This window comes from Inquilinus sp. YAF38, assembly GCF_052113205.1.
Lineage (GTDB): Bacteria > Pseudomonadota > Alphaproteobacteria > DSM-16000 > Inquilinaceae > Inquilinus.
Genome location: NZ_JBFRCU010000015.1, coordinates 57,672 through 106,158, shown reverse-complemented (window position 1 = coordinate 106,158; position 48,487 = coordinate 57,672). Strand labels below are relative to the sequence as shown.

Below are 48,487 nucleotides of genomic sequence, written 5' to 3'. Positions count from 1 at the left end.
CTGATCGACTTGGCCCGGCGCGCCGCGGAGGGCCATGGCGGCACGGTCGTGCTCGGCGGTGAAGCCGGGATCGGCAAGACCGCGCTGCTGCAGGAATTCACCCGGCGCCTGGGCCCCGGCTTTCGCGTGCTGTGGGGCGGGTCCGAGGCGCTGTTCACGCCGCGCGCGCTGGGCTCGCTGCAGGACATGGCGCATGCCCTGGGGCCCCGGATGGCGGCGCTGCTGGACCAGACCGCGGCGCCGGAGCGGCTGTTCCCGGCCCTGCTGAACACGCTGCAGGAGCTGCCGGAGACCGCCGTCCTGGTGTTCGAGGACGTGCATTGGGCCGACAACGCGACGCTCGACCTGGTGAAGTATCTCGGCCGCCGCATGCCGGTGCTGCGGGCGCTGCTGGTGCTGAGCTACCGCAGCGACGAGGTCGGCCCCGACCATCCGCTGCGGCAGGTGCTGGGCGACCTGCCGGCCACGGCCGTCCGCCTGGCCATGCAGCCGCTGTCGCCCGAGGCGGTCGCGGCGCTGGCCCGGGCTGCCGGCCGCTCCGCCGCCGAGCTGCACCGGATCACCGCCGGCAACCCGTTCTTCATCACCGAGCTGCTGGCCAGCCAGGACACAACACCGGCCGGAATCCCGGCCTCGATTCGCGACGCGGTGTGGTCGCGGCTGTCGCGGCTGGCGCCGGAGGAGCGCGAAGCGCTGGAGACGATCAGCATCGTGCCCGGCAGCGTCGAGCCCTGGCTGGCGCGGGCGCTGCTGGGCGCCAGGGCCGACGCCGCGGTCGACCGCTGCATCGGCCGCGGCATGCTGCTGCGCGACGGCCAGGGCGCGGTCGGGTTCCGCCACGAGCTGGCGCGGCTGGCCACGCTCGACCAGCTGTCGCCGGCGGCGCAGCAGGCCCTGCACGCCCGGGTCGAGGCGGCGATGGCCTATGCTCCCCACGCGCTGGCCGGCGCGCTGCTGCCGCGCCAGGTGCACCACGCCGCCGCGGCGGATGACGGCGCCCGGGTGCTGGACCTGGCGCCGCAGGCGGCGGCCCAGGCCTCGCGTCTCGGCGCCCATCACCAGGCCGCCGCGCATCTGGCGACCGCCCTGCGCTATGTCGAGGAGGCGCCGAAGTCGGTGGCGGCGCAGCTGCATGAGGACTGGGCCAACGAGGCCGGGCTGGCGCTGCGCATCGACGACACCGTGATCGAGGCGCGGCAGCACGCCATCGCGCTGTGGCGCGAGCTGGGCCGCATGGACAAGGTCGGCCTGAACCTGCGGGCGCTGGCGCGGCTGCTGTGGTCGCGCGGCGAGGTGCGGCAGGCCGGCGACTGCGTCGACGAGGCGCTGCGCGAGCTGGAGCGGCTGCCGCCGGGGCCGGAGCTGGCGATGGCCTGCAGCGTGCGCTCGCAGCTGCACATGCAGCAGAGCCATGTCGACGAGGCGGTCGAATGGGGCCAGCGGGCGATCGCGCTGGCCGACCGGCTGGGCGATGTCGAGACTCGGGTCCACGCGCTCAACAACGTCGCCACCGCGCTGCTGTTCGTCGACCGCCCGGGCGGGCTGGAGATGATGGAGGAGAGCCTGGCCCTGGCCCTGGAGCACGGCTTCCACGAGCACGCGGCCCGGGCCTATATGAACCTCGCCGAGTATGCGGTGGTGTTCAAGGATTTCGCCCTGGCCGAGCGGGTGCTGGCCGAGGGCATCGCCTTCGAGACCCGGCACGACCTCGATTCCTGGACCCATTACCAGGTCGGCTGGCAGGCCCGGCTGCGCCTCGAGCAGGGCCGGTTCCGCGAGGCCGAATCGATCGCCGGCGGCGTCGTCGGCCTGGACCTGCTGGCGCCGACCATCCGCCTGCCTGCCCTGATCGTGCTGGGCCGGGTGCGGATGCGTCTCGGCGAGGCCGACGCCCCCGACCTGCTGCAGCAGGCGCTGCGGCATGCGCTGGAGACCGGCGACCTGCATTTGATCGCGCCGGTGCGCTTCGCTTTGGCCGAGGCGGCGTGGCTGGCGGGCGACCTCGAAGCCGCCCACGAGCCGCTGGCGGCCCTGGCGGCGATGGATCTCGACAGCTTCGACCCCTGGGCGCTGGGCGAGCTGGCGGTGTGGTGGCGGCGCTGCGAGATGGCGGCGCCCCTGCCCCAGGCAACGGCACGGGCCCCGGCGCCGCGGGCGGCCGAGCTGGCCGGCGATCCGGCCGCCGCCGCGGCGGAATGGACGCGGCTCGGCCTGCCCTATGAGGCGGCGCTGGCCCTGATCCAGGTTCGCGGCGCCGAAGCCGGTCCGGCCCTGGCCCGGGCCGTGGCGATGCTGGAGGAGATCGAGGCGCGCCCCGCCGCCCAGCTGGCCCGCCGGACGGGGCAGCGCCTGGGCGTGGCCGAGCAGCTGCCGCGGGCGCGCCGCGGCCCCTATGCCGCCGCCCGCCGCCATCCGCTCGGCCTGACCCGGCGCGAGCTGCAGGTGCTGCGCCTGCTGGCCCAGGGCATGGGCAACCAGGACATCGCCCGCCGGCTGGTGCGGTCGCCGCGCACGGTCGAGCACCATGTCTCGGCGGTGCTGGGCAAGCTGAACGCCAGCAGCCGGATGGATGTCGTCCTGCGCCTGCACAGCGAGCCCTGGCTGCTGTCCGCCGGCGAAAACTAGGTAGCCGCCGCCGCGAAAATTGGGCAGCCGCACCGAAGCGCGGCCGCTGCCCGGCGCCTACGGTGACTCTCACGGCGCCGCCCCCGAACCATGCCGGACCTCGACGCAGGGCGGACAACGCGTCGAGCACAAAGAGGCACAGGTCATGGCGGGCATCGATAGCGCTGCGGATCTCGACTACTCCCTGAYGATGAATGCCGGCCTGGCCGCCGTCCTCTCGACCCGGGCGATCGGCGGCGACGATGACGATGAAGAGGCGGCCCCTACCTCTCGCCGCCGCGAGGACGGGGACAGCGGCATCGAGAACCTGCTGGACTGGCTCGACCTCGGCGTGATCATCGCGGATGCCACGGCCCGGCCGATCCGGCTGAACCGCCGCGCCGGATCGATCGTGGCCCGGGGGGACGGGCTGTACGCCACGCCGTTCGGCATCACCACCGCCATTCCGGAGGAGACCGGCCGGCTGCGGCAGGCCATCGCCAAGGCCGCGAAAGGGGGAACCCGGCTGCGGCTGTCGCGGCCATCGGGAGCCCCGCCGCTGCTGGTGACGGTGATCCCGGTCGGCGGCGGTCCGCTGGTGGCCCTGTTCGTGATGGACCCCGACACCGGCACGCCGTCGCCGGCCCTGTTGCAGGAGTTGTTCGGCCTGACCGCGGCCGAGGCCGTGTTCGCCGCCGAGATCAGCCGCGGCGACGGGATGCAGGYGGTGGCCGAGCGGCTGTCGATCGCCCCGACCACGGCACGGACCCATCTGACCCGGATCTTCGAGAAGACCGGCACCCGCCGCCAGGCCGAGCTGGTGCGGCTGCTGATGCAGTGCGACCGGCTGGCGCCGGCGGCCCCGGAGCCGAGGCTTCGGGCGCCGGCCCGGGCTGCGCGGGTCAGGGCCTGAGCGGCATCCAGATCTCGACCAGGCCGGTGCCGGTCCAGGGATCGAAATCGGCGCTGTAGCGCTCGAAGCTCGGCGCATCGGCGAAGCCGTGGCCGGATTGCGGCAGCCAGCGGGTCCAGATCGTGTAATGCGTCGCCCGGATCCGCGAGATGTGGCCGCGGTGGCTGAACACCGCGTAGCGCTGCGCCGGGATGCGCACTCGGGTGAGCTCCGCCGGCAGGTCGTCGAAGCTGGCGACCTCGACCCCGGCGATATAGTCGAAATTACCGGCGTCGTCGGCGTTGCAGCAGACGCCGTAGGCGGCGCCGCCGATCTCGTTCGGCACATGGCCGATCTGCGGCCCGAAGCGCTGCCACAGCGCCGGGATGCCTTCATTGGTCTCGAAGGTGTAGCGGCCGCCCAGCCCGGCCACGAGCAGGGTCTTGCCGGCCTCGAAGCGCGGGGCTTCGAGGTCGATGATCAGGGATTCGTCCATCCGGATCGGCTCCACCAGCGCGAGGTTGTCGACATGGCCCTGGCCGCGCACCAGCTCCGGCGTCAGGCCGAACTGGTCGCGGAAGGCCCGGGTGAACGCCTCGTGCGAGCCATAGCCGGCATCGAGCGCCACCGCCAGGATGTCGGAGGCGCCGGCCGCCAGCACCCGCGCCGCCTCGGTCAGGCGGCGGCCGCGGACATAGCGCATCACCGAGCGGCCGGTGGCCACGCCGAACAGCCGGCACAGATGGAACCGGGACACGCCGGAAGCCTCGGCGATCGCGTCGAGCGTGACCTCCGATCCGAAGCGGTGCTCGATGAACCAGACCGCCCGCTCGACCGCGCCCATGCCCCTCTCCCGCTGCGTTCGCCGGCACTGTGCCGATGGCGGACAGCGCCTGTTTGATCGCGATTGCTCAGGCGCTGCTTCAAAGAAGGACCGCCATCACGCACAAGAGATCGACCGTCGACTGTATCTGTCGAGAGGCGGCAGCCTGCCTGAGACCACGATCAGTTCGACGTCCAGGCCGAGCCGGTCGAGCGTCTGCCGGATCTCCGCTTCATATTCGGAGTTCATCACCAAGAGCTTGTCGGGCGGGTGCTCCTGCAGCGCAGCCGGTGGTACGATCCGGTGTCCGGTGCCGGCGGTGAACGCGCCTGCCTTCAGCGGATTGATGTCGACCACCTGCTTGATGGCATTCGCAGATCGGTCGAGGAGGTTGAGGAAGGTGACACCTTTGGCGCCGGCTCCCCAGAGCGCCACGCGCCAGCCTTCCCACCGGGCATGATCCAGCCAGTCCTGCCAATCCAGGAGCGTCGTCCTGAATCGGTCGGCGAAGTCGCCGAAAGCTCGTGCGGCTGGCGGCTCCGCGACCATTCCCGGCGCGCCTTGCTGGGGGAATGTCGCCTCCGCCGCCAGGAACTGGCGCCCGAACCTGACGCCGATCGGACCGGGAACAAATCCTGCCAGACGCAGCGCGTGGGCCAGCGACGATGAGGTGAAATAGGATGGATGCTCGAACAGAGGATCCCAGATTCCGAGCTCGTCGAGCATGAAAGCGCCATCCGGCACCTCGGTATACACCACCCGGGCGGGATGTGAGCGGTAGGCTTTGCGGACCGACCGAAGCAGATCCACCGGGTGCGGCACATGCTCCAGCACATAACGGGAGCAGACAATATCCGCATATGGTGCGAGGGAGGGCGTGAACACATCCCCGATGATCGTGATTCCCGCTTCGTGGTCGGTGTCACCTTCGCTGGGGCGGCCTGGATCGAACCCGATGCCCGAGCGGAGCCCCTGGTGGAGCAGCATCCGGAGAAATTCGCCTCGACCACACCCAATCTCGACGGCAGTACCGCCGGCCAACCCATAGGTCGAGACAAGATGCTGGACGATGTTCTCCGAGTACCGACGGTAATGCGGGGAGCCCATCAGCGAGTTTTCATACCGATCATCATAGGCGACCAGCGTGGCGTCGAAAGCCGCGTTGAACACATGGCCGCAGTGGCGGCAGCCGATGAGCGAGATGTCGCCCCGATCGATCTGCCTGGCCTCCTCGCTGCTTCGGAGAAGCTGGTTACAAACCGCAGGGACATTGGCGAGCTCGGCCAAAAACGTCAGATCCTGTGATCCGCATACGGTGCATCGAAAGTCAGCAATATCCGTCATCACCCCTCCGCAGATTTGAAGAAGCTGGAAAAATCGACCGACATCCGGGCAGCACGGCAGACCGTGCGTGATCAGCACGGCCAAGCGACTGGAATGTCTGAAGTGAGTTCAGCCACAATATCTCAAGCGGATAATGCGGTTTATCAGCGTTTCTGTCGCATTTGCCGTTCCTATGGTTCTGTCGAGAACAGCCACAACGCACTCAGATCAGCGAAGACGCCAATCCAAAGCAGGATAAGGATCCATGCGAACGCGTGGCCTCGATGCACTCTAAAGAAGAGGGATCGATCTGACCGTCGCCAGTGTTTCGATATCGCTTGCGTTATCCGGCGGATCGGCGGCCGGAAGAGCCACCCGGATTTTCACCGGGTCCATGCGAGTGTGTTTTAGACTAGGGATCCTTGACAGTCGCGCAACCGCCCCGCGCCCTGGCCACCCTTATCAATTTGGACGTCAATTCGTCTGGAAGGATTGCCTGGATTGACCAAGAGATCCTGTCACTGCACCATTTCGAGCAGATCGGCCGGCTTTCCCATTCTGCAAAGCAGGCCTCGCACAGGCCGATGGTGAGCAGCATCGCAATCGCGGTTATCAGGCAGCGCTTCCTGCCTGGACGGGCGGCCCATCCTGTTCGAGGATGCCGGCGACCCTGATCTGTCGCCTGCCAGGAGGCCCGCCATGGCCCATGAGCTGCAAGCCGCCGACCCGTCCCGGCTCTCGAATATCGGCGAGATCGACTGGGCGGCGCTGCGCCAGGCCCGGATCGACCTGGCCGCCTGCTTCCGCATGGCTGCGCGGCTGGGGCTGGAGGAAGGCATCTGCAACCATTTCTCGGCCATGGTGCCCGGCCGGGACGACCTGTTCCTGGTCAACCCCTACGGCCTGGCCTTCGCCGAGGTCACGGCGTCGAGCCTGCTGGTCTGCGACTTCCACGGCAATGTGATCGACGGCGACGGCAAGCCGGAGGCGACCGCCTTCTACATCCATGCCCGGCTGCACAAGCAGTTGCCGCGGGTGCGGGCCGCCTTCCACACCCATATGCCGAACGCCACGGCGCTGAGCATGGTCGAGGGCGAGCCGCTGGTCTGGGCCGGGCAGACGGCGCTGAAATTCTACGGCCGCACCGCGGTCGACGACGCCTATAACGGCCTGGCGCTGGACGAAGCCGAGGGCGACCGTATCGCCGCGACTTTGGGCGACGCCGACATCGTGTTCCTGCGCAACCACGGCGTGATGGTGTGCGGCCCGACCATCGCCGAGGCGTGGGACGACCTGTACTACCTCGAGCGCGCCGCCGAGGTGCAGGTCAAGGCGCTGAGCACCGGCCGGACGCTGCGCCCGGTGCCGGCCGAGATCGCCCGGCGGACCTATCGGCAGATGCGCGAGGGCGACGCCGAGAGCGCCCGGCTGCATCTGGAGAGCATCAAGCGCCAGGTGATGCGCCAGGAACCGGATTTCGCAGCCTGACGTTGCCCATGGGCAGGGGGTGTCGATGACCGAAGACCGTCCGCCGCTGGGCTGGAGGAGCCGGCTGATCCATTCCGAGGCAAAGGCGCCCGGCGGCTTTCGGTCGCTGGCGGCGCCGGTGTGGCGCGGCTCGACCGTGGTGTTCGACCGGCTGGCCGACGCCCGCGACGACTGGGACGGCGGCTACACCTACGGCCTGTACGGCACGCCGACGACGATCGAGCTGGCCCGGCGGATCGCCGAGCTGGAGGGGGCGCGGCACAGCTTCATGGTGCCAGGCGGCCAGGCCGCCATCGCGCTGGTGTTCCTGGCGATGTGCCGCGCCGGCTCGCATGTGCTGGTGCCGGACAGTGCCTATGGCCCGACCCGGGAGTTCGCGCTGGGCCTGCTGGCGAAGCTGGGGGTCGAAGTCGAGACCTACCCGGCCATGGCCGGGGCGGAGGTCGAGGCGCTGATCCGGCCCGAGACCGCGCTGCTGTGGTGCGAGAGCCCGGGGTCGATCACCATGGAAGTGCAGGACGTGCCGGCCCTGGCCGCGGCGGCGCACCGGCACGGCGTCAGCGTCGCCATCGACAACACCTATGCCGCCGGCATCCTGTTCGACGCCTTCGCCCATGGTGCCGATATCAGCGTGCAGGCGCTGACCAAATATGTCGGCGGCCACAGCGACCTGCTGCTCGGCACCGTCTCGGTGGACGACGACAAGCATCGGCAGGCGATCGGCGACTCCCACCGCCTGCTCGGCATGGCGGTGTCGCCGGACGATTGCAGCCTGGCGCTGCGCGGACTGCAGACGTTGGGCGTCCGCCTCGACCGGCTGGAGCGCACGACCCTGGCGGTTGCGGCTTGGCTTTCAGGCCGGCCCGAGATCGAGGCCGTGCTGCACCCGGCCCTGCCCTCCTGCCCCGGCCACGAGACCTGGCGCCGCGACTTCCAGGGCTCGTCCAGCGTGTTCTCGATCGTGTTCGGGCCGGAGCGCGACGAGGCTTTCGTCACCCGCTTCGTCGAGGGCTTGAGCCTGTTCAAGCTCGGCTACAGCTGGGGCGGCGCCACCAGCCTGGCGATGGCCTATCGCAGCATCCCGCGCATGGGCTTCGACTACGGCGGGCGGCTGGTCCGGCTGAATGTCGGGCTGGAGGACGAGGCCGACCTGATCGCCGATCTCGACGCCGCCCTGCGCCAGGCGGCGGAATAAAGCAGATGGCTCGATCGTCCCTGGTCTGAGGGGCGTCCGTCCGGGCGCCCGGAAAGGGGATTGATCGAGATGAGCATCCGACGACGCATCCTCGTGCCCGCACTGACCGCCCTGGCGGTGCTGGCCACCGGCGGGCCGGCCCTGGCCCATCACAAGCCATGGCATGGCGGCGGGCCGCCCTGGGCCCGGCCCCATCACGGCCATGGCTACTATTATGCGCGGCCGCGGCCGCCGGTTGTGGTCTATGAGCGGCCGTATGACGGCTATTATTACGAGCGGCCCCGCTACTACCGCCGGCCGGCGCCGGTCTATGTCGAGCCGCCGCCCTACTATGCCCCGGCCCCGGGCGTCACCATCAACATCCCGCTGCGGTTCGACTGAGTGGGCCCGACGCCAAACAGAACCGCCGGCAGGGCAAGACCCTGMCGGCGGCGCTTCGGATCATCAGTCGAACGGGCGGAAGCCTTCGCGGGCGAGGGCCAGGTCGTGGTCGTCGACCACGCCGTTGCCGTCGACGTCCAGATTGGTTGTCTCCCAGTCGCCGGTAGGGCCGGCGCCCGGCTTGACCTCCTGGACCTTGTCGGCGAGCTCGGCCTCGAGCGCGGCGATCCGGTCCGGGTCCGCGAACGGATCGGCCTTGAGATCGGCGATCCGCTCCTGCAGGGCGCGGATGCCCGTCTCCTGCGGCGTGCCGAAATTGGCCTGCATGGCGCCGACATCGGCGCTGTAGCCGAGCTCCTTGGCCAAGCCGACCAGGGTGGAGACACGCGCGCCGTGGTTGCGGAACGGCCCGTTGCCAACGGTCGGCGACCAGCCGGAGCCGATCAGTGCGGCGGTGGTGTCGTCGTCGAGCGAGATGGTGTCGACCTTGCCGGGCCGCTTGTCCCTGGCCTTGCCGCTGTTGCTAGGGGTGTCGTCGCCGTCCGCGGAGCTGGCGGAAGCACTGCCGCTGCTGTTCCCGTTGCCCTTGGACTTGCCGCCATCGCCCGGCCCGTCGCCGCTATCCCCGGAATTCCCGTTCCCGTTGCTGCTGCTCTTCCCGCCGCCGTTGCCGTTGTTGCCGCCTTTGCCGTTCCCGTTCCCGTTGCCCCCGCCGTTTCCATTGCCGCCGCCGTTGCCGCCGTCGCCCCCTTTACCGCTCCCTCCACCGTTGCCATTACCTCCGCCGTTGCTACCCCCATTCCCGTTGCCCCCGCCGTTTCCATTGCCGCCGCCATTCCCGTTTCCGCCGTCGCCCCCTTTACCGTTGCCTCCGCCGTTGCCGCCCCCATTCCCGCCGCCGTTGCCACCGCCATTTCCGCCTCCGTTACCGCCGCCATGGTCCTTGACGGTGAGGAACTGTGGCTTGGAGACGTCCTTGAGATCCCCCCAGGCGGCGGCACTCGCCGCGGTGGCATAAAGCAGTCCGAAAGCGGCCACGATGGGCAGCGTCGCTGCAGAACGGATACGCATGGAGATCTCCATAACCGTGATGCCGAGGCGGATCGCGACGGCCGGTCTCACACTTCTGACGCCCAGGACGCTGCAATCATTCCACGGAATCGCGCAAAAATATTCGTATCCGGGCGAGGACGACAGGCCTTGTCGCACGTTAATACACCGGTGCGGACGGATGAGCCGCAACAGTGGGGTGGTGGAATGTCCGATCCGGCGGAGCATGTGAGGGGGGCGCTGCTGGCCTCGCTGCCCCGGCTGCGCGCCTTCACCCGCGGGCTCACCGGCTCCGCCCCGGAGGGCGACGACCTGCTGCAGGCCACCTGCGAGCGGGCGCTGGAGCGGGCCCATCAGGCCGCCGCGGCCGTCACCCTGCAGGGCTGGATCTTCCGCATCGCCTACAATTTGCATCTCGACCGCCTGCGGGCCGGCCGCCGCCGCGGCGACATGGCCGAGCCGGTCGACCCGGACACGCTGCCGGGCGGCGACGCTGAGGCCGAGGTCGAGGCGTCGCTGATGCTGGCCGCGGTGCAGCGGGCGATCGACCGGCTGCCGGAGGACCAGCGCAGCGTGCTGCTGCTGGTCTCGGCCGGCGGCCTCAGCTATGCCGCCGCGGCCGATGCGCTGGACGTGCCGGTGGGCACGGTGATGAGCCGGCTGCATCGCGGCCGCCAGGCGCTGCAGCACCTGCTGTCGCGGCGCCCGGCCGCCGCGATGGCCCTGGCGGCCCGGCGATGAGGGAGGCGACCATGACGATCGACACCGACTGGATCGCCGGCTATGCGGACGGTACGCTGGACCCGGAGCGTCGCCGGCTGGTCGATGCGGCGCTGTCGCGCGACCCGGCCCTGGCTGAGACGCTGCGGCACGAACGCGAGATGGCCGCGCTGCTGACCTCCGCCTTTCCGCCCGTCGAGGAACCGCTGCCGCCGGCCCTGGCCGGGCTGCTGGCGCCGCGGCCGGCAGCGATGTCTCAGGCGCGGCGACGCCGCCCGGCTGTCCGCTGGCTTGGAGCGATCGCGGCCGCCGCGGCACTGCTCGCGGTCATCGGCGGCGGCTGGACCGCGCTGCGCGTGATCGACCGGCTGGAAAACCGGGTCGCCCGGATCGAGACGGCGGAGCAGATCCGCCTGGCCGCCCAGCAGGCGATCGACACCCGGCGGGCCGAGGTGCTGGAGCAGGCGCCGAACGGGGTCGAGACGCCGTGGCGCGACGGGCCTTCGACCGGCCGGGTCCGCCCGGTCTCGACCTTCATCGACGCTTCCGGCCGCTTCTGCCGCGAGTTCGTCGAGGCGGTCGAGGGGCCGGACGGCCCGCGCAACGGCGGCGGCATCGCCTGCCGCGTCGGCCAGCGCGACTGGCGCATCTGGTGGCCCGACGGCAAGGACAGCGGCCAGGCGCTGTAGCCCAGCCAGAAACAATCGGAGAACGGCACTCCAGCGAGGCCATCTCCCCATTTATATCATTGCCGGGCTTGACCCACGGCTGTCCGGTTGAGAAACAATCGCAACTAAAGCGTGTTTATCTCAGGCCAGCATTCTATTTAATTGTCATCCTCGGGCTTGACCCGAGGATCCAGGGGCTTTCAGAGCGGCTCTCCGTGGCCCCTGGATTGCCGGGTCAAGCCCGGCAATGACAATAAAGTTTAGTTCAGCGCTTAGATTTGCAACCCGAAAAGCTTAACCGGACAGCCATGCGACAAGCACGGGCATGACAGTTCGGGTATGCCGCTGCCAAGTTCCGCGACCCGTCTGTTCCTCGATGAATTCTAGTTCCCGACCGGCCGGGCGTCCGAGATGAAGGGGCGGTACTGGAACAGCCAAGTCTCGGATGCCACCTGGTCGCCGGCCTTGAGGAACAGCCGCATCTCGACCGGGTCGTCGCCATCGACCGCCAGGTCGAACTGGACCCGCCAATGGCCCGGCACGTCGTCCGGCACCGCCTCCATCAGGGTGTAGGCGGAGAAGGTGCCGCGCGAGGCCCAGAACACCGGCTCCGGCTTCACCCCGAAGGGCAGGTCTTTCAGCGGGCCGCCGAGGAACTCGACCATGAACTTGCGCACGCCTTCCGGGCGCGGCTGACCGGGCTGGCCGCCGCGGCCCAGACGGGTCGCCACCACCCGCGCCAGCGGCGTCGGGTATGGCTCGTCCGCCAGCCAGTGCAGGCGGTAGGCGAAGGGCAGCTCGTCGCCGGCCTTGGTCGGCGCCTCCGGGTGCCAGTAGGCGACGATGTTGTCGTGGATCTCGTCGTCGGTCGGTAGCTCGACCAGCTGCACCTGGCCGCGGCCCCAGTCGCCCAGCGGCTCGACCCAGGCCGAAGGACGCAGATGGTAGCGTACGCCGTCCTCGTAATGATCGAAGTTGCGGTCGCGCTGCTGCAGGCCGAAGCCGCGCGGCGACTGGTCGGAGAAGCTGGAGACGACGATCCGCGCCGGGTTGTTCAGCGGCCGCCAGATGTGCTCGCCGCCGCCGGTCCACATCGCCAACCCGTCGCTGTCATGCACCTCCGGCCGCCAGTCGATCGCGGTCTTCTTCACCGTCTCGGAGTACCAGAACATCGAGGTCAGCGGCGCCACGCCCAGCCGCTCGACCGGCTGGCGCAGGAACAAGGTGGTCTCGATATCCATCACCACGCCGGCGGTGCGGCGCATCAGGAAGCGGTAGGCGCCGGTCAGGCTGGGCCCGTCGAGCAGGGCGTAGACCGTCACCGCGTCGGCGTCGGAATTCGCCGGCTCGAACCAGTAGCCGATGAAGTCCGGGAACTCCTCCGGCCCGCCCGAGCCCGGGGTGACGGTGATGCCGCGAGCCGACAGGCCGACCTGGCCGAGCTCGCCCTTGGCGCGGAAATAGGAGGCGCCGAGGAAGGCCACCCAGGGCTCCTCGGCCTTCCAGTCGCCCTTGTCCTTGGCCTCCTGGATCCAGAAGCCGGCGAAGGCCGAGGGCTCCGGCGCCAGCTTGGCGGCCGGGCTGTCCGGGCCGACGGTGAAGTATTGCGGGTCGTAGGTGATCTCGCGCGCCGTGCCGGCGGCGGGGTCGACCGCATGCATCTTCACGGTCTTCGGGAAGAACCGGCCGACATGCTGGAAGGTGACCGGATAGGCGCCCGGCTGGCCGTCGCCGTACAGGGCGTAGTCCGGCTTGTACTTCAGCTTGCCATGGGCGTCGTAGTCGATCGACTCCACGGTCGCCGGGTCCGGCCGCGGCGGCGAGGCGTAGGGCGCGGYAGCGAGCGCCCGGGCCCGGCTCTTCAGCCAATCGTAGGAGAACGGCGCGGCCTCACCATAGCGCAGCCCGGCCGGCGGCGCCGCCAGGGCGGAAGCCCCTCCGAACATCCCGAACAACTGGGTGGCAGCGGCCAGCTTCAGCAAGCTACGGCGGTCGAGCATCCGTCTCTTTCCCTCGATGAGACATCGCGACCGCACCGCACCGCGCCGCGGCCGGTCGCCGCGAGGGTGCCGTCCGGCCGCTTCGCAAGGGCGCGACCATAGCAATCATGCCGCTTCGATGCCACTGGTGACCGTCTGGCCTTGCCCAGCCGGCCGGCATACTCTGCCCGCCCCCCGTCACACCGTCCGGATCCGACCGATGGACAGCCGCCTCGACCGCATGATCGCCCGCCTCACCACCCAGCGCCGAGCGCTGGAGCAGGCAGCGGAGGAGATCGGCGGCCTGCCCGGCCCGGTGCTGGAGATCGGCCTGGGCAAGGGTCGCACCTATAGCCATCTGCGCAAGCTGTTCCCGGAGCGCCGGATCATCGCCTTCGACCGCGACCTGCACGCACCGGCCGATGCGGCGCCGGCCGGCGCCGACCTGGTGCTGGGCGATTTCCGCGACACGCTGTCCGCCCTGCCCGGCCGGACGCCGTGGGTCCCCGCGGCGCTGGCCCATGCCGATTTCGGCAGCGAGGACCGCGCCCGCGACGCCGCCCAGGCCGGCTGGCTGGCCGGGCTGATCAACCCGCTGATGGCGCCCGGCGGCCTGGTGGTCAGCGACCGGCCGCTGCAGGCGCCACGCTGGACCGCCGTGGCTTTCGACGCGCCGGAGTGGCCGTATTTCCTCTGGCAGGTCGGCTGACGAGCGGCTGAGCCGCCTTCGCTTCTGCGGCATTATCCCGCACTGCAACACACCCATGCCGGATCGGGGCTGGTCCGAGCCGGCTTCGTCCTATCTTGTATACGGAATGCACGGGTTACCCGGGCAAGTTGCGAGAGTGTGATGAGCAAGACACGCCGGGCTAAGCCCGACTGGTTCATGATCGCCCTTCCCCTCGTCGCCCTCGCGGCGTGTCTCTGGCCCACACCGGGCGTCACCGGCGGCCCCCTGCACTGGGACTGGATCTCGACCTACGGCGTCTCGGTCGTCTTCTTCCTTTATGGCCTGACCCTGGCGCCGGAGAAGATGCGGGCCGGTGCGTCGCATTGGCGGCTGCACCTCCTGGCCACCGCCGGCACCTTCATCCTGTTCCCGGCCCTGGTGCTGGGCGCCGGCGCGCTCGGCAAGGGCTGGATCCAGCCGGAGCTGCTGCTGGGCTTCTTCTTCCTGGCAGTCCTGCCCTCGACCATCTCCTCCTCGGTGGCGATGACCTCGCTGGCCCGTGGCAACCTGCCGGCCTCGATCTTCAACGCCACCCTGTCGAGCCTGCTCGGCGTCGCGATCACGCCGCTGCTGATGGCCTGGTACACCCACAACCAGGGCGCGCCGATGCCGCTCGGCCCGGTGCTGCTGAAGGTGGCGCTGCTGGTGCTGCTGCCGATCGTGGTCGGCCAGCTGGTGCGGCCGCTGCTCAGCGCCTGGGCCCATCGCCACTACGCCCGGATCAAGATGGCCGACCGGGTGATCATCCTGGCGATCGTCTACGGCTCCTTCGCCGATTCGATGGCGTCCGGCATCTGGTCGCAGCAGGACCCGATCGTGCTGGTCGAGATCGTCATCGGCGTGGTGCTGCTGTTCGGCATCGCCTTCGCCGTGATGTGGGGCGTCTGCCGCCTGGTCGGCTTCGACCTGCCCGACACCATTGCCGCGACCTTCTGCGGCTCGAAGAAGTCGCTTGCCACCGGCGTGCCGCTGGCCCGGCTGATGTTCGGCACCTCGCCGCAGCTCGGCCTGGTGCTGGCGCCGGTCATGGTGTTCCACTTCTTCCAGCTGATGGCGGTCAGCGTCATCGCCGGCCGCCTCGCCGCCCGCCCGATGACCGATGCGGAGGTGCGCGACGCCACGAAGAAGGACAAGGCGGAGAAGTCGGCGCGCGGCCGGACGGCGCGGGCCGCCTGACGCCTTGGCTTTAGGACTTGTGACCTTTCCTCCGCCATGCGAGCCTCTCGGCATAGCATGATGAAGGAGGGGAAATTATGGCCCAGATCAGCCGCCGCACATTTCTGGCCGCTGCCGGCGCGGTCGCCGCAAGCGCCGCTTGGCTGCGGTCCGGCATCGCCGCCGCCACGATCACGCCGGGCGACGCCGACGTGCTGCTGGTCATCGACGTCCAGAACTGCTTCCTTCCCGGCGGCAGCCTGGCGGTCACCGACGGCGACAAGATCGTGCCGGTGATCAACGCCCTGGGCGCGCGTTTCCACAACATTGTCGTGACCCAGGACTGGCACACGCCGGGCCACATCTCCTTCGCCTCGGCGCATCCCGGCGCCAAGCCGTTCTCGACCACCAAGCTGCCCTATGGCGACCAGGTGCTGTGGCCCGACCACTGCGTCCAGGGCACGGCGGGCGCCGACCTGTCGGCCGCGCTGAAGCTGCCGACCGCGGAGCTGGTGATCCGCAAAGGCTATCATCCGACGGTCGACAGCTATTCCGCCTTCAACGAGGCCGACGGCACCGCCACCGGCCTGGCCGGATACCTGAAGGAGCGCGGCATCCGCCGCGTCTTCGCCGTCGGCGTCGCCACCGATTTCTGCGTCTGCTACAGCGCCATCGACGCCCGCAAGGCAGGGTTCGAGGCCTTCGTCGTCGACGATGCCTGCCGCGGCATCGACGCCGAAGGATCGCTGGCCAAGGCCTGGACCGCGATGACCGCGGTCGGGGTGCAGAAGATCGTCTCGGCCGACATCGCCTGACCCGGCCTCTCCCGCGGGACGATGTGCCCGCGGGAGGGCTCGACATCGTGAACCGGCGCGACTTGCCGCGCCCCGCGCTTTCCGACATGAAGGACGGATGCGAATCCTTCTGGTCGAAGACAATCCCGATCTCGGGGAGGCGGTGGAGAACCGGCTGCGCAAATCCGGCCATTCGGTGGAATGGGTGCGCGACGGGCTGGCCGCGGTCGAGGCCGCCGTACACGACGCCTTCGACGCCGTGCTGCTGGACATCATGCTGCCGGGCCAGGACGGTTTCGCGGTGCTGCGCGACCTGCGGCGGCGCGGCGTCGACGCCCCCGTGCTGGTCGTCACAGCCCGGTCCGAGATCGACGACAAGGTCGGCATCCTCGACCTCGGCGCCGACGACTACCTGGTCAAACCCTTCGACCTGCGCGAGCTGGAGGCCCGGCTGCGGGCCCTGCTGCGGCGGCCGGCGGGCCAGACCAGCAGCACGGTCTCGCACGGCAATGTCACGCTGGACCTGGCCGGCCAGGCGGTGACCGTCGCCGGCCAGCATGTCGAGTTCGGCCGGCGCGAGTTCCGCCTGCTGGAGATCCTGCTGGCCCGCGCCGGCCAGGTCGCGGCCAAGGACCGGCTGATGACCCAGCTGTTCGGCGACGAGGCCGAGGTGTCGGTCAATGCGCTGGAGCTGCTGGTCTCGCGCGTCCGCCGCAAGCTGGAGGGCGCCGATATCGACATCGTCACCCTGCGCGGCACCGGCTACCGGGTGCAGCCGCGCGGGGCGCGGGAGTGAGCCGATGACGGTTGCCAGGCTCTCCAGTACGAAGCGTTTGCCTCTCCCGCTTGCGGGACTTTTCAGAACAGCAATCCATCCCTTTATCGTCATTCCCGCGAAAGCGGGAATCTCTTTCCGATCCAAGCTTTACGAGATCCCCGCTTTCGCGGGGATGACGGTTTGGGAAATTCAGAAAAGGTCTCGCCTGCGGGAGAGACAATCTGTTCCTCCGCCCGCAGTCGTTGTCGCCGATCCCGCAGGCCGAACGTGACGAAACCCGGCCGCGCCTCGATCCGCCGGCGCATGCTGGCGCTGACCGTGCTGGCGCTGCTGCTGTCCGGCATCGGGCTGGTGGCCCTGATCCGCGACTATGCCCGCGGCGCCTCGGACAGCGCCTTCGACCGGCTGCTCGCCGCCTCCGCCTTCACCATCGCCGGCGCGGTGCAGATCGAGGACGGGGCAGTGACGGTCGAGCTGCCCACCGCGTCGCTGGCGATGCTCGATTTCTCCGACGACGACCGGGTGTTCTACGAGGTGGCGGCGCCGGACGGTGCCTTCGTCACCGGCTATCGCGACCTCGGCGCCGGGCTGCCGCAGGCGGCTTCGGCCACGCCTGATTTCACCGACGGCACCTACCACGGCGAGGCAGTGCGGATCGCCACGGTCGGCCGGCTGGTCTTCGTCGAGGGCAAGGCCGGCTGGGCCACCATCCGCGTCGCCGAGACCCGCGGCGCCCGCGCGGCGCTGGCATCGGAGATTCTGGGCCAGGCCGCCCTGCCCCTCGCCGCCCTCGGCCTGGTCGCGCTCGCCCTGGTCTGGTTCGGCATCCGCTACGCCTTCGCGCCCCTGGTGGTGATGGAGCGCGAGCTGCGTCGCCGCGCGCCGGAGGATCTGTCGCCGGTGCAGGTACCGGTGCCGGTCGAGGTGCAGCAACTGGCCGGGGCGCTGAACGACTTCATCGCCCGGCTGCGCAGCGTGATGGAGCGGGTCAGCGGCCTGGTCGCCGACGCCGCCCACCAGGTGCGCACGCCGCTGGCCTCGCTGCGGGCCCAGGCCGAGGTCGCTGTCGACGAGGAGGACCCCGCCAAGCTGCGCGACCGCGTCGTCCGCATCCATCAGAACGCGGTGCAGGCCAGCCATTTGGTCAACCAATTGCTGATGGACGCCACCGTGCGCCACCGGCTGGAGGCGCGCGAGGCGACGGTCGTGGCGCTCGACGCCATCGTCGAGGATGTCCGGCAGCGCCTGGATTTCGAGGAGGCCGGAAGGCTGGCCGTGGCGCTGGCGCCTGAGGCGGCGCGGGCCGAGATCAGCGGCGACCGCGTGGCCCTGCGCGAGATGCTGTGGAACTTGGTGCACAACGCCCTGACCCACGCGCCGGGCGGCGCGGTCGAAATCGAGGCGGCGGTCGAGCGCGGCCGCGCCGTACTCCGCGTCTCCGACCGGGGGCCGGGCATCCCGGCGGCGGAGAAGGACTTCGTGCTGGAGCGCTTCGCCCGCGGCGAGGGCAGCCGGGACCGCCCGGGATCGGGGCTGGGCCTGTCGATCGTCCGCACCGTGGCCGAGGCCCATGGCGGCACGCTGGCGCTCTTGGACCGGCCAGGCGGCGGGCTGCGGGTCGAGGTTACGCTGCCTGTCGTGGAGACCGCGCGGCGGCGGCTGCACGGACCGGCCGCCGCGCTGCTGCTGGCCGCGGCGCTGCTGGCGGGATCAGTCGAACCAGGCCGCGCCGCGCCCGGCACCACCGTCTACCCCGCCCCGGCCGGCGGCGAGCGGACGCTGACCATCCTGGGCGCCACCGACACTCCGCTCTTCGCCCGCTTCATCGCCGATTTCCAGGCGCTGCGGCCGGAGATCCGGGTGGTGTACCAGGAGACCGACACGCTGCCGATGTACCAGGCGGCGTCGAGCGGGCAGCTGTCGCCCGTGCCCGACCTGATGATCAGCTCCGCCCCCGACCTGCAGGTCAAGCTGGCCAATGACGGCTTCGCCCAGGCCTATGCCTCGCCCTGGCTCGACCGGCTGCCGCATTGGGCGCAGTGGCGGGCCGAGGCGATCGGCTTCACCTTCGAGCCGGCGGTGATCGCCTACAACCCCGACCTGCTGGCCGAAGCCGAAGTGCCGCGGTCGCATGCCGAGCTGATCGCACTGCTGGAGGCGCAGCCGGACCGGTTCCGCGGCCGGGTCGGGACCTACGATATTGCCGTCAGCGGGGTCGGCCACCTGCTGGCCAGCCAGGACGCGCTGATCTCCTCCAACTTCTGGCGGCTGGCCGCGGCCTTCGGCCGGATCGGCGCCAGGCTGAGCGGCAGCAGCGGGGAGATTCTGGACGGCATCGAAAGCGGCGAGCTGGTCCTCGGCTACAACATGCTCGGCTCCTACGCCTTCGCGCGGCAGGCGGCCGGCCGGCGCCTGGGCGTGGTGGTGCCGGAGGACTACGCGCTCGTCATGACCCGTGTGGCGCTGATCCCACGCGGCGCGCCGGATGCCGAGCTGGCCCGCGCCTTCGTCGACTACCTGCTGTCGCCGCGCGGCCAGGCCTTGGCGGCAGGCGTCACCGGCCTGGGCGCGATCATGCCCGACATCTCCGGCCCCTGGTCCGCCGGCAGCATCGCCGGCAAGACCGAGGGCGCGCTGCAGCCGATCCCGCTGGGGCCATCGCTGCTGGTCGCGCTGGACGAGCGCCGCCGTGAGCGGTTCCTGCAGACCTGGCGGCGCCTGGTCTCCGACGGCGCCGAGCCGATGACAGGACGCTGACAGGTTCGGCGGCTAGACTGGTCCCTGGAACCGGGCCGATCGCGATGCCCGGGCGCAAGCAACAGGCCAGGGGAGGTCCCGATGTCACCCGAGATGCCACAGCCCCGCGACCGGCGGCGGCCGATTCCGTCCATGACCAGCGGCCGATAAGCGACATCCTGTGCGGTGAGCGCACGGGGCGCTATGCTCTCGGCCAAAATCAAACCGACAAGGGGGAGACACTCATGAAGACATTCGCGATCGCCGCGCTGGCGGCCGTCCTGGCGCTACCGCTGGCGGCCCGGGCCAACGACTACACCATCATCGCGCCGGCCGCCCCGGGCGGCGGCTGGGACCAGACCGCGCGGTCGATGCAGCAGGCGCTGCAGGGCGAGGGCATCTCGCGCAGCGTCCAGGTCGTCAACGTGCCCGGCGCCGCCGGCACGGTCGGCCTGGCCCAGTTCGTCAGCCAGAACAAGGGCGACCCGAAGGCCCTGATCGTCGGCGGCTATGTCATGGTCGGCGGCATCATCACCAACAAGTCGCCGGTGACGCTGGCCGACGTCACCCCGATCGCCCGCCTGACCGGCGAGTATGAGGCGATCGTCGTGCCCAAGGACTCGCCGCTGAAATCGGTGCAGGAGCTGGTGGACGCCCTGAAGAAGGATCCGGGCGGCGTGACCTGGGCCGGCGGCTCGGCCGGCGGCACCGACCACATCACGGTCGGGCTGGTCGCCAAGGCGGCCGGGGTCGACCCGACCGAGATCAACTACATCGCCTATTCCGGCGGCGGCGAGGCGCTGGCCGCGGTGCTGAGCGGCCAGGTGACGGCCGGCATCTCCAGCTATGGCGAGTTCGAGCCGCAGGTGAAGGCCGGGGCGCTGCGCGTCCTCGCGGTCTCGAGCGAGCAGAAGCTGCCGGGTGTCGAAGCCCCGACGCTGAAGGAAGCCGGGCTGGACGTGGTGGTGCAGAATTGGCGCATGGTCGCCGCGGCGCCGGGGCTGAGCGCCGAGCAGAAGACCGCCGTCGCCGCCGATATCGAGAAGCTGGCCAAGTCGAAGACCTGGCAGGAGACGCTGAAGACCAAGGGCTGGACCGACACCTACCTGGCCGGCGACGCGTTCGACAAGCAGCTGGCCGCCGATATCGGCACCACCGGGCAGATCCTCAAAGACATCGGTCTGGCCGAATGAGCGCCGCCCCGGAGCAGCCCGCGCGGCGTCGGCCGGACTGGCCGGTCCTGGGGATCGCCGCGGCCCTGGCTGTCGCCGCCGCGGTGTTGTTCTGGGACGCCAGCCTGCTCAATGTGAAGGGGTTCGCGGCCCGGTTCGGGCCCGCGATCTTCCCCCGCCTGATCGGCGGCCTGCTGCTGATCATGGCGGCGTGGACGGCGGTCGCCGCCTGGCGCGGCGACCCGCCGCCGCGCGAGAAGGACGACCTGCCGCCGATCCTCTGGATCGTCGGCGGCCTGGCCGCGCAGATGCTGCTGCTGAACACGGCCGGCTTCTCGATCGCCACCGGCCTGCTGTTCGCCGCGACGGTGAAGGCGTTCGGCCGCGGCCCGCTGTGGCAGACCATCCCGATCGGCGTCGTCTTCGCCTTCGTGGTCTGGTTCATCTTCAGCACCGGGCTGGACCTGACCCTGCCGGCGGGTCCGCTGGAAAAGCTGTTCTCGTGATCGGGACCTGACGCATGGACACTTTCGGCTTCCTCGCCCAAGGCTTCGCCGTCGCCCTCCAGCCGATCAACCTGCTGTATGCCCTGATCGGCGTCACCCTGGGCACCGCGGTCGGCGTGCTGCCCGGCATCGGCCCGGCCCTGACCGTGGCACTGCTGCTGCCGGTCACCTACTCGCTCGACCCCGGCGGCTCGCTGATCATGTTCGCCGGCATCTATTACGGCGGCATGTATGGCGGGTCGACCACCTCGATCCTGCTCAACACCCCGGGCGAGAGCGCCTCGATCATCACGGCGCTGGAGGGCAACAAGATGGCCCGCGCCGGCCGCGGCGGCCCCGCCTTGGCCACGGCGGCGATCGGGTCCTTCGTCGCCGGGCTGATCGCCACGGCGGGGCTGGCCTTCATCGCGCCCGAGATCGCCAAGATCGCGATCTCCTTCGGCGAGCCCGAGAAGTTCGCGCTGATCATCCTGGCCTTCGTCACCGTCTCCGCCGCCTTCGGCGATTCACCGATGCGCGGCCTGACCTCGCTGGCCATCGGCCTGGCCATCGGCCTGATCGGCCTGGACGAGCTGAGCGGTCGGGCGCGGCTGACCTTCGGCAGCCCGGAGCTGCTGAGCGGCATCGGCGTCACCATCCTGGCGGTCGCCCTGTTCGCCATCGGCGAGGCCATGTCGGTCGCCGGCAGCCAGGGCCGCACCGAGGAGCATGTCGAGGCGATCCGCGGCTCGATCTGGATGAGCAAGGAGGACTGGAAGCGGTCGTGGAAGCCGTGGCTGCGCGGCACGCTGTTCGGCTTCCCGATCGGCGCCATGCCCGCCGGCGGCGCCGAGATCCCGACCTTCCTGTCCTACGCCACTGAGAAGAGGCTGTCGAAGCACCCCGAGGAGTTCGGCCATGGCGCCATCGAGGGCGTGGCCGGGCCGGAGGCGGCGAACAACGCCTCGGCCGCCGGCACGCTGGTGCCGCTGCTGACCCTCGGCCTGCCGACCTCGGCGACGGCGGCGATCATGCTGGCCGGGTTCCAGCAGTACAACATCCAGCCCGGCCCCCTGCTGTTCGAGAGCAACCCGGACCTGGTCTGGGGCCTGATCGCCAGCCTGTTCGTCGCCAACGCCATGCTGCTGGTGCTGAACCTGCCGCTGGTCGGGCTGTGGGTGCGGCTGCTGTCGATCCCGCGCCCCTGGCTGTATGGCGGCATCCTGGTGTTCGCCACGCTGGGCACGATCGGGTCCAACCCGTCGTCGTTCCAGCTGGGGCTGCTGCTGGCCTTCGGCCTGCTCGGCTACATGCTGCGCCGCTTCCACTACCCGATCGCGCCGGTGGTCGTCGGCTTCATCCTGGGGCCGATGGCGGAGCTGCCGCTGCGCCGGGCGCTGCAGAACAGCCGCGGCGACCCGATGATCCTGGTCTCCTCGCCGATCTCGATCACCCTGCTGGCGATCACCGTCCTGGTCGTGGTGGTGCCGCTGGTGCTGCGCCAGATGGGCAAGGGCCGGATCCTGGCGCAGCTAGCGGCCGAGGAGGATTGAGCCTAGGCCTGGGCGGCCAGAGCCTCGCCGATGGCGTAGAAGTGGCCGCCGGAAACATGGTGCAGGCTGCGCCATTCCGGTCCGGCGGTCTCGAAGTGCCATCGGCCGTCGCGGAACACGCGGGTGTCGGCCCAGGCGACGACGACCTCGCCGATGAACAGGTCGTAGGCCTGCTGGATGTGCGGCTCTGGAATCAGCCGGCACGCCAGCCACGCCGAGCACCCCGCGACGAAGGGGAGATCATGGCCGGCGAACTGGAACAGCTCGACGCCGACGCGATCCAGCTTGTCCGGCTCGGCGGCCAGGCTCCGGGTGCCGACTGCACGCGTCAGCTCGAGCTGGGTGGCGGTCGGGACCTGGATGACGAAGACGCCGCTTTCCTCGACCAGCACCCGCGTCCGGGCGATCTTGTCCAGCACCACAGTCAGCTTGGGCGGCGCGAAGTCGAGCGCGCAGGCCCAGGCCGCCGCCATCACATTGTCCACGCCGCCGGAGCGGGCGGAGACCAGCACCGTGGGGCCGTGGTTGATCAGCCTGGACGCCTTGTCGAGGGCGACGGGAGCAATGTGCGGGTCCATGCGCCGGATCACCCCTGCCCTGCCGCGATCCGCTGCCAGATCGCCAGCGGTGTCGCCGGCATGTCGATGTGGCGGATGCCCAGGCCCGACAGCGCGTCGACCACGGCGTTCATCACCGCCGGTAGCGACCCGGCGCAGCCGGCCTCGCCGCAGCCCTTGGCGCCCAGCGGGTTGGTCGCCGTGGGCTGCGGCCGGCTCTCGAAGGTGAAGACCGGCGGGGCGTCGGCGGCGCGCGGCATCTGGTAGTCGACGAACGAGCCGGTGGTCAGCTGGCCCTCGCCGTCATAGACCGTGCGCTCCATCAGCGCCTGGCCGACGCCCTGCATGACGCCGCCATGCAGCTGGCCCTCGACCAGCAGCGGGTTCACCACCGTGCCGAAGTCGTTGACCATGACATAGCGCACCACCGAAGTGGTGCCGGTGTCCGGGTCGATCTCGACCTCGGCGATATGGCAGCCATTCGGATAGGCCGACGGCGCCTGCTTGAAGACGTGGTCGACGTCGAGCGTATCCGGCACATCGGGCGGCAATTGCAGCCCCGCGGCCAGCCGGCCGGCCAGCTCCATCAGGCCGATGCCGCGGTCGGTCCCGGCCACGGTGAAGCGGCCGTCGCGGAACTCGACGTCGAAGGCGCCGGCCTCCAGCAGGTGGCCGGCGATCTGCCGGCCCTTCTCGATCACCAGCTCGCCCGCCTCCAGGATCGCGGCGCCGCTGGCCATGATCGATTTCGAGCCGCCGGTGCCGCCGCCCGCGATCAGCCGGTCGCTGTCGCCCTGGACCAGGCGGATGCGGTCCAGCGGGATGCCGAGCTTGGAATGCAGCACCTGGGCGAAGGGCGTCCAGTGACCCTGGCCATAGTCGAGCGTGCCGGTGACGATGGTGACCGTGCCGTCCGGCTCGAAATGCAGGCCGCCCATCTCGTTGGTGGGCGGCGCCGTGACCTCGAGATAGCAGCCGATGCCGCGGCCGCGCAGCTTGCCGCGGGCGGCGCTCTCCTCCCGCCGGGCGGCGAAGCCGTCCCAGTCCGCGGCCACGACGGCGCGGGCGAGCAGACCCGGGAAGTCGCCGCTGTCATAGGCCGTCCCTGCCGGCGTCTTCCAGGGCAGCTGGTCCGGCGCCACCATGTTGCGGCGGCGCAGCTCGACCCGGTCGAGGCCGAGCTCGGCGGCGGCGGCATCGATCAGCCGCTCCATGTAATAGTTGCCCTCCGGCCGCCCGGCGCCGCGATAGGCGCCGATCGGCACGGTGTTGGTGACGGCGCAGACCGTGTTCACCTCGACCAGCGGCGTGCGGTACATGCCGATCGAATTCTTGGCGATGTTGAGCGTGGTCATCATCGGTCCGACCTGGGAGACATAGCCCCCCAGATTGCCGTAGCCGGTGAAGCGGGTGGCGAGGAAGCGGCCCTCGGCGTCGAGCGCCAGTTCGCCCACCACCTCCATGTCGCGGCCGTGATGGTCGGAGACGAAGCTGTCGGAGCGCTGATCGGTCCATTTCACCGGCCGGCCGAGCTCGCGGGCGGCGTGCAGCAGGCAGATATATTCCGGGAACACCGCGCCCTTCATGCCGAAGGAGCCGCCGACATGGCCGGTGATCAGGTGGATCCGGTCGGGCGGCAGGCCCATCGCCTCGGCCAGGTTGTTGCGCTTGCCGAACACGCCCTGGCTCGGCGCATGGACGGTGAAGCGGCCGGTTTCGGAATCGAAAGCGACCACGGCCGCGCGCGGCTCCATGGCGTTGACGACGACGCGGTTGTTGAGGATCTCCAGCCGGGTGACATGGGCCGCCTTGGCGAAGGCCTCGGCGACCTTGTCGGCGTCGCCGAAATGATAGTCGAGCACCAGGTTGCCGGGCGCATCGGCATAGAGCACCGGCGCGCCGGGGGCGACTGCCTCGGCAACCCGCGTCACCGCCGGCAGCGGGTCGATGTCGAGCGCGACGGCCTCGGCAGCGTCGCGGGCCTGATGCGCGGTCTCGGCGATCACCACCGCGACCGGGTCGCCGACGAAGCGCACCTTGTCCTCAGCCAAAGCGTGGCGCAGCGGCGTCGTCATCGGCTTGCCGTCCCGGTGCTGGAACGCAATCACGCATTTCAGCGGGCCGTAGCCCATCGGCGCGAGGTCGGAAGCGGTGTAGACCGCCAGCACGCCCGGCATGGCGCGGGCCGCCTCGGCATCGATGCCGGCGATGACGCCATGGGCGTGGGGGCTGCGCACGAAGGCGGCATAGGCCTGGCCGGGCAGGCTGACATCGTCGGTGTAGCGGCCCTCGCCGCGCAGCAGGACCGGGTCCTCCATCCGGGACACGGGCTGGCCGATGCCGAATTGCAGGGCGGCGGAATCCTCGGCCTTGAAGACGTCGTTCATCGGCGGAGCCTCGATCGCTGCGGAAGGAGCCAAGGCGTCACGCTCGATGGCGAGGCGTCGGCCATGGCTCTCGAGAAAGGTTATCCAGACTAGGGGCAGGCCCCGGGATGAGAGGCGCCGTTTCGGCAACGCTCCCCCCAGTCGGGCGCAGGCCTCACCAGGATAGCGGCCCGGGCGGGACAATCAACCGCCCTGATCCGGCTATTTGGACAGTTGCTGGGCGATCTCGCCGATGCGGGACTCCGCGTCGCTGACGACACGGAACTCCACCCGGCGCGACCGGTCGGGCTCCTCGGCGCCGCTGCCGTCCAGCACCGGGCGGCTCGAGGACATGCCGACCGCGACGAGCGTATGCCGCGCCCAGGATTCAACCGGTGCGACATCGCCCAGCCCCAGGCAGTATTCCAGCACCGATCGCGTCCGCTCCTGCGACAGCCCCATATTGAGGAAATAGGCCTCCCTCGCGGGGGTGCTCTGGCGCCATTCCGACGAGGTATGCCCCTCGATCCGGATCTCCGCGATCGTGTCACGGCGATCGTTCAGCAGGTGCAGGAACCGGGGGCAGAAATCCGCGAGCGTTCCCTTGAACGCCGGCGTCAGGCTGGCGCGGCCCTGGTCGAACAGCACATCGGGGGCCAGGAAGCGGAACACGGACCCGTCATCGTCGATCTCCGCGTTCCAGCGCGACAGGTCCTTGCCGAACTCCCCCTTCAGCGCCTGGCCGATCCTGCGATTCGAATCCTCCCAGGACTCGGTGATGCCGCGGACCGTCTCGACCAGATCCGCGTTCCTGGCGATCCTGGCGATGTCCTCGGCGGTGATCTCGCCGTTCCGCTTCTTCGCCGCGATCCCCCGCACCAGCTCGATGAAGTTGTCGATCTCCTTCCGGTCCATCCCGGCCGTCGCCTCCAGGATCGGACGCGCCTCCTCCTTCTCCGCCAGCAGCGCCGCGATCCTCTCGTCCCGGCTGCGGACGACCTGTTCGAGACCGGCGATGCGGTCGAGGACGACTCGCACGCTGTCCCGCGACCCGGCGTCGACCAGCAATTGCTGGACCTGCCGCAGCGCGGCCCGGTCGCCGGACTGGCGGGCCAGCAGCAGCGCCAGGGACAGAACCAGCACGAAGGACAGCAGCAGGAAGAACTCGGCCACGGTCAGGCCGAGGATCACGCCGCGGCGATAGGACCGCCGATCCGAAAGCGGCAGGCTCGGCTTCGGCTGATCATAGATCATGAGCGCGACCACCAGTTCCGCGGCGGCGCCGGCTCACCCTCCGCATCCGCTCCCCGGTCGATCCGGCCACCGAGCTCGCGGAGCGCCTGCGCCATCGCCGTCGCATCCTCGCGCCCGGCGGCGCGGGCCGCGCTCATCGCCTCGGAATGCTGGACCATGGTGTCGCGCAGCCGCCCCAGATCGGTCCGCAGCAGCGAGAGCTGGGTGACGAGGGTGCCGGACAGGTCGAACGCCTGGGCGTGCACGCGGCCGGTCTCGTCGGCGAAGCGCCCGGCCAAGGCGCCGGCGCGCCGTGCCGAATCGTCCAGCGTCTTGGTGAACGAGCCGGCAGCCTTCTTCAGCTCGCCGGCAGATGCGGACAGCTGCTGGGCCAGCTCATCGGCGCGGGACCGCAGCGCCTCCGTCGCCCGCCCGATCTCCTGCCCCCCGGTCGCGAGCGGGACCGCCAGATCAACTGACACGCGTTCCGCAATGGACAGGATTTCCTGTCCGAGCGTCTCGCCATAGCGCTCCAGCGCCTCGCCCTGCTGCTTGAGCGTGAGCTCGGCCCCTTCCCGGAGGATCTGGGTCATCTCGGTCCGGAAGTCGTTCAACTGAACGATGATTCCCCGAAGCTCGCCCTTGAGCATGGACGCCGCCTCGACCAATTCGAGGCGGGCCTCGCGCTCGACCTCCACCGGATCGCGCCGGATCTGACTGACCATGACCCGGAGGAAGATCCCCAGGATCGTCGACAGCAGGGCGATCCCGAAATTCGACAGCAGATTCTCGATCAGCCGGTCGTCCTGGACGGACGCCACCTGATACAGCGCCATTCCCAGGCTGGTCAGGGTGTAGAGAAAGCCCAGATAATAGACATTGTCGGCGACGATATCTTCGCGGATCTGGGCGATCTGGACGCCCAGGCAGATCACGACGTAGCCGATCATGCATGTCGCGATGCACAGGCTGATCACCCATTGCTTCGCATCGTAGATCTTGAGGCCGACGATGAGGCCGGCGCCCAAGGCAAACGCAGCCGCGAACAGGAACTTGTCGGCCGCGGCGGAGACCTGGTGCTGGAACGCACGACGCGGCGCGGGCGAGCCGTAGGTCATCCGAATATCCTCACGATCCTCGATATGCTGGCGCCTTCATCGGCGAAGAAATCCGTCCAGAACGCGATGTGATCCGCGTTCTGGCGCCGCTCCTGGTTCGCCCGGCTGACGTACAGAATCTCCACATCGACGTCCCTGAGATCGCTCTTCAGCGATCGATAGGCATCCGTCCTGGCAAAATCGCCGAAGGCTTTGGCGCTGTTGTATTGGGACAGCTTCTGGCTGTACTGGAGCATGTCGGAGACCAGGACGAGCCGCTTCGGCAGCGGCTTCTTGTCGGGATCCCCGAACTCGGTGACGGCGACCGACTGGATCGTCTCCATGATCGGCGACGACGTTCCCTGCCCGGCTGCGACCAGGCTGCCAAGAAGGTCCTGAAGGGGCGTATCGAAGGCCTCCCGCCACCGTTTCTCCACCAGGGCGGGGTTCGATGTCAGCTGGCTGAGCCCCTCGCCCCGGCCGGGATTGCACAGTGACAGCGATGCCCGGGGCGGCTGCTCCGGCGTCGATTTGACGGGATAGATCGCGACCAGCCAGCCGCGCGGCAGCTCCTCGCGAAGGCCGCGCAGCTTGTTGAGGACATCGAGGCGCTGCACCGGCGAGAGCGTATCGGTCGTGTCGATGAGGACCGCCGCCACCCCGGTCGGCCCTTCGGCCGGGCAGAGCGTCACCGGGTCGATCTTCGGGTTGGCGCTGGCCGCCGCCATGTAGATCCAGGCGCCGCCGGCGAACAGGGCGCAAGCCACCGCCGCGATCAGGCCGGCCTTCCAGAGGCCCTCGGATTCCGATCCGCTACGTCTTTTCCGCAGGCGACGGCGTCTCGCGACCATCATTCAGTCCCCTGGCGCTCAATCCCCTGGCGAACCGGCTGATCCGCTCATATTCGCCGAATGTCGACTCGAACTCCGCCAGCAGTTCCGCCGTCCGATCCGAAAGGATGGCGTCGGCCCGCTCGGTGAGGTTTCCCAGCTCCGCCCGCCTCGTCGACGCTTCGGCTTCGCCGGCCACCGGCTCGACCTTCGACAGCGAGATGGGTCTTGCGAAATAGGCCGGCGCGGGAGAGGAACGGTGCCGGGTGTTGGTCTCCCGATACCGCCCGATCAGGGCGCTCGCCGCCTGCTGGGTCTGCTCCAGGAAGATCGGCAGGGCGAGCCGCAGATGATCCCGGTAGTCGGACGCCTGGATGTAGTTCCTGATCCGCGACGCGATATCCGCGCGGGCGCCCTTGATGGTTTCGAGCACCTCGTCCTTGGTGTCGCGGAGCTCCTCCAGCAGGCTCTCCTTCTCATGCGCGTAGTCGGCGATCGAACGCTCCCAGCGCCGCCACACGTCGCCGAAGCCGGGATACGGGTCGTCCCAGCCATAGCCTTCGATCCAGGCCACCGTGGCGAAGGCGAAGCCGACGAAGACGAGGATCCACGAGTTGAAGATCGTCAGGCCCAGCGGGTCCGCCCAGAACTGGCCGGCCGCCTGCCGGGTTGCGGCCTCCCAATTGACTAGCCCCGCGACCTCCCGGAAATGCGCCACGAAGAGATTGAAGCCGATCGCGAAGACCAGGAACGCCAGGAATATGATCGCTCCGACCGTCTTCCTGATCAGGTTCCGGTGATTGACCTGGATGGTCATCCTGCCGAACAGAAACGAGAAGAAAATATTGACCGCCGCGATCGTACAGGCGGTGAACACGCCGCCGATCAGGCCGAGCTCGTTCGACTCCATGAAGAAGCTGCCATTGATGATCGACTCCGCGGCCAGCATCAGGAAGATGATCGCCCGCATGACGTGGCGCTTGGCGGATGTCGGCAGATGGGCGGTCCGGTCCAGGCGATGGCGATCGCGGAACCGCTCCAGCTCTTCCCGCAGCAGCTTCAGCCTTTCGCCCTGAAGATACAGGTGATCCGTGCCGATATGGACCCGCTCCCGCAGCGCCGATATGCCGTTCGAGATCGAGATGTCGATTTCGGAGACTTTGCCTTCGACATCCAGGCCGTTCATGCGGTCCGCATAGACCCGCATCTCGCTTTCATAAGCAGTCAATCCGACTCTTCGGACGTCCGAGACCTCGTCGATAATTCGGGATTCCACGACATCCAGGTCGGCGGCGTCGGTCTGCGGCAAGTTCTCCTTGCCTCTCCGCTCCGCCTCCGCCTCGAGATCCAGCCTGCGCGCGATGGAGTCGCTGCTGATCGAGGGGAACACCGTGGTCGTAGCATCAATATTGCTCGGCGCCAGATTCAGAACAGCCGTCAACGACTTTAGTGGCGATCCCATCACCCGACTCAAATCTGCTTACCGTATGGACAGAGATATCCCCTGTCGCAGAGGGTGCGTCAATCGCGCCCTCGCTCCGGCGCGCACGCCGCCCTGCCCGACGCGGTCCGGCGGGTCGCCGAATTGGCCGATGCGGTGCTGGACGGTGGTGGCGCGGTCGCCTGCGCGACGCACATCACCATCCCAGGCGCCGACCGGGATTCCCGCCTTGGCATCTTCGGAGGGCGACTCGCCGATGCGCGGCCGACCTCGCTGGCCGTCAGCCTGATCGGCCTGGATGAGCTGAGCGGCGGGGCACGGCTGACCTTTGGCAGCCCGGAGCTGCCGAGCGGCGTCGGCATCACCGTCCCGGCCGTCGCCCTGTTCGCCATTGGCGAGGCGCTGTCGGTGGCTGGCAGCCAGGATGGCGGAGCTGCCGCTGCGCCGGGCGCTGCAGAACAGCCGCGGCGACCCCATGGTCCTGGCGTCCTCGCCGATCTCGATCACCCTGCTGGCGATCACCGTCCTGGTCATGGTGATGCCGCTGGTGCTGCGCCAGATGGGCAAGAGCCGCATCCTGGCCCAGCTGGCGGCGGAGGAGGATTGAGAAGGACGGGCGCGAGCCTTCCGGTCGGACAGTGGGCTCGCGTCACTCCGTCAAGAAACCCCTTGCGACCTCGAATCCCCCCGAGCAAACCAGCAGAAGAGCGCTTGCGGTAATCGCCCCATACTTAACCTGTGGCCATTTCAGAACGACTGCACTCCGGGCCACTAACGATAAGCCGACAGCGATTGTGAAACCTAGCCCGAAGCCATCGGCAACGCTTTCAGTGCTCTCGTAGAATTCCCACCCGCCGAGAAGTGGCATTATGACACCAAGACCCAATGCGAAAGCAGCAACGACATAGCTCCCATCCGGGTTCGCTTCCGCGAACCACAGGTAGCAGCAGTCAACAAACCAGATGAAAGACGGCACGGCCCACAGCAGAGCCCCGACGACATTGGGCTTCGGTCCATGGATAAAGAGGTAGACCAGCGGCACCAAGAACGCGATGCGAGTGCCCAAGCCGACAAAAAAAGTCAGGTAGCACCGGATCCGGCTGAGCCTGGAAGGACCGCTCCCTTCCACCACCTCAGTGCCGAGGGTTTGGCGCATGTCCAGCGCGCTGAGAACGCCCCCCAACAGGCCAAAGATCACTTGAGCGCAGCCGRCAGCAATCTCCATTCCGCCCAGAGTGGAGATCGTGAGGCTCTTTCGGTCCCGCGGCTGCGGTCCTGGAGGCAATGGCGAGACCTTGGAGGCATAGGCCGGCTCCCGGCTCAGCAGTCCCAGTGCGAAGCCGGTCGGTATCGCCGTCACGAGAGCGAACAGGTCCATCATGCTGAGATCCCGCTTGGTCGCCCAACGGTAGAAGTCCGAGATATACGGAATTTCAATTGTTTTGGTCATCGCGTCATAGATTGCCGTCATGACCGCCTGCAGCAGATCGACCGCGAAATCCGCGACTATCTTGCCAAGCTTGATCGCCATATCCGTTGCGCGATGCAGAATTTCCAGAACCGCGGCAAAGCCGCGTGCCAGTATGCCGGGACTGGATTGGAAATCGAGCATCTCCCGAAGGCTATCGATCGTCTCCTTCGCCTTGTCAGACAGTGATTGCTCCAACTGGCTGGCGAGGGCATCGAATTTCGTCCGAATATCCTGCCCAAGTTGAATGTCCGGCCAGGCAATAAAATCCGTCGTTGCACGCAAAACCGAAAGTCCGCCCGAGCTTTCCGGAAGGACATTGTCCTGAAATTTGCCCAGCAGCCAGTTATCCTGGGCGGAACCGACAGCGGAGTTTTGTTTACCCGAATTCTCGGTTTGGGCGCCAAGCGGAGTCTGCATGCCCAGCTTAGCTTCGGCACTTGCGAAAGCCTGATCAACCTTATCCGCGGCATTATCAAACCAGGAGTCCAGCGCGGCCTTCAAGCTCGCGAAGGAAATCCCGTCGCGCCCCGTGGCCAATGACGTCCAGGCGTCCGTCATCTGGTCGCGGATCTGGTCATGCAGGTCGACAATCTTCCCCCAATCGAACAGGAAGCTGACCGCCTCGACCACCCGATTGATGGCAGTGGCGATCTCGTTGAAGACGCCCTGCACCAGCAGCGTGGCCTGCTCGATCGTGCTGATCACACCCTCGACGAAGGCCTCACCGAAGTGGATCGTTGCCTTGGCCCCGGCGGCGACGGCCTCGATGACCACGCGCGTCACCTTGGCCACGCCGGTTACGACGTCGTTCCAGAAGTCGTCCCAGTCTCCCAGCGCCGCCCTGTCGATCAGCACCGCAGCCGCATCCCGCGCCTCGTCGACGCTCAGCAGCCGGAAATGCGGCTGGCCCGCAGACAGGTCGAAGGAGAAGGATTGGTCGCAGACCACGCGGCAGCCGGGATCGCTGGCCGGCATGCAGCAAGCCACCGCCATGTCGCAGGCGGGATCGCAGTACATATTCCCGGCGTCGCGCTTGCGGGCATTGGCCATCGACGCCTGAACCATGCCCGCGGTCTGGTTGATGGCGCCTGTGGCGGCCTTCAGGCGGTCGTCATCGTCTCTGTACTCGCTGGTGAGGACGGCTTCTTCGTCATAGCCCTTCGCCCCCTTCAACTGCTCCTTGCTGATGGTGGCCAATTGCTGCTGCAATTGGCCGTGCGGCCGGATCACGAAGCGCATGCGCGCGTCCATGAATGGCGATGTCAGCAGCAGCTCGGGTGCCGTCAGCCCCTGGTGAAATGTGTTGTCGTCATCGAACGCACCGGCGTCGACCGCGACGCGGAGCCGGCCCGCCCCGTCGGTCTCGACATCGACGAACTCCGTCCGCGACACGCGCGTCCTGCGCCCCTGATAAGCCACGGTCGTGGGCCTCGTCGCGGTCAGGCGCACCGGCTGCATGGCGCGCGGCGAGCCGTCCTTGTCGAACAGAGCCACCTCGACCTGGAAGTTCGGCGCGGAGGTCGTGGCGCCGACGCCCTTGCTGAAGTCGAAGTCCCGGATCAGGTTCGTCTCGGCATAGTATTGGTGGATCACCTCGTCCAGGCGGACGGCGGCGACGCCGAGAATATCCCCGTAGATCAGGGCGCCATCCTGGTAGCCTACAAGGATGAGCGAGGCTTCGGTCGCATAGGTCACGACGGTGCCCGACGTGGCGGCCGTGTCGATCATGGAGATCCCCTCGGCCGAGCTGTAGAACAGCACGCCACTGCCGTTCATGATCGGGATGTAGCCCGGATTCCGCGCCGGCGCGAAGCTGCGGCGCGACGCGCCCGTCGCCACATCGATCGCCTGCACGGCGCCGCCGAGCGCGACATAGCACAGGCCGCCATTCAGGATCGGCAGGGCGTCGGCCGTGGCGCCGAGCGTGATCGGCTGTCCGTTCGGGGTGACCGGTGTCAGGCTGCCAACGTCGCTGACAACGGCATAGACATAGAGAGATTTGCTCGTGGTGGCGAAGCACAGCCGCGCGCCGTCGCAGAACACTGATCCGGGTTGGCCGTCGACCTTGATCGATTGCTGCAAGGTCAGCGTCGCCGCGTCGAGCACCGAGATGCTCCCTCCCGAACCCTTATCGAACACCGGCACGTAGACAAGTCCATTGGCCACGGCCGGGTAGCCGGCGACGATCGCCCCGGGGCCGGCGCTGTAAGGTCCGATCAGGCTGCCGTCCGGCGCCATTCGGACCACTCCGATCGAGCCGGCGGAGAACACCGATCCCTCAACGCCCGCCAGCCAATAGTGGTCGAGTTTGACAGCCTTGCGTTCGACGGATCCCGTGGCGGGATCGATGAGACACACGCCCCCTTCCTGGGCCACGACCGCGAGCTTGTCCCCATAGGGTCGGATCTTGGCCGGGAAGAATCTGTCGGGGAACACATACGGATGCGGCCCGGCATGGCCCGAGATGAGGTCAAAGGACACCACCGAAGAGCCCTCGATCACCCAGCACCGACCGAAGGCGATGCATCCATCGGTCGGGGCCGACCTGGTCGCGGCCCCCCAGTTCACGAGCGGGGAGCGGCCCTCACCCAGTGGCCGGCCCCAGTGATAGCGCCCGTCCCGGGTCTGGCGCGCGACCAGATAGGGGTTGCCGTCGTCATTCTCCCCCGCTCCCAGGCCCACCAGCTCCAGTTCGCCCGGGTGGCTTCTGTCGTTTCCCGGGCCGCTGGCCACGACCAGCGCCCGATAGGTCAGCATCGGGTCTCCCAGCGCACCGGTGAAATCATGGCTCGGGTCGTGCCAGGAGCCCCCTTTGTCCTGCCAGGCGGCGATGAAGGCCTTGCCGTCCGTACCCAGGCAGATGATCTGCAGGTCGCCGTCAGCTCCGGTGTGGGCCGTGACCGCGGTGTAGGGCCGGTTGTTGATGCCGACGCGGCCGTCATCCCGCTTCCGGACCTGCCATTTCTCCTCCGAGTCCAGCCATGCCGCCAGGTACAGCTTCTGGTCGGTGCCCAACCCGACGACCTGCAGGTTGTGCCTATCGCCCACCGCGGCGGCCAGCGCCGTGTATCGGTGCTTCGGATCTCCGATCCCCCTGATGGTATTGTTCCAACTGCCGTCGCGACCTTGCCAGGCGGCCTGATAGACCTGCCCGTCGGCGAGGGCAAGCAACTGCAGATTGCCGGAGCCGTCGATCGCCGGAAGGATCGCGGTATAGGGCTTCCGAGGCCCAACGATGCGAGTGCCGTCCGGATGCCAGGCCCCGTTCTCGTCCTGCCACACGACGACGTAGATGGACCCGTCGGTCCCCAGGCCGAACACCTGGAGAAAACCGTTGCCGCCACGATGGGCCGCCACGGCCCGGTAATGCCGCCCCGTCCCACCCAGGGGGCTGATGAGCGATCCGGGCGGCCGGTTCCAGTTGCCTTTGTCGTCCTGCCATGCGGCCAGGTAGATCTGCTGGTCGGCCCCCAGGCCCAGCACCTGCAGATAGTCGCGGTTGCCGTTGCCCAGGGCGACGGCCGAGAACGTCCCTGTCTGGAACGCCAGCGCGTTCTTGCCCGGCACCGTCCACGCGCCGGTGGCGTGCGACTGCCAGGCGGCCAGGCTAAGGCTGCCATCGGTCCCGACGCCGATGAGCTGCAGGTTCTGGCTGTTGCCCTGGTGCAGGGCTAGGCTGGCGAAAGGCGGGAACGGGCTTGGCATGGGAACCTCCTGCGCTTGCGGGTGTCGCGGTCGCCGATGGTGGGCGCCTCAGGCCGGCCACCGGTAGTCCGCGCGTCTCGAATCATTCGGTCGCGCGTCTCAGCGTCACGCGGCCGGGGTCGTCCCCATCGATGCGCGCCAGTCGCTCGGCCCCAGGCCGAAGCGGCGCTTGAATGCCTTGCCGAAGGCCGACAGGTCGGTGTAGCCGCAATCGAAGGCGATCAGCCCGATCGGCCGGTCCGGCTGGGTCTCGATCAGCCGTCGGGCCCGGCGCAGCCGGACCTCGCGCAGGTCGCCGGCCACCGTACGGTCCCGCGTCGCGAACAGGCGATAGAGAGGTGCAATTGGTCATCTCGCCCCGGAAATCGACGATCCCCGCACGATCCGGCAGATCGATATAGGATCCGAAGAACAGGTGCCGCCAGTATTCGAGGCGATTTCGGGCCGGGATCGCTGCCGTCGTCGTGTGGCTGAAGGGGGCTAGAACCGGATCCGGCCGGCGCGCGCGCAGATCTGGCTGCTGCATCGCGATCTGATCTCCCTCCTCGCCTCCGACGCGCGGCCTTGTGCCGGCCGGCCCAGGCGACCGCATATCCCACTACTATCGGCACGACGCGATGGTGGAACAACATATTGTATTTGATTAACAATTTAGAATAATTTGCCGGGCCGGACCCGTGTTTTACGCGGTCGTGGCGAGGTTTGTGCCGGCGGCCAAAGATGCTACCCCTGTCCGCCCGATCCCAAGCTCCCGAGGTCAGGATGAGGCTGTCCGCCCTCCTCTGTGCCGCCGTCTGTGCGCTTGCGGCCGCCATGCCCGCAGCCGCCGGCGACAAGAAGGGCATCGCGATCGGCCAGAAGGACGCCAACGCGGCCGAAACCATCAAGCGGCTCGACGCCCGCTGGTACTACACCTGGAACACCGAGCCGATCGAGCAGGCCGGGTCGGCGCAGTTCGTGCCGATGATCTGGTCGGACGGGGCGAAAGCAGACCGGCAGGTCGCGCAGCTCGGCCGGGACCCGAAGCCCTGCGCGCTGCTGGCCTTCAACGAGCCGGACGGGCGGCGCCAGGCCGACATGTCGGTCGACGAAGCGGTCGGCGCCTGGGACCGGCTCAGGCCCCTCGCCCGCCGCATCGGCAGCCCGGCGGCCGTCAACGCGCTCGGCCCGTGGTTCGAGGGCTTCTCCGCCCGCTTGGCCGAGCAGGGCAAGGACTATGATTTCGTCGCCGTCCACTGGTACGGGGCGCCGTCGGCCAAGAGCTTCCTGCGCAAGATCGACGACATCCACGACACCTACAAAAAGCCGATCTGGATCACCGAATTCGCCGTCTCCGACTGGGCCGCGCGGGACGGCCGCAAGAACCGCTACAGCACCGAGGCGACGGAACGGTTCATGACCACCGTCCTGCCGGAGCTGGAGCGCCGACCTTATGTCGAGCGCTACGCCTGGATGGGCGCCGGCGCCTATCGCGAGGCGACCGTCACCTCGCGGCTGGTCGACGACAGCGGCGCACTGACCGCTCTCGGCCGGATCTACGCGGAATTCGACGGCGATGAGGCCGGATCGGTCACCACCGAGCCGGCCTGCGCGGAGGTCGATTAGGGCCGCCTACAGCACGAAGTCGGCGGCCGCCAGCGCGTAGGCGCCGGTCAGTTGGATGTGGAAGTCGCTGACTTTGTCGCCGTTGACGTCGCCGGCGACCGTAGTGACGCCGCCGACGACGGAGGTTCGCAACTGCCCGGCGACGCCGGTGTAGAGGGCGCCGCCGATGAAGCTGAAGGCTTGGTTGCCCGCCGCCGCGCTGTTCGCGTCGATGGCGAACAGGTCGATGCGGTCGCCCTGGGCATGGCTGAAGTCGGTGATCCGGTCAGCGCCGGCCCCGACCGGGCTGTCGGCCGTGCCGACATAGACGAAGCGGTCGGCCCCCGCGCCGCCGCTCAGCATATCGGCTCCACGGCCACCGACGAGGACGTCGTTGCCGGCCCACCCCTGCAGTCCGTTGGCGCCGGTGGTCCCGGTCATGCTGTCCCAACCCTGGCTGCCGGAGACATTCTCGATCCCGGTCAGCGTGTCGCCCTGCGCCTCGCCGCCGCTGCCCTTGCCGGTGGAGAGATTGACCACGACCCCGGCGGTGCCGGTGTAGTAGCTGGCGGTGTCGATGCCGGCGCCGCCGTCGAGCACATCCGCTCCCCAGCCGCCGCGAAGCACGTCGGCGCCGTTCCAGCCCTGCAGCGTGTTCGCGCCGGCATTCCCGACCAGGCTGTCATTGGCTTGGCTGCCGGAGAGGTTCTCGATCCCGGCCAGCATGTCGCCCTGGGCGTCGCCGCCGGCTCCGGTCCCCGTGACGAGGCTGACCGTGACCCCGGCCGCGCTGTCGTAATAGCTGGCGGTGTCGACGCCCGTGCCGCCGTCGAGCCTGTCGGCCCCCGTGCCGCCGCGGAGCACGTCGCTGCCGGCGCCGCCGCGCAGGTCGTCCTTGCCGGTATCGCCGACCAGGGTGTCGGCGAAGGCGGTGCCGGTGATACGATCGTCGCCGGCGAAGCCGCGCCAGGTGCCGGGGATCACCGCCGTGATGGTGTCATTGCTGCCGGTGCCCTGGCCGAGGACGGTGGCGTAAATGTCCTCCTCGACCAGCGCGCCGCCATGCCAGCTGACGACGATGCCGCCGTCGCGCAGCTTGATCGCGCCGAGGCTGCCCATGTCCTCATAGACGAATTCCGAGATGTAGAAGACATCGCTGGTCGGCCGGCCGGCGGCGTCGTAGGTGCGGCCGTTCGCCCCGTAATAATCGTAGGGGAACTCGCTGACATCGGCCGACCACGCGGCGTAGGTGACCAGGAACCCGCCGCCCGGCAGGCCCACGACCTCGCCGAGATACTGGCCCTCGGGCAAGTCGGTGTTGACCTGCACCGGCCCGGTCAGAGCATGGCCCAGGCTGTCATAGGTCCGAAGCCACACATCGGTGTTGTCGAGATCGTCCGCATCCCGCTTGGTCCAGGCGACGGCGTAGCCGCCGCCCTCCAGGCTGGTGATGCGTGGAAACGAGTTGTCGTCGAGGCCGGTCAGCTCCGACACCAGGCTGCGCGCGCCGACCGCATGGCCCGCGGCGTCGTAGCGCTGGGTGTAGACCTGCCGGCCGTTCAAGCTCTCCGGCTCCTCCCAATAAGCCGCGATGAAGCTGCCATCGGCGCGCGGCAGGATCTGATAGCCGGGGGTCAGATAGCCGCCGGCGAAGGCGAGGCCGGTGTCGACATCGGTGTTGATCAGCACCTCGCCCCCGACCTTTCCGGCCGTGGCGTTGAAGCGCTGGGTGTAGACGTCCCAGTCGGTGCGCAGGTTGGAGGCGGCATAGACCATGCGGAAGCCGCCATCGGGCAGCGCCACCAGCTCCTCGAGCCGTTGGTCGAGCTCGCGGTCCGGGGTGACCTGGACCTGGTCGCCGATGCGCTGCCCGGTCGCCGAGAAGCGCTGCATGAAGATGTTGAAGTCGTTGCTGTCGGCGCCGGTCCGGTCGACCCCGTCCGACTCCCAGGCAACGACGAAGCCGCCATCGGGCAGGCCGACGACCTTGGCGTGCAGCTGCTGGTCGTAATCGTCCATCGGGATGTGGAATTCGGGTGTCAGCGCCCGCCCCTGCGCGTCGAACACCCGGCCATAGACACCGGTGAAGCCGTCGAAGCCGTCATCCTGGTTGCCGTCGTCCCACACCGCGACGAAGCCGCCGCCGGCCAGCGCCGCCGTCGCCGGCTCATCCTGCGAATATTCGGTGTTGGTGTTGAGAATGATATCGTCGGCCATGTGGCCCCCCCTTTTCCTAGCGCCAAACAACTATAGGAACGGAAGGTTGCAGATCCGGGTCAGGACACGCAGTCCAGCAGGTCGCCGAGCTGGCCGATGCGGCGCTGGATGGTGGCGGCGCGGCCGGCAACGTAGCGCGACGGCTTGCCGGCCGACCAGCCGCGCGGGTTCGGCAGCACCGCCGCCAGCAGCGACGCCTCGCGCGCCGAGAGCTGCGAAGCACTCTTGCCGAAATACGCCTGCGAGGCCGCTTCGACGCCGTAGATGCCGGGGCCGAGCTCGACCACGTTGAGATAGACCTCCATGATCCGGCGCTTCGGCCACAGCGCCTCGATCATCACGGTCAGATAGGCCTCGAAGCCCTTGCGGATGAAGGTGCGGCCGTCCCACAGGAAGACGTTCTTCGCCGTCTGGTTCGAGATGGTGCTGCCGCCGCGCAGCCGGCCGACGCCGGACCGGTAGCGGTCCCAGGCCTTCTCCATCGAGTCCCAGTCGAAGCCGTCATGCCGGCAGAACAGATTGTCCTCCGCCGCCACCGCGGCCTTGGCCATCACCGGCGCGATCTCGCTCCAGGCCACCCAGTCGCGGTGCCAGCCCTCGCCCTCGAACAGGCGCAGCACCATCAGCGGCGTCGCCGGCACCGGCAGCACGCGGTAGACGATCGTCAGCGCCAGCGGCGCCAGGACCAGGAGGGCGAACAGGCCGCACAGAATCTTCGACCACCAGCGCCGGCGGCCCCACCAGCGGCCGAGCGCGCCGGGCAAGGCGAGGCGCGGCAGAGGCAGGCGCGGCAGCCGCCAGCGGGACGCCCGGCGCCGTGCCGCCCTTGCCATTCAGCGCAGCCAGCGGTGCAGCCGGGCCGCCGCCTCGGCCATCTCCTCGGTCGCGCCGGCGAAGGAGAAGCGCATCGTCGCGTGGCCGCGCACCGGGTCGAAATCGACCCCCGGCGTCGCCGCCACCCCGGTCTCGGCCAGCATGCGCCGGCAGAACTCGACGCTGTCATTGGTCAAATGGCCGATCTCGGCATAGAGGTAGAAGGCGCCGTCGGCCGGGGCCAGCCGGTCGAAGCCGGCGCGCGGCAGCGCCTCCAGCAGCAGGCTGCGGTTGCGGGCGTAGCGGACGACGTTGCGGTCCAGCTCCTCGCCGCAATCGAAGGCCGCCACCGCTGCGTATTGCGACAGGGTCGGCGGCGAGATGGTGAGGTTCTGCGCCAGGCATTCGACCGGCCGCAGCAGCTCCTCCGGCAGCACCAGCCAGCCCAGGCGCCAGCCGGTCATCGAATAGTATTTCGAGAAGCTGTTGACGATGATGGCGCTGCCGCTGGTCTGCAGCGCCGTGGCCGTGCCCATGCCGTAGGTGATGCCGTGATAGATCTCGTCCGACACCAGCCGGATCGAGCGCGAGTCGCAATAGGCCGTCAGCTCGGCCAGCGCCTCGGGCGACAGCATGGTGCCGGTCGGATTGGCCGGGCTGGCGATGATCAGCCCGTCGAGCTTGCCGCCATGCTTCTCCAGCAACTCCGGCGTCGGCTGGTAGCGGGTGTCCGGCCCGGCCGGGATCTCCACCACCTCGATGCCGAGGGCGGTCAGGATGTTGCGGTAGGCCGGATAGCCCGGCGCTGCCAGCGCCACCCGGTCGCCGACGTCGAACGCGGCCAGGAAGGCCAGCAGGAAGGCGCCGGACGAGCCGGTGGTGACCACCACCTGACCCGGCGTCACCGCGGTGCCGTAGGCCCGGCCGTAATGATCGGCGATGGCCTGGCGCAGCGGCGGGACGCCGAGCGCCACGGTGTAGCCGATCTTGTCGTCGCGCAGCACTGCCTGCGCCGCCGCCAGCACGCCGGCCGGCGCCGGGGTGCTGGGCTGGCCGACCTCGAGATGCAGCACGTCGCCATGGGTCTTCTCGCGCGCCGCGGCGGCGGTCATCACATCCATGACGATGAAAGGCGGCACCTGGCCGCGGCGGGAGATCTTCATGATGAGCGAGCGCTTCGAGGGAAGGACGGGATGCCACCGGGTCGACACAGTCGGCCGATAGCGTGATGATCCATCGCAATGGATCGCCGGCACGGAGGGAGCGGAGCGTTGGGACGGGTCATTCGGATCTTGGTGCTGGCCCTGGCGACGGTCATCGTCGGGCCCCTCGCGGCGGCCCAGGCGCAACGCATTCCGGTGGTCCGCGACGCCGAGATCGAAACTAGCATCCACAAGATGCTGACGCCAATCTTCCGGGCGGGCGGGCTGAACCCGGAGGCGGTGACCATCTTCCTGGTCGATGACGACGACGTGAACGCCTTCGTCGCCGGCGGCCAGAACATCTTCGTCTATTCCGGGCTGATCCTGGAGACCCGCAGCGCCGGCGAGCTGATGGCCGTGCTGGCGCATGAGACCGGCCACATCGCCGGCGGCCATCTGGTGCGCGGGGCGGAGCAGATGGAGCGCAGCCGGCTGATCGCCACCATCGGCTCGCTGCTGGGCGCCGCCGCCGGCGCCGCATCCGGGCGCGGCGATGCCGCCATCGCCGGCGCCATCACCGCCCAGGACATGGTCCGGCAGAACATGGTCAACTTCGCCCGCGGGATCGAGAGTTCGGCCGACCAGGCGGGACTGCGCTTCCTGGCCCAGGCCGGCATCCCGGCAGACGGCATGCTGAGCTTCCTGAAACGCATGCAGGATGCCGAGCTGGCCCACCCGACCGGCTCGGAATACACCCGCACCCACCCGCTGACGCAGGACCGGATCGAGACGGTGCAGGAGGCGGTCGACAAGTCGCCGCTGCGCGGCCACTCCATGCCGCCCGGCTATGACGACATGTTCGCGCGGATCCGGGCCAAGCTGTTCGGCTTCACCGAGCCGCAGAGCGTGGCGCGGATGTATCCGCCGAGCGACACCAGCATCCCGGCGCAATATGCCCGGGCGATCGCCGCCTACCGCAACAACATCTTCGCCGACGCGCTCGGCCGCACTGACGCGCTGATCAAGGCCGAACCGCGCAACCCCTACTATCTCGAGCTGCGCGGCCAGATCCTGCTGGAGACCGGGCGGCTGACCGAGGCCCGGCCCTATTACGAGCGCGCCTTGGCCCTCCTGCCGGGCGAGCCGCTGCTGCTGATCCCGCTGGCCCAGACCAAGATCGACCGCGGCTCGGACGCCGAGCTGCGCAGCGCCATCCGCGACCTGGAGCGGGCCAGCGTCGACCCGGAGCAGACGCCGCCGATCGTCTGGCGGCTGCTCGGCACCGCCTATGGCAAGGTCGGCGACATGGGCAAGGCGTCGCTGGCCCTGGCCGAGGACAACCTGGCCCGCGGCGACAGGCCGAATGCCCGGGCCCAGGTCGACCGGGCGCTGCAGCTGCTGCCGCGCGGCTCGCCCGGCTGGCGCCGGGCCCAGGACCTGCAGCGGCAGGCCGAGGACAAGCCACGCTGAGCGCCGCCTCTGAGCCATGCCGCCGGCGCAGACCGTTGCGGTCGAATGCCGCCGCAGCCGCGGTAACCCTTGATCATCCCGTCGCGAAAGGCGACTAGTGGGACATGTTCCAGCGAAAGGATAACCCGATGGTCCGCTCCAGCCGCCTCGCCAGCCTGGCCGTCCTCGCCGTGCTGGCGGCCGCGCCGCCGTGGGCGTGGGCCCAGGAGAGCGCCGCGCCGGCCCCGGCGCAAAGCACACCGGCGGTCGACCCGGTCCAGAAGGAGGCGATCGAGCAGGTCGTGCGCGACTACATCCGCGCCCATCCGGAGATCGTGGTCGAGGCGCTGGACGCCTATCAGGCCAAGAAGGACGAGGAGGAGCGTTCGGCCCAGGCCAAGACGCTGACCAGCCGGGCCGACGAGCTGTTCCGCAGCGCGTCCTCGCCGGTGATCGGCAACGCCCAGGGCGACGTCACGCTGGTCGAGTTCTTCGACTACCAGTGCGGCTACTGCAAGCGGGCCCAGCCCGACCTGGAGCGGCTGGTGAAGCAGGATGGCGGGCTGAAGGTGGTGCTGAAGGAGTTCCCGATCCTCGGGCCGGCCTCGGTGACCGCGGCCCGCGCCTCGCTGGCGGCGCAGATGCAGGGCAAGTATCTCGACTTCCACACCAAGATGATGGGCCTGAAGGGCCAGCTGACCGACGAGGTGATCTACGACACCGCCAAGCAGGTCGGGCTCGACCTCGACAAGCTGAAGCAGGACATGAACGACCCGGCGGTGGTGGCGGAGCTGCGCGCCAACATGGACCTGGCCCAGGCACTGGGGGTGCAGGGCACGCCGGCCTTCGTCATCAACGACCAGATCATCCCGGGCGCGGTCGGCTTCGACGCGCTGAAGAGCCAGATCGACAAGGACCGGGCGGGCTGAGAGAGACCGTCGCAAATGCTACTGGTGCGGCCGTCTGATGGCGGCCTCGAAGCTTCCGGTGCTCACGGACTATAACGTCCGCTGCGCGCCGGGTCTCGAAACCACCACCAGCCGACTCACACCAGCGCATTTCCGAACGGTCTCTCAGGCCGGCGGCGGGACGAGGATCCGCCGTCAGGCGAGTTGGACGTCGGTCTGCGCGAAATCCGCGCCCTTGCACAAGATGGGAGCGCGATGGGTGGTTGCGCACGCATAGGCGAAGCAATCACCCATGTTCAGCTGCGCCGGATGCCCTCTCCCCTTGCCATAGCGATCGAAGGCCTTCAGCGCCGCCGATGCTTCCTGGGCGCTGATCCCGACGACATCAACCTTCGCCATCGCGAGGAACTCCCGGACATCGGTCTCGGCCTCGGCAACGCTGGCATGGCGCTTTCGGCAGATCCCGAGCACCGCTTCGAACACCGCGATCGCCGAGGTGATCGGCTGCCGCGCTGCCCCCAGGCGGTCGGCCAGAGCGTCGGCGTCGGCCTCGCGGGTGAGGATGGCGACGATGGCAGAAGCATCGACGAACATCAGAGGTCGTCGCTCAGCTCGTCGTAGAACGCCTTGTCCGCCTCGAGCCCGGTCGCCGGCCGGGCGGCGATGCGGTGCTGCAGCGGCCGCAATCGCTCGCGCAGGGGAACGGCCTCGTCTTCGCGACGCAGCTCGTTCTCGACCGCCAGGCGCACGGCCTCGGTGAGGCCGAGGCCTTTCCGTTTGGCGAGCTTCCGGACCAGCCTGTCCGTGAGCTCATCCCGGATGCTGAGCGGCATCGCGATCTCCTCGTATATACGTCACGATATGAATATCATGACATATATACAACCGGCACGATAGATCCATCAGGCCTCTACGGCCTGCGGCGGTCGACGGCAGGCGTTTCCTCCTCATCGATGAGGTCGAGGCGGGACTCCAGCTCGCGGATGGCGCTGCGCTGGGTCAGGACCTGGACGCCGAGCCAGATCATGGCGGCGATCATCAGCAGGAACACGATCGGGTCTATCATGAACGTCTCCTCGCGCTGAGACGGATGGGGGAAATGCGAGGGTCAGGCGGCAGTGCCGCCGAGCGCCCGCAGGATGGCGCCGGCGATCTCCGGCGCGCGGTCGGCCAGGCCGCCATCGAGCCGGCCGTAGAGCAGGAACACCGCCGGCTGCAGCACGCAACCAAAGGCGATGGCGGTGGCCAGCCGGGGGTCGGCGATGGTCACCGCGCCCTCACGGATGCCGTCGGCGATGACGGCGCCGATGACGTCGCCCGGGTTGGGCTCGCCCAGCGCGAAGCCGGGCAGAGCCCGGTGCTGGACGATCAGCAGGAAGCGGAACAGCGACGGGTCGCGGTCGTGCAGCCGGCAGCAGGCCTCGACCATCGCCCGCATCCGCGCGGCGAAGCCGGTCAACCCGTCCTGCGCCGCATGGACCTGGCGGCCGAGCTCGACATAGCGGTCGGCGAACAGGCCGGCCACGAACTCGTCCTTTGAGGTCAGGTGGCGATACAGCGCCGCCTCGGTGACGCCGACCGCGGCGGCGATGTCGCGCACCGAGGTGCCCTCGACACCGCGCTCGGCGAACAGGCGGATCGCCGCCTCCTCCATCCGCGCCTTGGTGTCCCTGCCCTTGCCGGCCATGCTGCGACTCAAGAAGTTAGTAATCGTTAACTAACTTAAGGCGAGCACGGCGGGGCTGTCAATGCCCTGCCTGGACGCCTTCGGAACTCCCCATTCGTCATTGCGAGCGCAGCGAAGCAATCCAGGGGCCGCACGCAACGGCCCCTGGATTGCTTCGTCGGCTTCGCCTCCTCGCAATGACGGCAACGGTGTGCATTTTCGTGGCCGGCGCCGGCTACTCCTTCACGGCGCCGGTCATGCTGGAGACGTAGTGCTCGACGAAAAAAGAGTAGAGCAGCACCACGGGCAGCGAGCCCAGCAGGGCGCCGGCCATCAGGGCGCCCCATTGATACGTGTCGCCCTGGACCAGCTCGGTCAGGACCCCGACCGGCACGGTCTTGCGCTCGGAATCCGAGATGAAGGTCAGGGCGTAGATGAACTCGTTCCAGGACAGGGTGAAGGCGAAGATCCCGGCCGAGATCAGCCCGGGTACGGCCAGCGGCAGGGTGATCCGGCGCAGGATCTGCAGCCGCGAGGCGCCGTCGATGATGGCGCATTCCTCCAGCTCGAACGGGATCGAGCGGAAATAGCCCATCAGCAGCCAGGTGCAGAACGGCACCAGGAAGGTCGGGTAGGTCAGGATCAGCGCCCATTGGCTGTTCAGGAGGCCGAGCTGGCCGAGCTGGACCGCCAGCGGGATGAACAGGATCGAGGGCGGCACCAGATAGGCCAGGAAGATGGCGAGGCCGACCCAGCGCGCCCCGGTGAAACGCAGCCGCTCGATCGCATAGGCGGCGAGGACCGAGCATACAAGCGCCAGTGTGGTCGACCCGACCGCGATCACCATCGTGTTCCATAGCCACGCCGGATACGAGGTCTCGAACAGCAGGAACCGGATGTGCCGCAGCGTCGGCTCGGCCACCCAGAGCGGGTTGAAATCCTTGTAGTTGTAGAGCTCGGCATTCGATTTGATCGAGGTGATCCCCATCCAGTAGAACGGGAACAGCAGCACGAAGACGAACACCGCGAGCGGCAGGTAGACCGTCACCACCCGGCGCGGCAGCCGCTCCAGATAGCCCATGCCGCCTTCGTCGCCGACGACATCGCTCTTGATCGCCATCAGTCGCGTCCCCCCTGCTGCCAGCGCTGCCGCTGCAGGCCGAAATAGCTGAACATCACCGCCGCCAGCAGGAATGGGATCATCGCCGAGGCGATCGCCGCCCCCTCCCCCAACTGGCCGCCGGGAATGGCGCGCTGGAACGACAGGGTCGCCATCAGATGGGTGGCGTTCAGCGGCCCGCCGCGGGTCAGCACATAGATCAGCTGGAAGTCGGTGAAGGTGAACAACACCGAGAAGGTCATCACCACCGCGATGATCGGCGACAGCATTGGCAGGGTGATCCAGCGGAAGCGCTGCCAGTTGCTGGCGCCGTCCAGCACCGCCGCCTCGTACAGCGACTGCGGGATGGTCTGCAGCCCGGCCAGCAGCGTGATGGCGACGAAGGGGATGCCGCGCCAGATGTTGGCGGCGATCACCGAGGCCCGGGCGTTGGCGACGTCGCCGAGGAAGTTGATCGGCGTGTCGATCAGCCCGAGCTTGATCAGGGCCCAGGAGATCACCGAGAACTGGGCGTCGAAGATCCACCAGAAGGCGATGCCGGATAGCACGGTCGGCACCACCCAGGGCAGCAGCACGATGGCGCGCAGAAAGGCCTTGAACGGCAGGTGCCGGTTCAGCAGCAGCGCCAGCCACAGGCCGAGCACGAATTTGAAGATGCTGGCGACGGTCGTGTAGAGGATGGTGTTGAACACCGCCAGCCAGAAGATCGGGTCCTCGTACAGGAACTCATAGTTCTCGATGCCGATCCAGATGCCGGGCCGGCCGAGGCGGGTGTCGGTGAAGCCGAGCCAGAGGCCGAGGCCGAGCGGATAGGTCAGGAACAGCAGCAGGACCACCGCGGCCGGCAGCAGGAAGGCCAGCCCCAGCGCGTTGCGGCTCTCCATCATCCGCGCCATCCACGACGCGGTCGGGGGCGGCGATCTTCGCTGCGCGATCGTCGACATCTGTCCTCCACTCATGCGGCAGCATTCCGCGCGCTACCGGCGCGGGACCGCCGGATCCAATCCTTTGACGGTGTCGAGCCCGGTGACGCCGGTCAGGATCGCCTGGCCGAAATCCGCCCCGGTGGCGTCGGCGCCGGTGAGATCCGCCCCGGTGAGATCGGCGCCGGAGAAGTCGGCATGCAGCAGGCTGGCCCCGGTGAAGCGCACGCCCTGCAGCTTGGCGAAGCGGAACCAGGCGCGTCCGAGATCGGCCCGGGTGAAATTGGCGCCCTCCAGCCTGGCGCTCGAGAAGTCGGCCCGCATGATCCCCATCGACTGATTGCGCATGTCGACCGCCAGCCTGGCGTCGGTGAAGTCGGCGCCGCGCAGGTCGAAGCCACCGAAACGTGAGATCACCCGCGCGCCGACGAACTTCGTCCGGAGGAAGACCGGGGCCTCGGCCGCGTTGGTCTGCATGCCCGAGGCCACGACCAGCCCCTGGACATTGGCGCCGGACAGGTCGGCCTCGGTGAGGTTCGCCCGGATCACCCAGGCGAGGCCGAGATTGGCGCCGGTCAGGTCGGCCCCGGTCAGATTGCTGTCCTCGAACTTGACCGCGAACAGATCGGCGCCGGCGAAGTTCGCGCCCGACAGGTCGAGCCCGCTGAGATCGACCTTCTGCAGCGACTTGCCGGAGAAATCGGCCGGCGCGGCCGGGGAGGCACGGGACAGCGTCGCGACCACCTGGTCCCGCGTCAGATCGGCGCTCCACCCCGGCGCGGCCAGGGCGGCGAACATCACCGCCAGCACGATCCGTGCGCCGAACACCATGCCCCTCCCCGGCCGGCCGGTCACATCGCGGCCGACAGCTTACACCCGATAGTACCGCTCGGCCCGCTTCTGGGCCCGCGCCGCCGCTTCCTCCGGCGTGCGCTGGCCGGTGGCGGCCTCGGCGACCATGTTGACGACGATGTAGTCCGCCATCGCCGCCGCCGACGCATAGCCCAGCGGGCCGGCATAGCCGTTCGGGCGCAGCCGCTCCGACGCGCCGGCATAGGCGGCGTGGTTCGGATCCTCCTTCCACACCGGGTGGTCGGCATAGCCCTTCAGCGGCTGGCAGCAATAGCCGCTCGCCGCCTCCATCCAGGGGAAGAACTGCTCCTTCTCCCACATGAAGCGCAGGTACTCCTTCGCCGCGTTCGGGTACTTGGTATAGTTGAACACGATCGCCGAGGTGGTCTGGCACAGCTCGACCGGCTTGCCGACCGGCCCGACCGGCAGCTGGACGCAGCGGATGTCCTTGGCCATCTCCTTCAGATTGTCGTCTTTCTTGGCGGCATAGTAGAGCGACACGCCGTTCGCGGTCAGGCTGACCTCGCCGGACAGGAAGGCCCGGTTGTTGTTGCTGTCAAGCCAGGCCTCGGTGCCGGGGATGAAGG

42 protein-coding genes, 1 pseudogene and 1 other annotated feature (1 of these 44 running past the window's edge) are annotated in these 48,487 nt (G+C 68.8%); of the genes and pseudogenes, 20 read left to right on the top strand and 23 right to left on the bottom strand.

The genetic code is table 11. The features are described from left to right. Together AB4Z01_RS09690 and AB4Z01_RS09685 are read left to right on the top strand one after the other, a co-directional pair. On the top strand, window positions 1-2,625 hold a 2,625-nt coding region (locus AB4Z01_RS09690), incomplete at its 5' end, for an ATP-binding protein (protein ID WP_441692782.1). Window positions 2,626-2,770: 145 nt separating this feature from the next. Next, window positions 2,771-3,517, top strand: a complete 747-nt coding sequence (locus tag AB4Z01_RS09685) for a helix-turn-helix transcriptional regulator (RefSeq protein ID WP_441692779.1) — start codon at window positions 2,771-2,773, stop codon at window positions 3,515-3,517. Here AB4Z01_RS09685 and AB4Z01_RS09680 read toward each other — a convergent pair. Continuing rightward, entirely contained in the window at window positions 3,507-4,340 is an 834-nt protein-coding gene (locus AB4Z01_RS09680; protein WP_441692777.1) for an AraC family transcriptional regulator, read from the bottom strand. The genes AB4Z01_RS09685 and AB4Z01_RS09680 overlap by 11 nt on opposite strands. 96 nt (window positions 4,341-4,436) lie before the next feature. Then, window positions 4,437-5,741 carry a class I SAM-dependent methyltransferase gene (locus tag AB4Z01_RS09675; RefSeq protein WP_441692789.1) on the bottom strand — a complete coding sequence of 435 codons (1,305 nt, stop codon included), beginning with the start codon at window positions 5,739-5,741 and terminating at the stop codon, window positions 4,437-4,439. A gap of 242 nt (window positions 5,742-5,983) precedes the next feature. Beyond that, window positions 5,984-6,039: a sequence feature (sul1 is cis-regulatory element that is thought to sense ions involved in sulfur or methionine metabolism; They are found in Alphaproteobacteria), on the bottom strand. A 302-nt stretch (window positions 6,040-6,341) separates the two neighbouring features. Here AB4Z01_RS09675 and AB4Z01_RS09670 point away from each other — a divergent pair. The 3 genes from AB4Z01_RS09670 to AB4Z01_RS09660 all read left to right on the top strand — a co-directional run bounded on the left by AB4Z01_RS09670 (window position 6,342) and on the right by AB4Z01_RS09660 (window position 8,706). After that, window positions 6,342-7,130: an aldolase gene (locus tag AB4Z01_RS09670; protein WP_441692774.1), complete on the top strand. Its 789-nt coding sequence runs from the start codon at window positions 6,342-6,344 to the stop codon at window positions 7,128-7,130. 25 nt (window positions 7,131-7,155) lie between these two features. After that, window positions 7,156-8,325: a cystathionine beta-lyase gene (locus AB4Z01_RS09665; RefSeq protein WP_441692772.1), complete on the top strand. Its 1,170-nt coding sequence runs from the start codon at window positions 7,156-7,158 to the stop codon at window positions 8,323-8,325. A gap of 69 nt (window positions 8,326-8,394) precedes the next feature. Next, window positions 8,395-8,706 carry a hypothetical protein gene (locus tag AB4Z01_RS09660; RefSeq protein WP_441692769.1) on the top strand — a complete coding sequence of 104 codons (312 nt, stop codon included), beginning with the start codon at window positions 8,395-8,397 and terminating at the stop codon, window positions 8,704-8,706. A gap of 63 nt (window positions 8,707-8,769) precedes the next feature. On the opposite strand, the gene AB4Z01_RS09655 is transcribed toward AB4Z01_RS09660, so the two are convergent. Next, the gene (locus AB4Z01_RS09655; protein WP_441692767.1) at window positions 8,770-9,984 is read right to left on the bottom strand and encodes a hypothetical protein; all 1,215 of its coding nucleotides are present in this window, start codon (window positions 9,982-9,984) and stop codon (window positions 8,770-8,772) included. On the opposite strand from AB4Z01_RS09655, the gene AB4Z01_RS09650 reads away from it, so the two are divergent. Beyond that, window positions 9,964-10,497 (top strand): RNA polymerase sigma factor, encoded by a 534-nt coding sequence (locus tag AB4Z01_RS09650; RefSeq protein ID WP_441692764.1) that lies wholly within the window; start codon window positions 9,964-9,966, stop codon window positions 10,495-10,497. The genes AB4Z01_RS09655 and AB4Z01_RS09650 overlap by 21 nt on opposite strands. An 11-nt stretch (window positions 10,498-10,508) precedes the next feature. Next, a complete protein-coding gene (locus tag AB4Z01_RS09645) occupies window positions 10,509-11,165 on the top strand; it encodes a hypothetical protein (protein ID WP_441692762.1) in 657 nt (218 codons plus the stop codon). A gap of 362 nt (window positions 11,166-11,527) precedes the next feature. On the opposite strand, the gene AB4Z01_RS09640 is transcribed toward AB4Z01_RS09645, so the two are convergent. Further along, window positions 11,528-13,144, bottom strand: coding sequence for a glucan biosynthesis protein (locus AB4Z01_RS09640; protein WP_441692759.1), 1,617 nt, complete (start codon window positions 13,142-13,144; stop codon window positions 11,528-11,530). 199 nt (window positions 13,145-13,343) lie between these two features. On the opposite strand from AB4Z01_RS09640, the gene AB4Z01_RS09635 reads away from it, so the two are divergent. The 8 genes from AB4Z01_RS09635 to AB4Z01_RS09600 all read left to right on the top strand — a co-directional run bounded on the left by AB4Z01_RS09635 (window position 13,344) and on the right by AB4Z01_RS09600 (window position 22,526). Beyond that, window positions 13,344-13,832: a class I SAM-dependent methyltransferase gene (locus AB4Z01_RS09635; RefSeq protein ID WP_441692756.1), complete on the top strand. Its 489-nt coding sequence runs from the start codon at window positions 13,344-13,346 to the stop codon at window positions 13,830-13,832. A 141-nt stretch (window positions 13,833-13,973) separates the two neighbouring features. Beyond that, window positions 13,974-15,029, top strand: a complete 1,056-nt coding sequence (locus AB4Z01_RS09630; protein WP_441692754.1) for a bile acid:sodium symporter family protein — start codon at window positions 13,974-13,976, stop codon at window positions 15,027-15,029. A 77-nt stretch (window positions 15,030-15,106) separates the two neighbouring features. Beyond that, the gene (locus AB4Z01_RS09625; RefSeq protein WP_441692751.1) at window positions 15,107-15,823 is read left to right on the top strand and encodes a nicotinamidase; all 717 of its coding nucleotides are present in this window, start codon (window positions 15,107-15,109) and stop codon (window positions 15,821-15,823) included. Between the two features lie 97 nt (window positions 15,824-15,920). Then, window positions 15,921-16,598 carry a response regulator transcription factor gene (locus AB4Z01_RS09620; RefSeq protein ID WP_441692749.1) on the top strand — a complete coding sequence of 226 codons (678 nt, stop codon included), beginning with the start codon at window positions 15,921-15,923 and terminating at the stop codon, window positions 16,596-16,598. Between the two features lie 249 nt (window positions 16,599-16,847). Further along, window positions 16,848-19,337, top strand: coding sequence for a sensor histidine kinase (locus AB4Z01_RS09615; protein WP_441692746.1), 2,490 nt, complete (start codon window positions 16,848-16,850; stop codon window positions 19,335-19,337). 224 nt (window positions 19,338-19,561) lie between these two features. After that, window positions 19,562-20,509, top strand: a complete 948-nt coding sequence (locus AB4Z01_RS09610) for a Bug family tripartite tricarboxylate transporter substrate binding protein (RefSeq protein ID WP_441692744.1) — start codon at window positions 19,562-19,564, stop codon at window positions 20,507-20,509. Continuing rightward, window positions 20,506-20,994: a tripartite tricarboxylate transporter TctB family protein gene (locus AB4Z01_RS09605; RefSeq protein ID WP_441692742.1), complete on the top strand. Its 489-nt coding sequence runs from the start codon at window positions 20,506-20,508 to the stop codon at window positions 20,992-20,994. Before AB4Z01_RS09610 ends, AB4Z01_RS09605 begins: the two co-directional genes overlap by 4 nt. 14 nt (window positions 20,995-21,008) lie before the next feature. Further along, window positions 21,009-22,526, top strand: coding sequence for a tripartite tricarboxylate transporter permease (locus AB4Z01_RS09600; protein ID WP_441692739.1), 1,518 nt, complete (start codon window positions 21,009-21,011; stop codon window positions 22,524-22,526). 2 nt (window positions 22,527-22,528) lie between these two features. On the opposite strand, the gene AB4Z01_RS09595 is transcribed toward AB4Z01_RS09600, so the two are convergent. The 6 genes from AB4Z01_RS09595 to AB4Z01_RS09570 form a co-directional block, all read right to left on the bottom strand. Continuing rightward, entirely contained in the window at window positions 22,529-23,104 is a 576-nt protein-coding gene (locus tag AB4Z01_RS09595; protein WP_441692738.1) for a flavin reductase family protein, read from the bottom strand. 8 nt (window positions 23,105-23,112) lie between these two features. Next, a complete protein-coding gene (locus AB4Z01_RS09590; protein WP_441692737.1) occupies window positions 23,113-25,470 on the bottom strand; it encodes a xanthine dehydrogenase family protein molybdopterin-binding subunit in 2,358 nt (785 codons plus the stop codon). Window positions 25,471-25,671: 201 nt separating this feature from the next. Beyond that, on the bottom strand, window positions 25,672-26,703 hold the full coding sequence (locus AB4Z01_RS09585) for an OmpA/MotB family protein (RefSeq protein ID WP_441692735.1): 1,032 nt from the start codon (window positions 26,701-26,703) through the stop codon (window positions 25,672-25,674). Continuing rightward, the gene (locus AB4Z01_RS09580; RefSeq protein WP_441692733.1) at window positions 26,700-27,800 is read right to left on the bottom strand and encodes a hypothetical protein; all 1,101 of its coding nucleotides are present in this window, start codon (window positions 27,798-27,800) and stop codon (window positions 26,700-26,702) included. Before AB4Z01_RS09580 ends, AB4Z01_RS09585 begins: the two co-directional genes overlap by 4 nt. Further along, window positions 27,797-28,630: a hypothetical protein gene (locus AB4Z01_RS09575; protein WP_441692732.1), complete on the bottom strand. Its 834-nt coding sequence runs from the start codon at window positions 28,628-28,630 to the stop codon at window positions 27,797-27,799. Before AB4Z01_RS09575 ends, AB4Z01_RS09580 begins: the two co-directional genes overlap by 4 nt. After that, window positions 28,593-30,050, bottom strand: a complete 1,458-nt coding sequence (locus AB4Z01_RS09570; protein WP_441692731.1) for a hypothetical protein — start codon at window positions 30,048-30,050, stop codon at window positions 28,593-28,595. Before AB4Z01_RS09570 ends, AB4Z01_RS09575 begins: the two co-directional genes overlap by 38 nt. A 75-nt stretch (window positions 30,051-30,125) precedes the next feature. On the opposite strand from AB4Z01_RS09570, the pseudogene AB4Z01_RS09565 reads away from it, so the two are divergent. Beyond that, a pseudogene (locus AB4Z01_RS09565) lies at window positions 30,126-30,416 on the top strand (hypothetical protein); the annotation flags it as partial. A gap of 58 nt (window positions 30,417-30,474) precedes the next feature. Further along, the gene (locus AB4Z01_RS09560; RefSeq protein WP_441692791.1) at window positions 30,475-30,657 is read left to right on the top strand and encodes a hypothetical protein; all 183 of its coding nucleotides are present in this window, start codon (window positions 30,475-30,477) and stop codon (window positions 30,655-30,657) included. Window positions 30,658-30,699: 42 nt separating this feature from the next. Here the strand turns inward: AB4Z01_RS09560 and AB4Z01_RS09555 are convergent, their stop codons facing one another. Continuing rightward, complete coding sequence (locus AB4Z01_RS09555; protein WP_441692730.1) at window positions 30,700-35,226, bottom strand: hypothetical protein; 4,527 nt, start codon at window positions 35,224-35,226, stop codon at window positions 30,700-30,702. 105 nt (window positions 35,227-35,331) lie between these two features. Beyond that, on the bottom strand, window positions 35,332-35,553 hold the full coding sequence (locus tag AB4Z01_RS09550) for a helix-turn-helix domain-containing protein (RefSeq protein ID WP_441692786.1): 222 nt from the start codon (window positions 35,551-35,553) through the stop codon (window positions 35,332-35,334). 486 nt (window positions 35,554-36,039) lie between these two features. On the opposite strand from AB4Z01_RS09550, the gene AB4Z01_RS09545 reads away from it, so the two are divergent. Further along, complete coding sequence (locus AB4Z01_RS09545) at window positions 36,040-36,831, top strand: glycosyl hydrolase (RefSeq protein WP_441692728.1); 792 nt, start codon at window positions 36,040-36,042, stop codon at window positions 36,829-36,831. A 6-nt stretch (window positions 36,832-36,837) separates the two neighbouring features. Here the strand turns inward: AB4Z01_RS09545 and AB4Z01_RS09540 are convergent, their stop codons facing one another. Genes AB4Z01_RS09540 through AB4Z01_RS09530 form a run of 3 tightly spaced genes read right to left on the bottom strand, consistent with a single transcriptional unit; the run spans window position 36,838 to window position 41,003 of the window. Further along, window positions 36,838-39,027: a calcium-binding protein gene (locus tag AB4Z01_RS09540; RefSeq protein WP_441692726.1), complete on the bottom strand. Its 2,190-nt coding sequence runs from the start codon at window positions 39,025-39,027 to the stop codon at window positions 36,838-36,840. A gap of 59 nt (window positions 39,028-39,086) precedes the next feature. Continuing rightward, window positions 39,087-39,860 carry a monofunctional biosynthetic peptidoglycan transglycosylase gene (gene mtgA / locus AB4Z01_RS09535; RefSeq protein WP_441692724.1) on the bottom strand — a complete coding sequence of 258 codons (774 nt, stop codon included), beginning with the start codon at window positions 39,858-39,860 and terminating at the stop codon, window positions 39,087-39,089. Next, window positions 39,861-41,003 (bottom strand): aminotransferase class I/II-fold pyridoxal phosphate-dependent enzyme, encoded by a 1,143-nt coding sequence (locus tag AB4Z01_RS09530; protein WP_441692722.1) that lies wholly within the window; start codon window positions 41,001-41,003, stop codon window positions 39,861-39,863. A gap of 108 nt (window positions 41,004-41,111) precedes the next feature. On the opposite strand from AB4Z01_RS09530, the gene AB4Z01_RS09525 reads away from it, so the two are divergent. Together AB4Z01_RS09525 and AB4Z01_RS09520 are read left to right on the top strand one after the other, a co-directional pair. Next, the gene (locus AB4Z01_RS09525; protein WP_441692720.1) at window positions 41,112-42,452 is read left to right on the top strand and encodes a M48 family metalloprotease; all 1,341 of its coding nucleotides are present in this window, start codon (window positions 41,112-41,114) and stop codon (window positions 42,450-42,452) included. A gap of 128 nt (window positions 42,453-42,580) precedes the next feature. Next, entirely contained in the window at window positions 42,581-43,360 is a 780-nt protein-coding gene (locus AB4Z01_RS09520) for a DsbA family protein (RefSeq protein ID WP_441692718.1), read from the top strand. 174 nt (window positions 43,361-43,534) lie between these two features. Here the strand turns inward: AB4Z01_RS09520 and AB4Z01_RS09515 are convergent, their stop codons facing one another. The 8 genes from AB4Z01_RS09515 to AB4Z01_RS09480 form a co-directional block, all read right to left on the bottom strand. After that, on the bottom strand, window positions 43,535-43,933 hold the full coding sequence (locus AB4Z01_RS09515; RefSeq protein WP_441692716.1) for a type II toxin-antitoxin system VapC family toxin: 399 nt from the start codon (window positions 43,931-43,933) through the stop codon (window positions 43,535-43,537). Beyond that, window positions 43,933-44,172, bottom strand: coding sequence for a type II toxin-antitoxin system VapB family antitoxin (locus AB4Z01_RS09510; RefSeq protein WP_441692715.1), 240 nt, complete (start codon window positions 44,170-44,172; stop codon window positions 43,933-43,935). The genes AB4Z01_RS09515 and AB4Z01_RS09510 overlap by 1 nt, the downstream gene beginning before the upstream one ends. 77 nt (window positions 44,173-44,249) lie before the next feature. After that, complete coding sequence (locus AB4Z01_RS09505) at window positions 44,250-44,405, bottom strand: hypothetical protein (protein WP_441692713.1); 156 nt, start codon at window positions 44,403-44,405, stop codon at window positions 44,250-44,252. Window positions 44,406-44,447: 42 nt separating this feature from the next. Continuing rightward, window positions 44,448-45,026, bottom strand: a complete 579-nt coding sequence (locus AB4Z01_RS09500; RefSeq protein WP_441692712.1) for a TetR/AcrR family transcriptional regulator — start codon at window positions 45,024-45,026, stop codon at window positions 44,448-44,450. Window positions 45,027-45,240: 214 nt separating this feature from the next. Further along, on the bottom strand, window positions 45,241-46,125 hold the full coding sequence (locus AB4Z01_RS09495) for a carbohydrate ABC transporter permease (protein WP_441692711.1): 885 nt from the start codon (window positions 46,123-46,125) through the stop codon (window positions 45,241-45,243). Further along, window positions 46,125-47,012 (bottom strand): carbohydrate ABC transporter permease, encoded by an 888-nt coding sequence (locus AB4Z01_RS09490; protein ID WP_441692709.1) that lies wholly within the window; start codon window positions 47,010-47,012, stop codon window positions 46,125-46,127. Before AB4Z01_RS09490 ends, AB4Z01_RS09495 begins: the two co-directional genes overlap by 1 nt. Window positions 47,013-47,102: 90 nt before the next feature. After that, on the bottom strand, window positions 47,103-47,879 hold the full coding sequence (locus AB4Z01_RS09485; RefSeq protein ID WP_441692707.1) for a pentapeptide repeat-containing protein: 777 nt from the start codon (window positions 47,877-47,879) through the stop codon (window positions 47,103-47,105). 39 nt (window positions 47,880-47,918) lie between these two features. Continuing rightward, window positions 47,919-48,487, bottom strand: the 3' end of a protein-coding gene (locus AB4Z01_RS09480) for an ABC transporter substrate-binding protein (protein WP_441692705.1). The gene runs 748 nt beyond the window's last position; only the last 569 of its 1,317 coding nucleotides appear in the window; its start codon lies off the right edge, out of view — the gene reads right to left on this strand; its stop codon occupies window positions 47,919-47,921.

Coding starts and splice junctions, on each gene's coding strand:
- AB4Z01_RS09590 (WP_441692737.1), bottom strand. CDS start 25,470: ATGAACGACGTCTTCAAGGCCGAGGATTCCGCCGCCCTGCAATTCGGC.
- AB4Z01_RS09650 (WP_441692764.1), top strand. CDS start 9,964: ATGTCCGATCCGGCGGAGCATGTGAGGGGGGCGCTGCTGGCCTCGCTG.
- AB4Z01_RS09530 (WP_441692722.1), bottom strand. CDS start 41,003: ATGAAGATCTCCCGCCGCGGCCAGGTGCCGCCTTTCATCGTCATGGAT.
- AB4Z01_RS09575 (WP_441692732.1), bottom strand. CDS start 28,630: ATGGTCGCGAGACGCCGTCGCCTGCGGAAAAGACGTAGCGGATCGGAA.
- AB4Z01_RS09520 (WP_441692718.1), top strand. CDS start 42,581: ATGGTCCGCTCCAGCCGCCTCGCCAGCCTGGCCGTCCTCGCCGTGCTG.
- AB4Z01_RS09645 (WP_441692762.1), top strand. CDS start 10,509: ATGACGATCGACACCGACTGGATCGCCGGCTATGCGGACGGTACGCTG.
- AB4Z01_RS09545 (WP_441692728.1), top strand. CDS start 36,040: ATGCCCGCAGCCGCCGGCGACAAGAAGGGCATCGCGATCGGCCAGAAG.
- AB4Z01_RS09625 (WP_441692751.1), top strand. CDS start 15,107: ATGGCCCAGATCAGCCGCCGCACATTTCTGGCCGCTGCCGGCGCGGTC.
- AB4Z01_RS09500 (WP_441692712.1), bottom strand. CDS start 45,026: ATGGCCGGCAAGGGCAGGGACACCAAGGCGCGGATGGAGGAGGCGGCG.
- AB4Z01_RS09655 (WP_441692767.1), bottom strand. CDS start 9,984: ATGCTCCGCCGGATCGGACATTCCACCACCCCACTGTTGCGGCTCATC.
- AB4Z01_RS09585 (WP_441692735.1), bottom strand. CDS start 26,703: ATGATCTATGATCAGCCGAAGCCGAGCCTGCCGCTTTCGGATCGGCGG.
- AB4Z01_RS09600 (WP_441692739.1), top strand. CDS start 21,009: ATGGACACTTTCGGCTTCCTCGCCCAAGGCTTCGCCGTCGCCCTCCAG.
- AB4Z01_RS09510 (WP_441692715.1), bottom strand. CDS start 44,172: ATGCCGCTCAGCATCCGGGATGAGCTCACGGACAGGCTGGTCCGGAAG.
- AB4Z01_RS09560 (WP_441692791.1), top strand. CDS start 30,475: ATGGCGGAGCTGCCGCTGCGCCGGGCGCTGCAGAACAGCCGCGGCGAC.
- AB4Z01_RS09610 (WP_441692744.1), top strand. CDS start 19,562: ATGAAGACATTCGCGATCGCCGCGCTGGCGGCCGTCCTGGCGCTACCG.
- AB4Z01_RS09680 (WP_441692777.1), bottom strand. CDS start 4,340: ATGGGCGCGGTCGAGCGGGCGGTCTGGTTCATCGAGCACCGCTTCGGA.
- AB4Z01_RS09670 (WP_441692774.1), top strand. CDS start 6,342: ATGGCCCATGAGCTGCAAGCCGCCGACCCGTCCCGGCTCTCGAATATC.
- AB4Z01_RS09665 (WP_441692772.1), top strand. CDS start 7,156: ATGACCGAAGACCGTCCGCCGCTGGGCTGGAGGAGCCGGCTGATCCAT.
- AB4Z01_RS09485 (WP_441692707.1), bottom strand. CDS start 47,879: ATGGTGTTCGGCGCACGGATCGTGCTGGCGGTGATGTTCGCCGCCCTG.
- AB4Z01_RS09515 (WP_441692716.1), bottom strand. CDS start 43,933: ATGTTCGTCGATGCTTCTGCCATCGTCGCCATCCTCACCCGCGAGGCC.
- AB4Z01_RS09605 (WP_441692742.1), top strand. CDS start 20,506: ATGAGCGCCGCCCCGGAGCAGCCCGCGCGGCGTCGGCCGGACTGGCCG.
- AB4Z01_RS09505 (WP_441692713.1), bottom strand. CDS start 44,405: ATGATAGACCCGATCGTGTTCCTGCTGATGATCGCCGCCATGATCTGG.
- AB4Z01_RS09490 (WP_441692709.1), bottom strand. CDS start 47,012: ATGATGGAGAGCCGCAACGCGCTGGGGCTGGCCTTCCTGCTGCCGGCC.
- AB4Z01_RS09620 (WP_441692749.1), top strand. CDS start 15,921: ATGCGAATCCTTCTGGTCGAAGACAATCCCGATCTCGGGGAGGCGGTG.
- mtgA (WP_441692724.1), bottom strand. CDS start 39,860: ATGGCAAGGGCGGCACGGCGCCGGGCGTCCCGCTGGCGGCTGCCGCGC.
- AB4Z01_RS09630 (WP_441692754.1), top strand. CDS start 13,974: ATGAGCAAGACACGCCGGGCTAAGCCCGACTGGTTCATGATCGCCCTT.
- AB4Z01_RS09595 (WP_441692738.1), bottom strand. CDS start 23,104: ATGGACCCGCACATTGCTCCCGTCGCCCTCGACAAGGCGTCCAGGCTG.
- AB4Z01_RS09495 (WP_441692711.1), bottom strand. CDS start 46,125: ATGGCGATCAAGAGCGATGTCGTCGGCGACGAAGGCGGCATGGGCTAT.
- AB4Z01_RS09540 (WP_441692726.1), bottom strand. CDS start 39,027: ATGGCCGACGATATCATTCTCAACACCAACACCGAATATTCGCAGGAT.
- AB4Z01_RS09580 (WP_441692733.1), bottom strand. CDS start 27,800: ATGACCTACGGCTCGCCCGCGCCGCGTCGTGCGTTCCAGCACCAGGTC.
- AB4Z01_RS09660 (WP_441692769.1), top strand. CDS start 8,395: ATGAGCATCCGACGACGCATCCTCGTGCCCGCACTGACCGCCCTGGCG.
- AB4Z01_RS09635 (WP_441692756.1), top strand. CDS start 13,344: ATGGACAGCCGCCTCGACCGCATGATCGCCCGCCTCACCACCCAGCGC.